Origin of the sequence: Mesorhizobium sp. KR1-2 (genome assembly GCF_040045035.1) — a bacterium.
Lineage (GTDB): Bacteria > Pseudomonadota > Alphaproteobacteria > Rhizobiales > Rhizobiaceae > Pseudaminobacter.
Genome location: NZ_JBDZDS010000009.1, coordinates 1 through 55,404 on the forward strand (window position 1 = coordinate 1; position 55,404 = coordinate 55,404).

56 protein-coding genes, 1 tRNA gene and 1 riboswitch (1 of these 58 only partly in view) are annotated in these 55,404 nt (G+C 62.3%); of the genes, 26 read left to right on the top strand and 31 right to left on the bottom strand.

All coding sequences use genetic code 11. From position 1 onward, the window contains the following. Nucleotides 1-143 precede the first annotated feature (143 nt). The 4 genes from ABLE85_RS17380 to ABLE85_RS17395 form a co-directional block, all read right to left on the bottom strand. Nucleotides 144-908 carry an ABC transporter ATP-binding protein gene (locus ABLE85_RS17380; protein WP_348793973.1) on the bottom strand — a complete coding sequence of 255 codons (765 nt, stop codon included), beginning with the start codon at nt 906-908 and terminating at the stop codon, nt 144-146. After that, nucleotides 905-1,957, bottom strand: coding sequence for an iron ABC transporter permease (locus tag ABLE85_RS17385; protein WP_348793974.1), 1,053 nt, complete (start codon nt 1,955-1,957; stop codon nt 905-907). Before ABLE85_RS17385 ends, ABLE85_RS17380 begins: the two co-directional genes overlap by 4 nt. Then, nucleotides 1,954-2,970 (bottom strand): ABC transporter substrate-binding protein, encoded by a 1,017-nt coding sequence (locus ABLE85_RS17390; protein WP_348793975.1) that lies wholly within the window; start codon nt 2,968-2,970, stop codon nt 1,954-1,956. Before ABLE85_RS17390 ends, ABLE85_RS17385 begins: the two co-directional genes overlap by 4 nt. 152 nt (nt 2,971-3,122) lie before the next feature. Beyond that, nucleotides 3,123-3,317: riboswitch (cobalamin riboswitch) on the bottom strand. Nucleotides 3,318-3,504: 187 nt separating this feature from the next. Further along, nucleotides 3,505-3,912, bottom strand: a complete 408-nt coding sequence (locus ABLE85_RS17395; RefSeq protein WP_348793976.1) for a hypothetical protein — start codon at nt 3,910-3,912, stop codon at nt 3,505-3,507. 474 nt (nt 3,913-4,386) lie between these two features. Here ABLE85_RS17395 and paaG point away from each other — a divergent pair, with 474 nt between their 5' ends. Together paaG and ABLE85_RS17405 are read left to right on the top strand one after the other, a co-directional pair. Beyond that, nucleotides 4,387-5,172 (top strand): 2-(1,2-epoxy-1,2-dihydrophenyl)acetyl-CoA isomerase PaaG, encoded by a 786-nt coding sequence (gene paaG, locus ABLE85_RS17400; protein WP_348793977.1) that lies wholly within the window; start codon nt 4,387-4,389, stop codon nt 5,170-5,172. Between the two features lie 134 nt (nt 5,173-5,306). Beyond that, nucleotides 5,307-6,800, top strand: a complete 1,494-nt coding sequence (locus tag ABLE85_RS17405) for a 3-hydroxyacyl-CoA dehydrogenase (RefSeq protein ID WP_348793978.1) — start codon at nt 5,307-5,309, stop codon at nt 6,798-6,800. 76 nt (nt 6,801-6,876) lie between these two features. Here the strand turns inward: ABLE85_RS17405 and ABLE85_RS17410 are convergent, their stop codons facing one another. Then, on the bottom strand, nt 6,877-7,782 hold the full coding sequence (locus ABLE85_RS17410) for an IclR family transcriptional regulator (RefSeq protein WP_348793979.1): 906 nt from the start codon (nt 7,780-7,782) through the stop codon (nt 6,877-6,879). Between ABLE85_RS17410 and ABLE85_RS17415 the strand changes: the two genes are divergently transcribed. The 11 genes from ABLE85_RS17415 (at nt 7,775) to ABLE85_RS17465 (ending at nt 18,174) form a co-directional block, all read left to right on the top strand. Further along, nucleotides 7,775-9,307: an AMP-binding protein gene (locus tag ABLE85_RS17415; RefSeq protein ID WP_348793980.1), complete on the top strand. Its 1,533-nt coding sequence runs from the start codon at nt 7,775-7,777 to the stop codon at nt 9,305-9,307. The two genes, ABLE85_RS17410 and ABLE85_RS17415, sit on opposite strands and share 8 nt — an antisense overlap. Beyond that, the gene (locus ABLE85_RS17420; protein WP_348793981.1) at nt 9,304-10,113 is read left to right on the top strand and encodes an enoyl-CoA hydratase/isomerase family protein; all 810 of its coding nucleotides are present in this window, start codon (nt 9,304-9,306) and stop codon (nt 10,111-10,113) included. Before ABLE85_RS17415 ends, ABLE85_RS17420 begins: the two co-directional genes overlap by 4 nt. Nucleotides 10,114-10,122: 9 nt before the next feature. Next, the gene (gene pcaF, locus ABLE85_RS17425) at nt 10,123-11,325 is read left to right on the top strand and encodes a 3-oxoadipyl-CoA thiolase (protein WP_348793982.1); all 1,203 of its coding nucleotides are present in this window, start codon (nt 10,123-10,125) and stop codon (nt 11,323-11,325) included. Next, entirely contained in the window at nt 11,322-12,098 is a 777-nt protein-coding gene (locus ABLE85_RS17430; protein WP_348793983.1) for an enoyl-CoA hydratase-related protein, read from the top strand. Before pcaF ends, ABLE85_RS17430 begins: the two co-directional genes overlap by 4 nt. Nucleotides 12,099-12,114: 16 nt before the next feature. Next, nucleotides 12,115-12,894 carry an SDR family oxidoreductase gene (locus ABLE85_RS17435; RefSeq protein WP_348793984.1) on the top strand — a complete coding sequence of 260 codons (780 nt, stop codon included), beginning with the start codon at nt 12,115-12,117 and terminating at the stop codon, nt 12,892-12,894. Nucleotides 12,895-12,988: 94 nt separating this feature from the next. Continuing rightward, nucleotides 12,989-14,185, top strand: a complete 1,197-nt coding sequence (locus ABLE85_RS17440) for an ABC transporter substrate-binding protein (protein ID WP_348793985.1) — start codon at nt 12,989-12,991, stop codon at nt 14,183-14,185. A 63-nt stretch (nt 14,186-14,248) separates the two neighbouring features. Continuing rightward, nucleotides 14,249-15,007, top strand: a complete 759-nt coding sequence (locus ABLE85_RS17445) for an ABC transporter ATP-binding protein (protein ID WP_348793986.1) — start codon at nt 14,249-14,251, stop codon at nt 15,005-15,007. After that, the gene (locus ABLE85_RS17450; protein WP_348793987.1) at nt 15,000-15,716 is read left to right on the top strand and encodes an ABC transporter ATP-binding protein; all 717 of its coding nucleotides are present in this window, start codon (nt 15,000-15,002) and stop codon (nt 15,714-15,716) included. Before ABLE85_RS17445 ends, ABLE85_RS17450 begins: the two co-directional genes overlap by 8 nt. A gap of 9 nt (nt 15,717-15,725) precedes the next feature. Next, a complete protein-coding gene (locus ABLE85_RS17455) occupies nt 15,726-16,610 on the top strand; it encodes a branched-chain amino acid ABC transporter permease (protein WP_348793988.1) in 885 nt (294 codons plus the stop codon). A gap of 58 nt (nt 16,611-16,668) precedes the next feature. Further along, nucleotides 16,669-17,592: a branched-chain amino acid ABC transporter permease gene (locus ABLE85_RS17460; protein WP_348794203.1), complete on the top strand. Its 924-nt coding sequence runs from the start codon at nt 16,669-16,671 to the stop codon at nt 17,590-17,592. 426 nt (nt 17,593-18,018) lie between these two features. Continuing rightward, a complete protein-coding gene (locus tag ABLE85_RS17465; protein WP_348793989.1) occupies nt 18,019-18,174 on the top strand; it encodes a hypothetical protein in 156 nt (51 codons plus the stop codon). A gap of 203 nt (nt 18,175-18,377) precedes the next feature. On the opposite strand, the gene ABLE85_RS17470 is transcribed toward ABLE85_RS17465, so the two are convergent. The 4 genes from ABLE85_RS17470 to ABLE85_RS17485 all read right to left on the bottom strand — a co-directional run bounded on the left by ABLE85_RS17470 (nt 18,378) and on the right by ABLE85_RS17485 (nt 22,839). Continuing rightward, on the bottom strand, nt 18,378-19,409 hold the full coding sequence (locus ABLE85_RS17470; protein ID WP_348793990.1) for a competence protein CoiA family protein: 1,032 nt from the start codon (nt 19,407-19,409) through the stop codon (nt 18,378-18,380). 98 nt (nt 19,410-19,507) lie between these two features. Then, a complete protein-coding gene (locus ABLE85_RS17475; protein ID WP_348793991.1) occupies nt 19,508-20,398 on the bottom strand; it encodes a site-specific integrase in 891 nt (296 codons plus the stop codon). Between the two features lie 172 nt (nt 20,399-20,570). Continuing rightward, the gene (locus tag ABLE85_RS17480) at nt 20,571-21,524 is read right to left on the bottom strand and encodes a hypothetical protein (protein WP_348793992.1); all 954 of its coding nucleotides are present in this window, start codon (nt 21,522-21,524) and stop codon (nt 20,571-20,573) included. Between the two features lie 307 nt (nt 21,525-21,831). Beyond that, a complete protein-coding gene (locus tag ABLE85_RS17485; RefSeq protein ID WP_348793993.1) occupies nt 21,832-22,839 on the bottom strand; it encodes a hypothetical protein in 1,008 nt (335 codons plus the stop codon). Between the two features lie 385 nt (nt 22,840-23,224). Between ABLE85_RS17485 and ABLE85_RS17490 the strand changes: the two genes are divergently transcribed. The 3 genes from ABLE85_RS17490 (at nt 23,225) to ABLE85_RS17500 (ending at nt 26,676) form a co-directional block, all read left to right on the top strand. Beyond that, nucleotides 23,225-24,238, top strand: coding sequence for a hypothetical protein (locus ABLE85_RS17490; protein ID WP_348793994.1), 1,014 nt, complete (start codon nt 23,225-23,227; stop codon nt 24,236-24,238). A gap of 292 nt (nt 24,239-24,530) precedes the next feature. Then, on the top strand, nt 24,531-25,613 hold the full coding sequence (locus ABLE85_RS17495; protein ID WP_348793995.1) for a hypothetical protein: 1,083 nt from the start codon (nt 24,531-24,533) through the stop codon (nt 25,611-25,613). Then, on the top strand, nt 25,600-26,676 hold the full coding sequence (locus tag ABLE85_RS17500; RefSeq protein ID WP_348793996.1) for a site-specific integrase: 1,077 nt from the start codon (nt 25,600-25,602) through the stop codon (nt 26,674-26,676). Before ABLE85_RS17495 ends, ABLE85_RS17500 begins: the two co-directional genes overlap by 14 nt. On the opposite strand, the gene ABLE85_RS17505 is transcribed toward ABLE85_RS17500, so the two are convergent. After that, a complete protein-coding gene (locus tag ABLE85_RS17505) occupies nt 26,671-27,009 on the bottom strand; it encodes a helix-turn-helix transcriptional regulator (RefSeq protein ID WP_348793997.1) in 339 nt (112 codons plus the stop codon). The genes ABLE85_RS17500 and ABLE85_RS17505 overlap by 6 nt on opposite strands. Nucleotides 27,010-27,164: 155 nt before the next feature. Between ABLE85_RS17505 and ABLE85_RS17510 the strand changes: the two genes are divergently transcribed. Then, complete coding sequence (locus ABLE85_RS17510) at nt 27,165-27,728, top strand: hypothetical protein (protein WP_348793998.1); 564 nt, start codon at nt 27,165-27,167, stop codon at nt 27,726-27,728. A gap of 19 nt (nt 27,729-27,747) precedes the next feature. Further along, complete coding sequence (locus ABLE85_RS17515) at nt 27,748-29,082, top strand: hypothetical protein (protein WP_348793999.1); 1,335 nt, start codon at nt 27,748-27,750, stop codon at nt 29,080-29,082. Between the two features lie 99 nt (nt 29,083-29,181). On the opposite strand, the gene ABLE85_RS17520 is transcribed toward ABLE85_RS17515, so the two are convergent. The 6 genes from ABLE85_RS17520 to ABLE85_RS17545 all read right to left on the bottom strand — a co-directional run bounded on the left by ABLE85_RS17520 (nt 29,182) and on the right by ABLE85_RS17545 (nt 36,435). Beyond that, nucleotides 29,182-30,177 carry a PD-(D/E)XK motif protein gene (locus ABLE85_RS17520; protein ID WP_348794000.1) on the bottom strand — a complete coding sequence of 332 codons (996 nt, stop codon included), beginning with the start codon at nt 30,175-30,177 and terminating at the stop codon, nt 29,182-29,184. Further along, nucleotides 30,170-32,398 (bottom strand): Z1 domain-containing protein, encoded by a 2,229-nt coding sequence (locus ABLE85_RS17525; RefSeq protein WP_348794001.1) that lies wholly within the window; start codon nt 32,396-32,398, stop codon nt 30,170-30,172. The genes ABLE85_RS17520 and ABLE85_RS17525 overlap by 8 nt, the downstream gene beginning before the upstream one ends. 9 nt (nt 32,399-32,407) lie before the next feature. Beyond that, nucleotides 32,408-33,964, bottom strand: a complete 1,557-nt coding sequence (locus ABLE85_RS17530; RefSeq protein WP_348794204.1) for an ATP-binding protein — start codon at nt 33,962-33,964, stop codon at nt 32,408-32,410. Continuing rightward, on the bottom strand, nt 33,957-35,282 hold the full coding sequence (dcm, locus tag ABLE85_RS17535; protein WP_348794002.1) for a DNA (cytosine-5-)-methyltransferase: 1,326 nt from the start codon (nt 35,280-35,282) through the stop codon (nt 33,957-33,959). The genes ABLE85_RS17530 and dcm overlap by 8 nt, the downstream gene beginning before the upstream one ends. A gap of 250 nt (nt 35,283-35,532) precedes the next feature. After that, nucleotides 35,533-35,979: a DNA mismatch endonuclease Vsr gene (gene vsr, locus ABLE85_RS17540; RefSeq protein ID WP_348794003.1), complete on the bottom strand. Its 447-nt coding sequence runs from the start codon at nt 35,977-35,979 to the stop codon at nt 35,533-35,535. 186 nt (nt 35,980-36,165) lie between these two features. Beyond that, on the bottom strand, nt 36,166-36,435 hold the full coding sequence (locus tag ABLE85_RS17545; RefSeq protein ID WP_348794004.1) for an Arc family DNA-binding protein: 270 nt from the start codon (nt 36,433-36,435) through the stop codon (nt 36,166-36,168). An 89-nt stretch (nt 36,436-36,524) separates the two neighbouring features. Between ABLE85_RS17545 and ABLE85_RS17550 the strand changes: the two genes are divergently transcribed. Beyond that, nucleotides 36,525-36,683: an Arc family DNA-binding protein gene (locus tag ABLE85_RS17550; RefSeq protein WP_348794005.1), complete on the top strand. Its 159-nt coding sequence runs from the start codon at nt 36,525-36,527 to the stop codon at nt 36,681-36,683. 647 nt (nt 36,684-37,330) lie between these two features. On the opposite strand, the gene ABLE85_RS17555 is transcribed toward ABLE85_RS17550, so the two are convergent. Together ABLE85_RS17555 and ABLE85_RS17560 are read right to left on the bottom strand one after the other, a co-directional pair. Next, nucleotides 37,331-38,053 carry a hypothetical protein gene (locus tag ABLE85_RS17555; RefSeq protein ID WP_348794006.1) on the bottom strand — a complete coding sequence of 241 codons (723 nt, stop codon included), beginning with the start codon at nt 38,051-38,053 and terminating at the stop codon, nt 37,331-37,333. Between the two features lie 250 nt (nt 38,054-38,303). Then, a tRNA-Met gene (locus tag ABLE85_RS17560) sits at nt 38,304-38,380 on the bottom strand. 243 nt (nt 38,381-38,623) lie between these two features. On the opposite strand from ABLE85_RS17560, the gene ABLE85_RS17565 reads away from it, so the two are divergent. Beyond that, nucleotides 38,624-39,577: a Gfo/Idh/MocA family oxidoreductase gene (locus ABLE85_RS17565; protein ID WP_348794007.1), complete on the top strand. Its 954-nt coding sequence runs from the start codon at nt 38,624-38,626 to the stop codon at nt 39,575-39,577. A 117-nt stretch (nt 39,578-39,694) separates the two neighbouring features. On the opposite strand, the gene mnmA is transcribed toward ABLE85_RS17565, so the two are convergent. Beyond that, nucleotides 39,695-40,885 (bottom strand): tRNA 2-thiouridine(34) synthase MnmA, encoded by a 1,191-nt coding sequence (mnmA, locus tag ABLE85_RS17570; protein ID WP_348794008.1) that lies wholly within the window; start codon nt 40,883-40,885, stop codon nt 39,695-39,697. 278 nt (nt 40,886-41,163) lie between these two features. On the opposite strand from mnmA, the gene ABLE85_RS17575 reads away from it, so the two are divergent. Then, on the top strand, nt 41,164-41,439 hold the full coding sequence (locus tag ABLE85_RS17575) for a DUF1153 domain-containing protein (protein WP_019173843.1): 276 nt from the start codon (nt 41,164-41,166) through the stop codon (nt 41,437-41,439). A gap of 389 nt (nt 41,440-41,828) precedes the next feature. Here the strand turns inward: ABLE85_RS17575 and ABLE85_RS17580 are convergent, their stop codons facing one another. Further along, the gene (locus ABLE85_RS17580) at nt 41,829-42,206 is read right to left on the bottom strand and encodes a flagellar export protein FliJ (protein ID WP_348794009.1); all 378 of its coding nucleotides are present in this window, start codon (nt 42,204-42,206) and stop codon (nt 41,829-41,831) included. 453 nt (nt 42,207-42,659) lie between these two features. On the opposite strand from ABLE85_RS17580, the gene ctrA reads away from it, so the two are divergent. Then, complete coding sequence (gene ctrA, locus ABLE85_RS17585) at nt 42,660-43,355, top strand: cell cycle two-component system response regulator CtrA (RefSeq protein ID WP_019173841.1); 696 nt, start codon at nt 42,660-42,662, stop codon at nt 43,353-43,355. Between the two features lie 85 nt (nt 43,356-43,440). Here ctrA and ABLE85_RS17590 read toward each other — a convergent pair whose 3' ends face one another. Next, nucleotides 43,441-43,806, bottom strand: a complete 366-nt coding sequence (locus ABLE85_RS17590) for a response regulator (protein ID WP_348794010.1) — start codon at nt 43,804-43,806, stop codon at nt 43,441-43,443. A gap of 233 nt (nt 43,807-44,039) precedes the next feature. Continuing rightward, complete coding sequence (locus tag ABLE85_RS17595) at nt 44,040-44,669, bottom strand: histidine phosphotransferase family protein (protein ID WP_348794011.1); 630 nt, start codon at nt 44,667-44,669, stop codon at nt 44,040-44,042. 369 nt (nt 44,670-45,038) lie between these two features. On the opposite strand from ABLE85_RS17595, the gene ABLE85_RS17600 reads away from it, so the two are divergent. Both ABLE85_RS17600 and ABLE85_RS17605 read left to right on the top strand, forming a co-directional pair. Next, nucleotides 45,039-45,572, top strand: coding sequence for an EipA family protein (locus ABLE85_RS17600; protein ID WP_348794205.1), 534 nt, complete (start codon nt 45,039-45,041; stop codon nt 45,570-45,572). A gap of 131 nt (nt 45,573-45,703) precedes the next feature. Next, entirely contained in the window at nt 45,704-46,846 is a 1,143-nt protein-coding gene (locus ABLE85_RS17605; RefSeq protein ID WP_348794012.1) for a hypothetical protein, read from the top strand. On the opposite strand, the gene ABLE85_RS17610 is transcribed toward ABLE85_RS17605, so the two are convergent. The 6 genes from ABLE85_RS17610 to ABLE85_RS17635 form a co-directional block, all read right to left on the bottom strand. Further along, nucleotides 46,835-47,644, bottom strand: a complete 810-nt coding sequence (locus ABLE85_RS17610) for an RNA methyltransferase (protein WP_348794013.1) — start codon at nt 47,642-47,644, stop codon at nt 46,835-46,837. The genes ABLE85_RS17605 and ABLE85_RS17610 overlap by 12 nt on opposite strands. A gap of 148 nt (nt 47,645-47,792) precedes the next feature. Continuing rightward, a complete protein-coding gene (locus ABLE85_RS17615) occupies nt 47,793-48,122 on the bottom strand; it encodes a metalloregulator ArsR/SmtB family transcription factor (RefSeq protein WP_348794206.1) in 330 nt (109 codons plus the stop codon). 159 nt (nt 48,123-48,281) lie between these two features. Further along, the gene (locus tag ABLE85_RS17620) at nt 48,282-49,061 is read right to left on the bottom strand and encodes a HugZ family protein (RefSeq protein WP_348794014.1); all 780 of its coding nucleotides are present in this window, start codon (nt 49,059-49,061) and stop codon (nt 48,282-48,284) included. A 38-nt stretch (nt 49,062-49,099) separates the two neighbouring features. Continuing rightward, on the bottom strand, nt 49,100-50,275 hold the full coding sequence (locus tag ABLE85_RS17625) for a CaiB/BaiF CoA-transferase family protein (RefSeq protein WP_348794015.1): 1,176 nt from the start codon (nt 50,273-50,275) through the stop codon (nt 49,100-49,102). Nucleotides 50,276-50,284: 9 nt separating this feature from the next. Further along, a complete protein-coding gene (locus tag ABLE85_RS17630; protein ID WP_348794016.1) occupies nt 50,285-51,046 on the bottom strand; it encodes a 3-hydroxyacyl-CoA dehydrogenase in 762 nt (253 codons plus the stop codon). Between the two features lie 25 nt (nt 51,047-51,071). Continuing rightward, on the bottom strand, nt 51,072-51,629 hold the full coding sequence (locus tag ABLE85_RS17635) for an N-acetyltransferase (RefSeq protein ID WP_348794017.1): 558 nt from the start codon (nt 51,627-51,629) through the stop codon (nt 51,072-51,074). 271 nt (nt 51,630-51,900) lie between these two features. Here ABLE85_RS17635 and ABLE85_RS17640 point away from each other — a divergent pair, with 271 nt between their 5' ends. Beyond that, a complete protein-coding gene (locus tag ABLE85_RS17640; protein ID WP_348794018.1) occupies nt 51,901-52,890 on the top strand; it encodes a glutathione S-transferase family protein in 990 nt (329 codons plus the stop codon). Here ABLE85_RS17640 and ABLE85_RS17645 read toward each other — a convergent pair whose 3' ends face one another. Then, nucleotides 52,891-53,391 (bottom strand): NUDIX domain-containing protein, encoded by a 501-nt coding sequence (locus ABLE85_RS17645; RefSeq protein ID WP_348794019.1) that lies wholly within the window; start codon nt 53,389-53,391, stop codon nt 52,891-52,893. It abuts the gene before it with no gap. Between the two features lie 53 nt (nt 53,392-53,444). On the opposite strand from ABLE85_RS17645, the gene ABLE85_RS17650 reads away from it, so the two are divergent. Beyond that, a complete protein-coding gene (locus tag ABLE85_RS17650) occupies nt 53,445-54,380 on the top strand; it encodes a metallophosphoesterase (RefSeq protein WP_348794020.1) in 936 nt (311 codons plus the stop codon). A gap of 99 nt (nt 54,381-54,479) precedes the next feature. Here the strand turns inward: ABLE85_RS17650 and ABLE85_RS17655 are convergent, their stop codons facing one another. Together ABLE85_RS17655 and ABLE85_RS17660 are read right to left on the bottom strand one after the other, a co-directional pair. Next, nucleotides 54,480-55,088, bottom strand: a complete 609-nt coding sequence (locus ABLE85_RS17655) for a hypothetical protein (protein ID WP_348794021.1) — start codon at nt 55,086-55,088, stop codon at nt 54,480-54,482. Between the two features lie 122 nt (nt 55,089-55,210). Next, nucleotides 55,211-55,404, bottom strand: the 3' portion of a protein-coding gene (locus tag ABLE85_RS17660; RefSeq protein ID WP_348794022.1) for an alpha/beta fold hydrolase. Its footprint extends 577 nt past the window's final position; 194 of the gene's 771 nt are visible here — the last part of the coding sequence; its start codon lies off the right edge, out of view; its stop codon occupies nt 55,211-55,213.

Below are 55,404 nucleotides of genomic sequence, written 5' to 3' on the forward strand. Positions count from 1 at the left end.
TGAGACCAAAACCACGAAGGAGAAAAGCAGGACCTTGACCACCACCACCGAACCGAAACATACCTGAAAGGCGGGTCAATTCTCGGCGGAAATCCCGGGTCAGTTCCTGGCGGAAATCAACACTGTACGCATAAAAGTTCCTTTCAACGAACGGGATGGAAACGGAAGAGGCGCGTGCCGTCGGTCGGGTCGGTGACGATGCTGGCGCGGACGCCGAAGACGGTGCTGACGCGTTCGACGGTCAGCACCTCTTCCGGGGCACCGAGCGCCACCAGCCGGCCGCCGGTGAGCACGCCGACCCGGTCGCAGGAGAGCGCCTGGTTGAGATCGTGCAGCGCGATCACCGTGGTGATCGGGAGCGTTGTGACGAGCCCCAGCAGCGAAAGCTGGTGCTGGATGTCGAGATGGTTCGTCGGTTCGTCGAGAAGCAGGATTTGCGGGCGCTGGGCAAGGGCGCGGGCGAGGTGGACGCGCTGCCTTTCGCCGCCGGAGAGCGTCGCCCATGAGCGCCGCTCGAAGCCTTGCATGTCGGCGTCCGTCAGCGCCTTGGCGACAATCCTGTCGTCTTTCGCGGACCAGGGCTGCAGCGGTGTCAGCCAGGGGGTGCGGCCAAGTTCCACGGCATCGCGCACGGTGATGGCTTCGGAGGTTTCGGTCTGCTGCTCCAGAAAGGCGATCAGCCGGGCCGCTTCCCGCCTTGGCATGTCGGCAAGCGCGCGTCCCCTCACGCGCACTTCGCCGGAAGATGGCGCGCGGATGCCGGCCAAGAGCTTGAGCAGTGTCGATTTTCCCGATCCGTTCGGCCCGACCAGCCCAAGGGTTTCGCCCTCTTTTACGGTGAGGTCGACGTTCGACAGGATGGGCGCGCCGCGGGCGATCGAGCCGAGATTTGTGGCTTCCAGGATCATCGGGCGCGCCGTCCGCGGATGAGGATCGCGGCAAAGGCCGGTGCGCCCACCAGGGCGGTGATGACACCGATGGGCAGGACCTGGCCCTTGATGATCGTTCTGGAGAGCACGTCGGCGGCGATGAGGAAGGCCGCGCCGATGAGCGCCGTGGCGGGGCCGAGCCGGCCGTGCCGAACGCCGACCAGGAAGCGCGCCGCATGGGGAATGACGAGGCCGACGAAGCCGATCGAGCCGACGATGCTGACCATCACCGCCGTCACCAGGGCGGTGATGCCGATCAGCGTGACCTGGACGGTCCGCACTGGCACGCCGAGCGAGGCGGCCGATTCCGATCCGAAGGCGAAGGCGTCGAGCGCGCGGGCATACCAGATGCAAGCGAGGAGCCCGAGAAGGGCGACCGGCACCGCCAGCCAGACATCGGGCCAGCGCGCGCCGCTCAAATTGCCGAGCAGCCAGAACATGATGCCTCTTGCCTGCTCGGCATTGGCGGACTTGGTGATGATGAAGGAGGTCAGCGCGTTGAAGAGCTGTGAGCCGGCAATGCCTGCGAGCACGATCTGGCCGGTGCCGTGAAGCGTCACGCCGCCGCCCGCGGCCCGGGCCAGGACCGCCACCAGCAGGAAGGCCGCGACGGCACCGGCAAAGGCGCCGAGCGACATGGAGATCGCGCCGGCGCCAAGGCCAGCGACGGTCACCATCACCGCGCCGGTTGAAGCTCCAGCCGAGATGCCGAGCAGATACGGGTCGGCCAGGGCGTTCCGCAGCAGCGACTGCAGCACCATGCCGGAGATCGCCAGTCCCGAGCCACAGCAGGCGGCAACGATGGCGCGCGGCAGGCGGTAGTTCCAGATGATCCCCATCTCGATGGGATCGAGCACATAGGCCGTGCCAAAAATCTTGTTGGCCAGCGTCTGCAGCACCACACCGACGGTGATGGGGGTCTCGCCGATGCATGTGCCGGCAAGGATCGCGGCCGCGAGCGCAAGGAAACCCAATATCCCCCGGCCGAGCCGGGAGATCTGCGCTTGTCGGACAAAAGCCAGGCTCACTTCGCCAGTCCGAATTTCTCGAGTGAGTCGGCGAGGGCCTCGATGCCGGAGACCGTGCGGATGGTCGCGTCCATCGCGTGGGCGTCCATGACGACGATGCGGTTGTTCTTGACCGCATCCATCTGGCTGGCGACCGGATCGGTCTTCAGGAATTCGAGCTTCTTCTCGTAGTCGTCGGCCGGGAAGCGCCGGCGATCCATCCTGGCGATGACGATGATCGTCGGATTGGCCTTGGCGATGGTTTCCCAGCCGACCACCGGCCACTCTTCGTCCGACCCGGCGATGTTCCTGATGCCGAGCTTGTCCATCATGTAGGCCGGCGCCCCCTTGCGCCCTGCGACATAGGGATCGATGTCCATCTCCGCGCTGGAGAACCAGAACACGGCCGATACATCCTTGAGGTTGAGCGCCTTGGCGCGCTCGACCGCGGCGGCTTCGCGCTTGGTCAGGTCGGCGACGAGTTCCTCACCCTTGTCCTGCATGTCGAAAATGGTGGCCAGCTCCCGCACGCCCTGATGGATCGCCGCGGTCGAAAACAACTCGCTGCGGGTGCCGTCAACGCCTATCGTGTTATCTTTCGCGACGCAGTCCGTCGGCAGCACATAGGTGGGGATGCCGACATCGTGGAACTGCGTGCGGGTGGCGACAATGCCGCTCGGCCCGACATGCCATTCGAACTGCACGGCCACCAGGTCCGGACGCTTGGCGACCACGCTCTCGAAGCTCGGGTCGTTGTCGGCCAGCCGCTCGATCTTGTCGTTGATCGCCTTGAACTGCGGCAGCACTTCGGTGAACCAGACCGAGGTGCCGGAGACCTTGTCGCCGAGGCCGAGAGAGTAAAGAACTTCGGTCGCCGCCTGGCCGACCGTGACAGCGCTTGCGGGCGCCTTGTCGAAGGCGATCTTCTCCCCGCAGTTTTCGAGGGTCAGCGGATATTTGGTGGGCTCGGCCGCAGCAGTGGCCGTAAGGAATGCAAGGCTGGCGGCAGCAAGTGCCAGGCGCGAAGCTGTCATGACGCGAAGATCTCCGATCTGTGGGTGGCCGGGATCGAAGGATTCGGGTCAGCACGACGATGATCGCTCACGCCCGAATGGGCATGACGCAACTGCAATCCACCTGTGGTGTACGACATCGACAAACCTCCCCGGACATCCCCGCCCGGCGCGTTGAGTTTACAGGTGTCGGTAGGTCTCCTGACTGACGGGTCATGGTCCTTCTCGGCCTTCCCGGGCAGATACCCAGTGGCATTTTTGAGAAGGTACTAACCGCCTACAGTTGCGGGGGCAGTTTCGTTTCGCGGGTCAAGCCGCGGCGAATTCCCTGTTATTCCCTTGCGGGAACCGACGCATGGTTCCTAGCGGATTGCTTCGCCCGCATCAAGTCACTGAAATGGCGTGGAAAATGGCGACCTTTTTCCTTGGTCTTCGCCCGATCGCGAAGGAAACCGTCGGAAATTCATTGCCTGACACTGATCTGGCCTTCGAGCCATTCGCGGCCCGACTGCCGCGACCAAAGGTCCCGCCCGATGGCTAGGGGGCAGGGAGCCATCACAAGGCATGCCGCAAGACAAAAAGGCGCGCAAGATAGCTGTGCACATCGACCGTGGCGCAGGTCACTTCGTGCAGCCTGTCAACTGGTTCTCTTTCGATTGGGAACACTCCCTTTTCCTTAACCTCTACATTTTTCACAACGCAGGTGCGGCCGGTTTTGTCTGTGAGCTTGGCGTCATAGGTGCCGGCCGGCGTGTCCTTGATGACCAATCTTTCGTCGTGGTCGACGGAGCCATCGGGATCGTTCTTCGTCTGGTTCTTTCCCCAATCCTCGGTCCCGGCGGGAGCCAAGTAGAATTCCGTGACGGTGTTTGCGGTCAGGTTCCAGAACTGCAACTTGTTGTTGGCCGCGTTTGCGACTCCTGGGATCACAAGCAGTGCGAAGGCAAAACTGAATGCGTGCATCGTTTTCCTGCCGCAATTTGTGTTGGGGAGCTGATACTACCACCTCCGTCCTCGTCTCTCGAACACCGCAATTGGAACAAGGCCAAGGGCGTTTGGTGCCGTCACGCGCGATTCCCAGGTGATGAGGATTCGGCGGCGGCACCGAGCGCGAGGCCCGGTCTCATCACCAGAAAAATTGGTCCGGCGGCCTCGCCCAGCAGTTTTCGCGAATGCCTGCGAAGTCCCCCAACGCAACGGCCGCTTACGGGCCATGATGTCCCAATAGCAGACCGACCGCTTTCGGCCCCTTTGCCGCCCTTCACCGTTCAGAAATTCCACCCTGCAGGGAGCGCTCGCGATACCTCGCTGCTGCCCTGCATTCCGCCATGCGGTTTTGTCCGTTCCACCGTTAATGAGCGTGGGACTTTCCATCCGACAGGGGCTAGGAGGCGCGGACCGGGTGCAATGCATGCATTTTCCAGGGAGGCAAGGAATATGTCCGAGACCGTTCTTTCCACGCTGTCCGATGGCGTCCTGACGCTTGTCCTCAATCGTCCGGACAAGCTCAACGCCTTCACCGAGGAGATGCACCTGGCACTCCGCGCGGGCATCCAGCGCGCCCATGACGAAGCCGAGATACGTGCCGTGCTGCTGACCGGCGCCGGGCGCGGGTTCTCCGCCGGGCAGGATCTGCGCGACCGCAAACCAGGCCCGGACGGCCCGCCCGACCTCGGCTACACGATCGGCACCTTCTACAACCCGACCGTCCGCCTGATTCGCAGCCTGCCCAAGCCTGTCGTCTGCGCCGTCAACGGCGTCGCCGCCGGGGCCGGGGCCAGCATCGCCATGGCCTGCGACATCGTCCTGGCCGCCGCATCGGCGCGTTTCGTGCAGTCCTTCTCAAAGATCGGCCTCGGGCCGGATGCCGGCAGCAGCTGGCACTTGGTGCGCCGGCTTGGCGAGGCGCGCGCCATGGCGCTGGCCCTCACGGCGGAACCGCTTTCGGCGCAGCAGGCTGCCGACTGGGGCCTCATCTGGAAGGTGATTCCGGATGACGATCTGATGGCCGAGGCGCGGTCCCTCGCGGCCTCCCTCGCCGCCGGCCCGACCTTTGGCCTAGGCTTGACGAAGCAGGTGATCCAGTCTGCCGCCGAAGGGACTTTCGATGCCCAGCTCGATCTCGAACGCGACAGCCAGCAGGCCGCCGGGCGCAGCGCCGACTATGCGGAGGGCGTCGCCGCGTTCCTCGAGAAGCGCAAGCCGGTGTTTCGCGGCTGCTGAGCGAGGTCCGTTCGCATATCCTTCCGCCCGAGGCGACCGACATTCTGCACTGCGGAAGAAATCTCGCACATGAGCCTTTGACCTTTCACCCGCATTCGCTGTCTTAGAGAGCGAATGAAAACGGAGGACCGGTCATGGAGCAGAATTTTCCCGCGAGGCTCGGAGTCGTAGGTGCCGGCGCAATGGGCGCAGGCATTGCCGAGGTCGCCGCCGCTTGCGGCATTCCCGTCACGCTGCTTGACGCGAGGCAGAATGCCGCCACCGCGGCAATCGACGCGATCCTTGGCCGGGCGTGCAAGCGGCACGCGGCCGGTAAGCTCGAGCAGGCGCAGCTCGACCGGCTTGCCAGCGCTCTCTCCCCCGCCGAAGATCTCTCCGACCTCGCTGCGTGCGATCTGGTGATCGAGGCGATCGTCGAGGACCTCGATGCCAAGCGGGGACTCTTCGCCCAGCTCGAGGACATCGTCGCGCCCGACGCACTGCTCGCCACCAATACCTCCTCGTTGCCTATCGGCGTGGTCGGCGCGGCCTTGCACCATCCGGAGCGCTTCGCGGGTCTGCATTTCTTCAACCCCGTTCCGCTGATGAAGCTGGTGGAGGTCATCCCCGGCCCCGCCACGGCCGCCGCCACGATGGACAGGCTCAATGCCTTCTCGCTCTACATCGGCAAGGAGCCGGTGATCGTCCGTGATACGCCCGGCTTCCTCGTCAATCTCGGCGGGCGCGCCTTCGCGACCGAGGCCCTGGCGACCCTTCAGGAGAACGTTGCCACGCCGGCGCAGATCGACGCCATCATGCGCGACTGCTGCAGTTTCCGCATGGGGCCATTCGAGTTGATGGACCTCACGGGCATGGACGTAAACTTCACCGTCAGCCAGTTCCTGCATCAGAGCCATTTCGCCGATCCGCGCCTGCGCTCAACGCCGCTCCACCGATACATGCTGGAGACCGGGCAGCTGGGGCGCAAGGCCGGGCGGGGCTTCTATTCCTATGCGGAAGGGGCCGCAGCTCCATCGGCCGATGCGCGAACCGATGCTGCTCCGGCAACGCAGGTTGGTCTCGCCGAGAACCTTCCCGAGCTCGCCGAGTTCGCGGCAGGCCTCGGGGTGGAAGTCCTGGCGCAGGACGATGGACGCGCTCCACTGCTTGCGTTCCCGCTGGGGGAAGACGTAACGGCCCATGCGCTGCGCCTTGGTCTCGATCCGCGCCGCGTCGTCGCGGTTGATCTTGCCTTCGACACCACGCGGCGCGTCACGCTGATGACCGCCCCGAACGGTGACGCGGGACTGCGCGATTCGGTCGCCGCCGCCGTCATCGCCAGCGGACGTGCCGTCACGGCAATCGCCGATTCCACCGGTTTCGTCGCTCAGCGGATCGTCGCCATGGTCGCCAATCTCGGCTGCGAGATGGCGCAGATGGGCCTTGCCGCACCGCGGGACATCGACAAGGCGATGCGGCTCGGCCTCAACTATCCGCTCGGACCGCTGGAATGGGCGGAAAGGCTCGGCGCGTCTCGCTTGCTGTCGATCCTGAGGCAGATGCAGGCGCTCAGCGGTGATGACCGTTATCGGCCCAGCCCCTGGTTGCGCCGCCGCGCCGAACTCGGGCTCGACAGCTGGGCGGCTTAGAGCATGATCCCGAAAAGTTGCAGACTTTTCGGACAAGATCATGCTCCAAAAACAAGAGCTTAGAGCGAGACTTTCTCTAATCCGCCATCAGCTCCTGCACGGCCTCTTTCAGGATCGGCGCCAGCACGCTGCGCATGTTGGCCTCCGACACGCTCCCGGTCGCGAAGGGAATCGTGATGGCGGCCAGCTCGTTGTCGGAGGATATGCCCACAGCCACCGCTCCGATCCCGCGGCGCCAGATGTCGCGGGCAAAGGCGAGGCCGCTGTCGTTGATGCTCTGCTGCAGGAGCGCGTTGAAGGCGGAGACGTTGCCGTCGTGGCGGTTGAGCTCCGACCTGATTCTGCTGGCGAGGATTCGGCGCTCCTTCTCGGGCATGATGCTCAGCATTGCAATCCCGGCCGCAGAGGTCGCGACCGGCATGCGCCCGCCCACGGCAAAGCGCACGGCGAGGAGGTCTTCCCCGACCACCACCTGGACGAAGGTCACATGCAGCTTGTCGAGGACGCACAGGCCAGCCGTCTGTCCGGTCTTCTCGGCCAGCACCTTCAGCAGCGGCGTGGCCCGGTCGATGAGCGCCATGCCGGACAGCACGGAATAGCCGAGATTCAGGGTCTTCGGCGTCAATTCATACGCCCGGCCGCCGCCGCTGTGACGCAGATACCCCATCTTCATGGCGGTGTAGCAGAGGCGGCTGATGGTCGACGGCGGCATGCCCGTCGCCCGTGCGAGGTCGCTGTTCGACATCGACTTCTTCTGTTTCGACAGCACTTCGAACAGTTGCATCCCTCGCGCAAACGCTTCAACGAACTGCCGGTCTTCGTGGCTCACTCGCTCCTCCCCTTTTCCGCAGAGCGGAATGCAATTTTGCTCATTGGCATTGCATAACGCGGCCCAAAAATCCAGTGTCCGGCACCGAAACGGACCGGGGAGCCGGGCCACCGACGGCAACGCCGGAAGGAGGGAGGGAAGAGAGATGCTCACCGGAGATATGCTGCGCCGCTCGGCCGAGCGGTTTCCAGACAAGGACGCGATCATCTGGCAGGAAAGGGCGATAAGCTATCGCGCGCTCGACCTGGCTGCGAATCGCTTTGCCAACGCTCTGGTCGCCAAGGGGCTGGGCAAGGGCGGCAAGGTCGCTATCATCAGCCGCAACCGGCTGGAGTACGGCATCGTCTTCTTTGGCGCGGCGCGCTCGGGCGGCGTTCTCGTCAACGTCTCCGTCCTCTACACGGCGGAGGACCTGGTTTACGTCCTCGACAAAGCCGACGTGGAGATCCTCGTCTACGAGGATGTCTTCGCCGCCAAGGTCGAAGAGGCCTGCAAGTCCCTGCCGCGCATTCGCGAGCTCATCGTCCTGGGTGAGCCCCGCTCCGGCGCGCAAGGCTTTGATGCGGTGCTGGACTCGGCTCCCGAAACGGCCCCCGCCGTCGCCATGACGGAAGACGATCCCTTCTCCATGACCTATACCGGCGGCACCACCGGCCGGCCGAAGGGCGTTCTTGCCAGCCACCGCAACCGCACCATCACCGCCCATACGGTGATGATGCACGAGAATATTGACGAACGCGACGTCGTGGGCATCGTCACCCCGCTCTTCCACGTGGCGGCGCTCAACATCATGTTCCAGCCCGCGGTTCTGGCTGGGGCGACCTGCACATTCCTGAGCAAGTGGGACGTGCAGGAATTCTCCCGCATGGCGCAGCGTACCGGGATGACCGCCTGCTTCATGGTGCCGACCCAGGCGTCCATGTTGATCTCCGACCCTGCATTCGATGCCGACAACTTTGTTCGGTGGGAAAAGCTGGCTTTCGCCGGCGCGCCGATGCCCAACTGGGTGCAGCGTGCCCTGATCGAAAAGCTCCCAGCGCTGGAACTTACCCAGATCTACGGCCAGTCCGAGGTTGGCGTCATCACCGTGCTGGGCCACTGGCATCTGCCCGAGCGGCTCGGCTCGATCGGCAAGCAGGCCTACAATGTCGATCTCGCCCTGGTCGATCCCGATGGCAACCCGGTCAAGCCGGGCGAGGTCGGTGAGCTCGTCTCGCGCGGCGACAATGTCATGCTCGAATATTACAACGAGCCCGAGCAGACCGCGAAGTTCTTCAAGCACGGCTGGGGTTGGACGGGCGATCTCGCCGTCGCCGACGAGCAGGGATTCATCACCCTCGTCGACCGCTCGAAGGACATGATCATCTCCGGAGGCGAGAACGTCTATCCCAAGGAGATCGAGGACGCGATCTACCAGCTCGAAGCCGTTGCCGAGTGCGCGGTGTTCGGCATACCCGACGACAAATGGGGCGAGGTGCCGGCCGCCTATGTCCAGCTAAAGGCCGGTGCAAGTTTGCCCGAAGCCGAACTCGCCACCCATTGCGAGGCCAAGCTGTCGCGCTTCAAGCGGCCCCGTCTGGTGAAGTTCGTCGAGAGATTCCCCAAGACCCCCATCGGAAAGATCCAGAAGAACCTGTTGCGCGAACCCTACTGGGCAGACCGGGAGAAGAGAATATGAGCATCGACACCGCCAGCTATCGCCGTCTCAAGTTCGACTGGCCGGACGCGGGTATCCTGCGGATCACGATGGAGAACCCCGGCCGGCTGAACTCGGCCGACGCCATCATGCATGGTGAACTCGTCCGCGTCTGGCGCGACATCGACGCAGCCGAAGATGTGCGCGCCGTCATCATCCGTGGTGCGGGCGAGGCCTTCTCCTCGGGCGGCGATCTCGACCTGGTCAAGGACATGACCGAGAACTTCCACACGCTCACCCGCGTGTGGAAAGAGGCCCGCGACCTCGTCTACAACATCATCAACTGCTCCAAGCCCATCGTCTCGGCCATGCAGGGCCCGGCGGTCGGCGCCGGTCTGGTAGCGGGCCTGCTGGCCGACGTCTCCATCGCCACGAAAACCGCCCGCATCATTGACGGCCATACCCGTCTCGGCGTCGCCGCGGGCGATCATGCCGCCATCGTCTGGCCGCTGCTCTGCGGGCTGGCCAAGTCGAAATACTACCTTCTGCTGTGCGAGCCCGTCTCGGGCGAGGAAGCCGAGCGCATCGGCCTCATCTCGCTCTGCACCGAGGACCACGAGCTGCACGACAAGGCGCTCGAGGTCGCTCGCAAGCTTGCCAAGGGTTCGCCCACGGCGATCCGCTGGACCAAGTATGCGCTCAACAACTGGCTGCGCATGGCAGGGCCGACCTTCGACACCTCGTTGGCGCTGGAGTTCATGGGCTTCACCGGCCCGGACGCGCGCGAGGGTCTGCAATCGCTGAAGGAGAAGCGTCGTCCGAACTTCTCCGACACCTGCCCTCTCTGAGTGAGCATAATGACGGAAGCCTTCATCTGCGCCGGTGTGCGCACTCCCATCGGCCGCTTTGGCGGCGCTCTGGCCAGCGTGAGGCCCGACGACATGCTGGGCCTCGTCCTGGCCGAGCTGCTTAAGCGCGCACCCGGCCTTGATGCTTCGCAGATAGACGACGTCTTCACCGGCTGCGCCAATCAGGCCGGCGAGGACAATCGCGACGTTGCCCGCATGGGCGTGCTTCTGGGCGGCCTGCCGCAGACGGTGTCGGGAACGACGATCAACCGTCTCTGCGGCTCGGGTCTCGACGCGGTCGGTCTCGCCGCCCGCTCGATCATTTCGGGCGACGCCGATGTCATCATCGCCTCTGGCGTCGAAAGCATGACCCGCGCGCCCTTCGTCATGCCGAAGGCGACCTCGGCCTTCTCGCGCACGGCGGAAATCCACGACACCACCATCGGCTGGCGCTTCGTCAATCCGGTCATCAAGCGGCAGTACGGCATCGATTCAATGCCGGAGACCGCCGAGAACGTGGCAGAGCGCTTCAAGATCAGCCGCGAGGACCAGGACGCCTTCGCGCTGCGCAGCCAGCTTCGCACCGTGGCTGCTCAGGCCGCCGGCGCCTTCGATAGCGAGATCACCCCCGTCGTCATCCCGCAGCGCAAGGGCGATCCCATCGTCGTCGCGCAGGACGAACACCCCCGGGCCACCAGCCTCGACAAGCTCGCGGCGCTGCCCACTCCGTTCCGTCAGGGAGGCTCGGTCACCGCAGGCAATGCCAGCGGCGTCAACGATGGCGCCGCGGCGGTTCTGGTCGCCTCGGCCGACGCAGTGAAGCGTTTCGGCCTCACTCCGCTCGCCCGCATTTCCGGCATGGCCACCGCCGGGGTCGAACCCGCGATCATGGGCATCGGGCCGGTTCCGGCCAGCCGCAAGCTCATGGCGCGGCATGGCCTTTCCATCGGCGATTTCGATCGCATCGAACTGAACGAGGCCTTCGCGGTTCAGGCTCTCGCCTGCATGCGCGAACTGGGCCTGCCTGACGATGCCGAGCAGGTAAATCCCAACGGCGGCGCCATCGCGCTCGGTCATCCTCTGGGCATGTCCGGCACCCGCCTGGCGCTCACCGCGGCACTGGCCCTCGCCAGCACGGGCAAAGGCCGTGCCCTCTGCACCATGTGCGTGGGCGTTGGTCAAGGCATCGCCCTGGCGCTGGAGGCGGCATGACCGAACAGGATTTGGTCCTCGTCGAACGACAGGACGGCGTCGCCATCGTCCGGATCAATCGGCCGGAGGTACTCAACGCGCTCAGCATGCCGCTGCGCCGCCGCCTGGCCGAGGTCTTCGAGAGCTTCACCGCCGAAAGCGACCTGCGCGCCGTCGTCCTGACGGGCGATGATCGTGCCTTCGCCGCCGGCGCCGACATCGCCGACATGGCGCAGATCGGTACGGTCGACATGTACCTGCGCCACAACGAGCGGCTGTGGGGGGCGATCGCCAACTGCCCGCAGCCGGTGATCGCCGCGGTCAATGGCTACGCCCTTGGCGGCGGCATGGAACTCGCCATGCATGCCGACATCATCGTCGCTGGCCGCTCCGCCAAGTTCGGCCAGCCCGAGGTCAAGGTCGGCATCATGCCCGGCGCGGGCGGCACCCAGCGGCTGACCCGCGCGGTGGGCAAGTTCAAGGCAATGAAGCTGTGCCTGACCGGCGAGATCATCCAGGCCGAGGAAGCCCACGCCATGGGCCTGGTCAGCGATCTCGTCGAGGACGACCAGGTCTTCACCCACGCGCTTGGGCTGGCCCGGCGCATCGCATCCCTGCCGCCCATCGCGGTCGAGCAGATCAAGGAGGTCATCCTGCACGGGCAGGACGCCTCCCTTGGCGCCGCGCTGACGATGGAACGCAAGGCGCTGCAGATATTGTTTTCAACCGCCGACAAGAATGAGGGCATGGCCGCTTTCCTGGAAAAGCGCAAACCCTCCTATACCGGCCGCTGACACTGGGAGGCACACGATGGACCTTGGCATTTCGGGCAGGACAGCCCTCATCCTCGGCGGCAGCAAGGGGCTTGCCCGCTCCTGCGCCGAACACCTAGCGCAGGCAGGCGTCCGCGTCGTGGTCAACGGGCGTGACGCCGAGGCAGGCGAGGCCGCCGCGAAGGCCCTCGGCAACGGCGCGATCTTCCTTCAGGGCGACGTCTCGCAACCCGGCGCTGTGGACGAGGTCATCGCCGCGGCAGAAGCGCAGGCGGGTCCCATCTCGATCCTCGTCACCAATGCCGGCGGTCCGCCGCCCGGCCTCTTCACCGATCACGATGTCGACGTCTGGCGCCGTGCGCTCGAGGTCAACATGCTGTCGGCGGTCGGTGCCGCCCAGCGCGTGCTGCCCGGCATGCTGGCGGATGGCTTCGGCCGCATCGTCAACATTACATCCTTCGCTGTGAAGGAGCCCTATCCCAACATGGCGCTCGCCAACTCCGTTCGCGCCGGCCTCACCGGCGCAATGGCGACGCTGGCTCGCGAGGTGGTGGACCGGGGCGTGACTGTGAACAACGTCCTGCCCGGCCTGATGGCCACCGGCGCGCTTGACCGGGTGATCCGCGCCCGCGCCGCCCGCGACGGCATCAGCGAGGCGGAGGTCGTCACCGCCATGGCCGGGTCCGTCCCGGCCAAGCGCCTCGGCGAGGCGGACGATTTCGGCCCGATCTGCGCGTTCCTGTGCTCGCGCCACGCCAGCTACATCACGGGACAGAACATCGCCGTCGACGGCGGTCTGGTCCGTTCGCTGCTCTGATATTTTCCGCACTGCAGAACAAATGTCTGCAATGCGGCTGTGACTTAGTACTGCCGGCCCCCTAGAGTGGCGGCACCGAAATGGGAGGAAATTCATGAAGAGATATATGTTGTCCGTCGCGCTGGCGACGGCCTTGGCCACCACCGCGCATGCGGATATGTCCGGCGGCGCCGTCAAGATCGGCGTCCTGACCGACAAAAGCGGGGTCTTCTCCTCGCTCGCCGGTGAGGGGTCGGTCGTCGCCGCGCAGATGGCGATCGAGGATTTTGGCGACAAGCTTGGCGTGCCGGTCGAACTCGTCAGCGCCGACCACCAGAACAAGGCCGACGTCGGCACGCAGATCGCCCGCCAATGGTATGATGTCGAGGGCGTGGACCTCATCGTCGACGTGCCGAATTCGTCCGTGGTTCTGGCCGTTCAGGAACTTGCCCGCGAGAAGAACCGCGTGCTGATCGCCTCGGGCGCGGGTACTGCCGGCCTCACCAACGAGGCTTGCTCACCAAACGGCATCCACTGGACCTGGGACACCTACTCGGTCGCCGTCTCCACCGGCAAGGCGATGGTGAAGCAGGGCGGCGACCGCTGGTTCTTCCTGACGGCCGACTACGCCTTCGGCCATACGATGCAGAAGGACGTCTCGGCAGTGGTCACGGCGGCGGGCGCTGAGGTGGTCGGCAACGTGGTCGCTCCGCTCAACACGGCCGATTTCTCGTCCTATCTGCTGCAGGCTCCGTCGGTGAACGCCAATGTCATCGCGCTGGCCAACGGCGGCACCGACACGATCAACTCGCTGAAGCAGGCGCAGGAATTCGGCCTCACTCAGCAGGCGCGCATCGCAGGCCTGGCGATCTTTCTGACTGATGTGCATTCCATTGGCCTCGAAGCTGCGCAGGGGCTCTACCTCACCACCGGCTTCTACTGGGATCGGACGGAGGAAAGCCGCAACTGGTCGAAGCGCTTCTTTGAGCGTCACGGCGCGATGCCCACCATGTCGCAGGCTGGCGTCTACTCCGCCGTCACCCACTATCTGAACGCCATCGCCAAGATCGGCGACGACAGCGCGGGTCCCGTCATCGCCCAGATGAAGGCCACGCCGGTCAACGACTTCTTCGCCCAGAATGGCGTGATCCGTGACGACGGCCGCATGGTCCACGACATGTATCTGGCCCAGGTGAAGACGCCTTCGGAATCGACCGGCCCCTGGGACTACTACAAGATCCTCAGCACCGTGCCCGGTGACGAGGCATTCCGTCCCCTGTCGGAAAGTGCCTGTCCGCTGGTCGCGAAATAGGCCGAGGCAAGACGAGATGGCACGCGGGCCCCTGCAGGGGCCCGCCAATGCGGGAGGGGCTGAATGGCTGACGATATCGTTCTGAACGCGTCGGGTCTTGTGATGGAGTTCAAGGGCTTCCGCGCGGTTGATGGCGCGAACCTCGACATCGCCCGCGGCTCGATCCATGCGCTCATTGGGCCAAACGGGGCGGGAAAATCCACCTGCTTCAACCTCCTCACAAAGGTGCTGACCCCTACTTCGGGCAGTATCCGCTTCGAGGGGCGCGATATCACCGGCCTCAGCCCCGCCAATGTCAGCCGCCTGGGCATTGTCCGTTCGTTCCAGATTTCGGCCGTCTTCGGCTCCATGACCTCGCTCGAGAACGTCCGCATCGCCCTGCAACGCCGGCGGCATGGGGATTCATGGGATTTCTGGCGCTCCGACCGGGCGCTCGCGTCCCTCCACGACGAGGCGATGGAACTGCTCTCCTCCGTCGGCCTCGCCGACTATGCGGGGCATGTCGCCGACGACCTGCCCTACGGTCGCAAGCGCGCGCTCGAGATCGCCACCACGCTGGCGCTGGAACCGCGCGTGCTGCTGCTCGACGAGCCGATGGCCGGGATGACGCAGGAGGATGTCGCCCGCATCTCCGCCCTCATCCGCAAGGTCGCCGTAGGGCGCACCGTGGTGATGGTGGAACACAACCTGTCGGTCGTGGCCGATCTCTGCGACCGCATTACTGTCCTCGCGCGCGGCAAGGTCCTCGCCGAAGGCGTCTATTCCGATATCTCGCGCGATCCGCGCGTCATCGAGGCCTATATCGGTGTGCCCCATGCCTGAGACATCCGTCATCCCCATGTTGCAGGTTCGCGGTCTCGAAGGATGGTACGGGGAGAGCCATGTCCTGCACGGCGTTGATTTCGACGTGCACGAAGGAGAGGTAGTGACCTTGCTTGGCCGCAATGGCGCAGGGAAAAGCACCACGCTCAAGGCCATCATGGGCATGCTCAAGCGCAAGCGCGGCTCAATCAAGTTCCGCGGCCAGGAACTCTGCGGCGCCCAGTCGCGGCACATCGCCCGTGCAGGCATCGCCTTCTGCCCCGAGGATCGCGGCATCTACTCCAGTCTCACGGTCGAGGAAAACCTGATGCTGCCTCCGGTCGTGGCCCCGGGCGGCATGTCCGTCGCCGAAATCCATCAGCTTTTCCCGAACCTTGCCGAAAGGCGGCGCAGCCAGGGCACGCGGCTTTCGGGCGGCGAGCAGCAGATGCTTGCGATCGGGCGCATTCTGCGCACCGGTGGGCGTCTCCTGCTGCTCGACGAGCCGACCGAGGGCCTCGCCCCTGTCATCGTCCAGCAGATCGGCGCCACGATCCGCAAACTCAAGGAACGCGGCTACACCGTCATTCTGGTCGAGCAGAATTTCCATTTCGCGGCCACGGTGGCCGATCGGCACTACGTGATGGATCACGGCACCATCATCGACATGGTGTCGAATGCCGATATCGACGCGCATGCCGAAAAGCTGAACGGCTATCTCGGGGTCTGAGGGGGAACCATGCTCATTTTCGGCGTACCGCTGCAACTGTTCTCCACCCAGATCATGCTGGGCCTGATCAACGGCGCCTTCTACGCGATTCTCAGCCTCGGGCTCGCGATCATCTTCGGGCTGCTGAACATCGTGAACTTCGCCCATGGCGCCTTCTACATGCTGGGCGCCTTCGGAGCACTGCTGCTGCTCGACCATCTCGGGATCAACTATTGGGTGGCGCTGGCCGTCGTGCCGCTGGGCATCGGTCTTGCCGGCTGCGTCATCGAACGGTTCGTGCTCCGCTGGATCTACGATCTGGACCATCTCTACGGGATGATCCTGACTTTCGGCATGGGGCTCGTGATGGTCGGCGTGTTCCGCAACCTCTACGGTGCGACCGGCCTGGCCTATTCGATGCCGGCGGGGCTGCAGGGCGGCTACAATCTCGGCTTCATGTATCTGCCTGCCTCGCGTGCTTTCGTAATCGTAGCCTCGGTCGTGGTCTGCCTGGCGACGTGGATCGCCATCGAGAAAACCCGTGTCGGCTCATGGCTGCGCGCGGCGACCGAGAAGCCACACCTGACCGAGGCCTTCGGCATCAACGTGCCGCTGCTCATCACGCTGACCTATGGCTTCGGCGTCGCGCTGGCCGGATTCGCGGGCGTGCTGGCCGCGCCGATCTTCTCGGTCAACCCGATGATGGGCAGCGATCTCATCATCGTCGTCTTCGCCGTGGTGGTGATCGGCGGCATGGGCTCGATCTCGGGCGCGATCCTGACCGGCTTCATGCTCGGATTTGTCGAGGGTCTGACCAAGGTCTTCTGGCCGCAGGCCTCGTCTACGGTGATCTTCGTCATCATGGCCATCGTGCTGCTGGTCCGTCCGGCGGGCCTCTTCGGAAAGCAGGAATGACATGTCGGCTACGCAAGCTATCGCAACGACCACCACGCACGCCGCCGCGCCGCTCGGCATGTCGCGCACGCATCAGCTTCTCATGCTGCTGCTGGTGGCGATCGTCGTCATCGCTCCCTTCACCTTCTACCCGCTCTTCGTGGCCAAGGTGCTGTGCTTCGCGCTCTTCGCACTGTCGCTGAACCTCATGCTGGGCAATCTCGGGCTGCTGTCCTTCGGCCATGCAGCCTATTTCGGTCTCTCCTCCTATGCGGCAGCCCATGCGGCGAAGATTTGGGGGTTCACACCCGAACTCGCCATCCTCTTCGGCGTCCTGGTGGCGCTGGGGCTGGGGGCGGTGATTGGCGCGCTCGCCGTGCGGCGGCGGGGCATCTATTTCGCCATGGTCACGCTCGCCTTCGCGCAGATGGTCTATTTCTTCAGCCTGCAGGCCCCGTTCACCGGCGGCGAGGACGGCATCCAGCAGGTTCCGCGCGGCAATCTCTTCGGCATGCTCTCGCTGCGCGATGACAGGGCTCTGTACGCACTTGTGGCGGTGGTCTTCATCCTCGGCGTGCTCGCGCTCTACCGGATCACCTATTCTCCGTTCGGCCAGACCCTGCGCGCCATCCGCGACAACGAGGCCCGCGCGGTCTCGCTCGGTTATAGGGTGAACGGCTATAAATGGCTGGCCTTCGTTCTCGGAGCGGGCTTTGCGGGCCTAGCCGGCGGGATGAAGGCCATAGCTTTCCAGCTCGCGAGCCTCACTGATGTCTACTGGGGCATGTCTGGCGAGGTCGTGCTTATGGCGCTGATCGGCGGCATGGGCACGTTCTTCGGCCCGATCGTAGGCGCGGGACTGGTCGTCTGGATGCAGAACGATCTGGCAAGCTTCGGCGCCTGGGTGACCATCGTGCAGGGACTCGTGTTCATGCTCTGCATCCTAGCCTTCCGGAAGGGCATCGTCGGCGCGCTGGGGCAGCTTCTGGGGCACAAGCTCTAGGTGTGAGCTTTCGATAGGTCGTCCATTCGGTCTTGAGCGAGGAGGCTGGAGTTATCAGGCTTCCACCATTCGCGGAGGGACCGAATGAACATCCACAAGAATGCCCGCCTGACGCCGTTGCATTGAGAGGAGATGGCGCGCCGCTCGTTGAGGGGCGCCTTTCCAAAGCCCAGGCCGCAGGTGTCTACGGCGTGCCGGCCAAGACCGTAGCGCGCTGAGCCGATCGCTACAGGTCAGCGGCGTGTTCATAGCGGTACTGAAGCCGGGTCATCGTTGGGATCCGGCGACATATTGGCGGCGTCGGAGTGAACCTCGTATGCTCCCATGTCAACGGCGCTGCTCACCCGACCTTGCCCATCTATGTCGGTGGACCCGAGGCCGAAGGCGGACGTCCGCCGAGGCGTAAAGCGTCCATTGAAGATGCCAATGTCCGCTTTTGGCGCAACCATAATCGCCAGCGTGGTGGCCGACGATGTCTGCTTTCAGGAAGCGGCAAAGCTGATTTTTATGACCGACTTGGGGCGCGAAGCCGTCATTCACAGCGTCCTGCCGACTGTAGCAGGAAAGCCGAACATCCACTAACATCAAACCCGGATCACCCCACGGGGGCAGACCACTTCTAACGTCAGCTTTCAGGGACAGCCACGGTCAGCTTCAGTGTCCTACTTGAGGGCGCGATTGGGAAATAATGATGTTCAGTTTAGCGTCTGGCGTTTCTTTCAAATCTACCGACAACTCATTGAGGGGGCAAAACAGGATGCAAAATAGGCTCTGATAAGTGAAGGTTATCGGAGGTTTGAACTGGCCAGTTCCTGTCGCTGAAACACCCCCCACGCTCTTCTATCACCCTGAAGGTCTCTCCACGCATCCGTGGCGCGAATGGGGATCACGCAGGCAACCCGCTCATTGTACCTCGCGAAAATCTCGAAATGCTCGCCATAGAGCCTATCGCACTTCACGCAACCATTGCTCAGATATGCCGCGCCTGCGGTCTTGCTGAAACGATGTTTGATTGCGCCGATACGCAAGCCAGCCGGGATATGGTCGCATATAAAGCGGAGGAGCGGCTCGCGCCCACCAAACTCGGCAATTGACACCTCGCGCTTGTAGGGTCCGAACACAAGGTCGATGCCCGAAATGATGTCTGTGTCCGAGCGGCATCGATCATGCCAGCAATTCACTGGAGCAACGCGAACGGAGACCGTCCCTGCTGTCCCTCGCGGGACGCCAAATTTCAACCTCCCGCTGAATGCGGCGTCGAGCAGGGATCGGACGGGCATCTTCTGTCCGCTGGACAGGGCGACGTCATAGGTTTGGTTCGGGCCCTCCAACACGATGGCGGATGGGAGCTGCTCGATTGCCGGAACCGCTGTTTTTCGCAGCAACCACAATCCTCGTATTCCCGATGCCCGATACCGTTGCTGGCGTCTCAGCGTCTCTTCCACCGTCTGCGGGGACCATTGAATTTCGACTGCGACCCCAGCTCGTCCTTTCCGAGCAAGCACATCGGCCATCCAAGTTTCCCCGTCGGGCGCTAAGCCTGGCACCTCAGTTCCGGCCTCCCAGCCGTGTGCTCGGGCAGCCTCGACGGCCATCTGCTTCAGACGCAAATGGGCTTCAGTCTCCGGGGCCGTCTGGCAGCCACCATCGGCCATGTGGGCAAAAAACCGGGTTCCTTTGCGGGAAGTCTTCAGCGCGACCCGTGCAGAGCAGCAAGGCATGCGTAGGTGCCGTTCCGAGCGATTTTGGACGACAAGCGCCGCCCAATCGTCGGGCGACAGGTCAAAGGCATGGATACTCTGTTGATCGTGATCCAAGCAACGAAGGGGCATCGTTTATCCGCCGTGTGGTGCTCAAAGCGGCAGCGCGATGGCGAGCCGACTAAACTGATCGTAGCCGTTGACGCAGAGACAGGCTACAGCACCGCGCCTGCCACGTAGTTGGTGAACATGTCGCCGTCGCGAATGTAGCGAGCAAGCACGGCATCGGAGGCGTGACCCGTCTGGGCTCTGATCTTCCATGTGCTCGCCCCCGCCATGGCCGCGCTGGTTGCTAATCCTGCACGTAAGCTGTGCCCACTATATGCGTCAGGATCGAAGCCTGCCGCCTCGACCCGCTCCTTGACGGTGATCGAGACCGCCTCGCCCGACAGGCGCTGATTGGCAATGTGGCCGTGACGATCAACGTTCCGAAACACGGCACCTTCATCGATCCCGGCGTGATTGAGCCAATCGCTGAGATGTCGTACCGGGCACCACCGGGTGCGTCCGAACGGGATGCCGATCTTGCGCCCCGCGCCGGTCTGGTCGGTTTTCGAACGGCACAGCGTGACGACGATGCCCTGCCGGACATGCTCGATGTCGGCATGATCAAGGCCGATGAGTTCCGAGCGTCGAAACGCTCCGGCGAAGCCGAGCAGCAAGAGCGCCTTGTCGCGCAAATCCTTCGGGCGGTCGCCCATGCAGTGCAGGACGGCAAAGAGGTCGTCCTTGATCAGCGGCTTGGCCTCCCGCTGCGCGGTGCCGATCTGGCGACGGATGCCGCGCAGGGTGGCCTTGACGATTTCCGACTTGCAAGGATCATCCAGCCCCTTGGCGCGGTGCGCTTTCGACAACGCGGCAATGCGCCGTGCAATCGTTGCGGCCCGGCGGTCCTGCGCGAGGTGCACCAGATAGGCCGCTACCATCGCCGGATTGGCTGGCACGCCGCCGCCCCAGCGTTCGAAGTTGGCGAGATCGTCGGCATAGGCCCGCTGCGTGGCGGGTGAGAGCGAGGCGTGGATCGCCTCCGCAACTCCCGATGGCAAAAAATCGACCTCGGCTGCGTCGAGCTCAGTGCAATTAATTGCACTCGCGAAGCGATTTTATCCGCGTCCAAATTATCGGTCGGTTTCACCATTTGGTTGCATTCGAGCGATCTGCTGATTTTTGTCTCAGCCCCGAGCATGATCGGCTCCTGCTGCCTCGATCCGACACAGGTTAAGGAGCGCAAGGTGGTCGTGGGCGACCTCCAGAGCGCCCCTGACGAGGGTTTCGGGAAAACCGGAATAAGGTGAGATGGGCAATCTCGGCATCGCGTAAGATCGCCCCCGCGCCGGGGTAGCTCAACCTGCGATCAACGACTTGCCCCTCGACCCGGAACACGAGATGGCCGATGAAGTCGCCATGCGCATCTGCAGGCAGGTGCTGATCCATCAACACCTGCAGGACCGTGCATCGCTCGGCGAATAGGGTGAGCGCCCGCCGCCCGAGACGGGTGTGCATGTCGAATGCGTAGTCAGGCCACCCCCTGATCAGGGCGGGTTCGGATAATTTTTCCGGGCTGGCCGTCACCGGCCCCGTGCTTGCCGCCAGCCATACGAGCGGGGTCGTCAGTGGGTGCCCCTCCTGCGTCCGCGTCGAGCCGAGCCGGGCGACCTCCAGCACATGCTCGGGCGTGCCGAGATGCCGGTATACGTCCAGCAGCGTGGCGAACGATCCTTCCACTTCCGGTAGGGCATAGGCCGGGAACCGTTTCGTTCCCGCGACTAGCCATGCCGCCAGCGTCCGCTCGGCCAGATGCCGCGCCGGATCAGTGACGATCTCGCACAGCTGGTGCTGGGTCAGGTCGAGAAAAGCCGTGCGCTGGCGCTTCCATCGCGGGTGCAGATCGGCGGCAACCAGCAGCTCGCAGGCGTCCCGACATTTCATTGCGGCGCATAGGCGTTGCACCAGCGCGGCCGCAATGTCCCAGTCCCCGCCATGTTCAGCCCGCCAGGTCTTGCGGGTCGAGGCGAGCAGCACATCTCGCACGGCATCGAGGTTGGCGATCCCGACATCTTCGAGCGCGATCACCGTCAGCCGTCGCCAGAAACGGTCCCCGTGCCCGGCAAGAAGGAAACTGGTTGCTGCGAGGGCAGCGGTCTCATTCCCGCGCCTGATTGCTTTCTGCAATGCCGATGTTGCCAGCCACGGATCAGAATGAAGGGTACGAAGTATCGGGTCGCTCAACCGGCGGCGTCTGATCGAACAAGTGCATGAATTTCCTCTCATTTTTTGAGCCTGAGAGGATGTTATCGCGTGGCTGCGCCACGTCATTCGTTATGCGTCAAAATTGCGCTGGAGAGACAAGAAATGTTGATGAGATGGATGCGCCCAATCTGCTTGAGTTGCCTGAGAACGTCGTGACCTCAGGGAGGCTAATCTCCAATTGTCTCAACGGCTGTCTTGGAGATCAAAAAAGACAATGCGAGGACAACGATCAGACGACTAGTTTTGGCTGCACTGACTTTGCCAGAAGATGATCCACTTTCAGGCCGGAGAACTGCACCTTGGAGACTTCCGCAGCCAGCATCTCTACCTTCGCCCCGTGGCCGTAGCGATCATCCATGGCGCGTTGTTCGCGCCATCCGTTTATCGCCTCCCGATGCTCTTTCGATGCGCCAGCTTCCCGCAAGGCGTCATTGAAGTTGCCGCGGAAGCTATGGAAGACGTACTTTCGGGCTTGCCAGACCCCGGCGATCTTTGGCCCAAAGTGCTCCTTCAGCGCCCTGACGGGGATTTCATACTGCCGGAAACGGGAGCGGCTGACCTTGCCCTTCTTCATGTCCAAGAACAGGTCGATCAGGTCACCCAGCGACTTTGAAGGCCATTCGGTCCCCCGCGCCTTACCGGCATGTGGGAAACTGCCGGCAAAAAGGCTGTCGTTAATTGCTGGCATTGCTCCCCGCTGGAGAGCTTCAAGCCGGAGCCGGGCTAACTCCAGATCGGCACGTTCGATCAGCCGACAGAGGAACTGGAAATCCCGATGGCCGCTAAGCGATACCGGCCAACCGTCTTTCATGAGGGACTGACACTGGGTTTCCGAGATCACGCCGTGCGCCACAAGGAGTTTCAAGGCTCTGGGGTCGGCATCAACATGGTTGCCAGATGCGCTGGCGAGTGCCGCTTTCCGATCTTCTACCGCCTCGGCGAGGATCACTGCGTAGTCTGACTCGTCTCGGCCCAAAAACAACGAGCCAGCCTCTAGCATTTGCTCATAGCGTCGACGGAAATAGGCCACGGCAACCTGCTGCGCCCGAAGGTCGTCCAGATCGAGAGAGGGGGAGCTTTCGGGCGTCGGGATCGGCGAATGCTGTGCCAGCCCCTTCAGGCGGCGTAACTCGGCATCGGTTTGAACAGCAAAAAGGTGCGCGCGTTGCTTGACCTGCGCTGCATCCATCCGTCCCACGCGCTCAATCCATGCGGTTTTTCCCGCCAGCGTCTGCAATGGCTTCGGGATGTTGCGCCTGAGCTTTCTGTCCTCGCCCTTGCCGACGAGATATCGGAGTTTGCCACGTCTTCCATCCTCGAAAAGGTACCAGAAAAAGGTACCAGTTGCGAGGTCTTAGACGTTAAAAATCAGTAACTTACTTTGAAATCAGTCCTTTGGAGGGGGACTGGTAGCGGAGGACCGAAACAGTCACCACGGCCCCGCGTGGTCCTATTCCGCGAAAGCCGCGCCAAACAAGCTCATACCACACCAAAACCCAGCCTGACCTAACAACGAAACCTCCGGCCCCGCAAGAGGTGGCGGCACGTGTATCTTTTCCTGTGGCGGCTGCATCCATCAGACGGGAGCCACGATGGTTCTTCCCCGAAGCGAGTATGTAGTGATGACGATAAACCAGAGTTCCCTTAGCGCATTTTCTCAATTGACGGGACAGCAGAAGACGGCTGCCGGTACTAACGAAGCCGCTGGAAATTCAATAGGTTCCGACCTGCCGGGCGATAACGTTGTCCCGTTCGTAAGTAAGAGTTTCGCGTCGTGTCCTGTCCCGAAGAAAATCCAATCAGACCCCGTCGCCAAAGCTGGGTCGAGCCACCTCGATCACATAGCTGCCTTGACCGCGATGGAGCTTCGCAAGCGTTATCCACGCGAAGCGATCTCCCACAAGAACATGCTTTCACGTCGAAAGTTGAAGGGGGCGATCGTCCATCCCGATTTTGTCAAGTTCACTAGCTTCCTTGGAATTTTGGGGCCAATGCCCGCCAAGAAGGCGACCTTGGATCGAATCGACAACAACGATCCCGAGTATGCACCCGGCAAAGTTCGTTGGGCGGACAAGAAGACCCAGAACAGCAACAAGTCTGACACACTCATCATCCATGATGCCGAGAAGGGTCTGACATACTCGGTTTCTCAGTTGGCCAATTTGCAGTCGGTCCCCGCCGATACAATCCGCAAGCGAAAAGCCAGAGGTTGGACAGATGCCGAGATCATCGCGGGGGCCAAGGCGAAGCCCGCACACGCCCAATCGTCAGGAACTCTCCCGATCCAGTTCTCGGACGGTTTGTACTCCCCCAAGCAACTTGCCGCGCTCATGCGCCCAGTCAGTTCCCTGACGCATGCCGGAGACATCGCCTTCTACAGGGACGCTCATTTCCAACAGGGGTATCGAGATCGCGAAGGGGAGGAATACTTCCCTGCGCTTTATGATGACATGATCGAGCCGGGCGACGACGAAGACTGTCATCTACGGGAGGGCGTGGAAAGACATATCGCTAAGCTCTGGCCGAGCATCAGACCACATGTCATCTTCGCCAATCTCACTCCCGCGCAGCAGCAGCTGGTTGCGAAGATTGACCCCGAGTACGTTGCCAATCAGAAAACAAAGTCTCGGTTCTGAGCGCAATAATACTACGTTGCCGGAGTGGATGGACAGCTGACTGTGTCTTTTCGCCTAAAGCAGCAGTGCGAAGACATCTGTCAACGCACTGCACTGTTAGCTTCGCAGGCCGACAGTTATGCAATTACTTCAGAGGATTATCCTATTCGCTAGACGCAACTCTGGGCTGTCCACCGAAGACGAAATCGGGAGCTGTGCGTCGAGCATCATTAGGTAAAAAACTACGCAAAAACAATGACGTGGCGCAGTCAGGCGATAACATCCTCTCAGGTTCAAAAACGAGAGGATTTTCATGAACTTGTTCGATCAGAGGCCGGCAGTTGAGCGACCCGGTACTTCGCGCCACCTTCCCGACCCTTGGCTGGCGACATCTGCATTGCAGAAGGCAATCCGGCGCGGCCACGAGACGGTCGCCCTTGAGGCGAGCAGCTTCCTGCTTGACGGTCACGCTGATCGCTTCTGGCGGCGGCTGGTCGTCATCGCGCTGGAGGACATCGGCATCGGCGATCTCAATGCCGTTCGCGACACGATGCTTGCCGCGACCCGCAAGGGTTGGAGGGCAGAACACGGCGGCGATTGGGTCGTGGCCTCGCGCCTTGTGCAGCGCCTATGTGCCACCCCCAAATCCCGCGATGCCTGTGAATTGTTGGTGGCCGCCGACCTGCACCCTCGTTGGGCAGCGCAGCGGACGGCATTCCTCGACCTGACCCAGCACCAGCTTTCCGACATCGTGGCCGACCCGGCACGACATCTGGTCGAGCGAACGCTGGCCTCGTGGCTGATCGTAGGCACCCGGCGCTTTCCAGCGTTCGCCTTGCCGGAGGTCGCGGGTTCATTCCCGGCGTTGCTCGACGTGTACCGGCATCTCGGCGCTTCCGAGCAAGTTCTGGAGGTCGCCCGCCTCGGTTCGACGAGGACGCAGGAGGGGCACCCGCTGACGCTCCCGCTCGTATGGCTGGCGGCAAGCGTGGGGCCGGTGACAGTCAGCCCGGAAGAATTATTCGAACCCGCCCTGATTAGGGGCTGGCCCGATTACGCATTCGATATGCACTGCCGTTTAGGGCGTCGCGCACTTGCCCTGTTCGCCGAGCGATGCACGGTTCTGCGCGTGCTGATGGATCGGCACCTGCCTGCCGATGCGCATAGCGACTTCATCGGCCATCTCGTGTTCCGGATCGAGGGGCACGTCGTGGATCGCAGGTTGAGCTACCCCGGCGCGGGGGCGATCTTACGTGATGCCGAGATTGCCCATCTCACCTACTCCGGGTTTCCCGAAACCCTCGTCAGGGACGCGCTCCGGCTCATCCATGACCACTTGGCGCTGCTTAATTTGTCTCGGATCGAGGCAGCAGGAGCCGATCATGATCGGGGCTGAGGCAAAAATCAACAGATCGTTCGAATGCAACCAAATGGTGAAACCGGACGATAATCTGGGCGCGGATAAAATCGCTTTGCGAGTGCAATTAATTGCACCAACGCTTGGGCGCTTTAGAAAATCTGTTGGTGCAATTAATTGCACTAAGTCCGACGCCGCCAAGGTCGATTTTTTGCCATCGGAAGTTGCGGCGGCGATCCAGGAATCGCTCTCACCCGCCACGCAGCGGGCCTATGCCGACGATCTCGCCAACTTCGAACGGTGGGGCGGCGGCGTGCCCGCCAATCCGGCGATGGTGGCCGCCTATCTGGTGCACCTCGCGCAGGACTGCCGGGCCGCGACAATTGCACGGCGCATCGCCGCGTTGTCGAAAGCGCATCGCGCGAGCGGGCTGGACGATCCCTGCAAGTCGGAAATCGTCAAGGCCACCCTGCGCGGCATCCGTCGCCGGATCGGCACCGCGCAGCGGGAAGCCAAGCCGCTGATCAGGGACGACCTCTTTGTCGTGCTGCACTGCATCGGCGACCGCCCGAAGGACTTGCGCGACAAGGCGCTTCTGCTCGTCGGATTTGCAGGCGCTTTTCGTAGATCGGAGCTGATTGGCCTCGACGTGGCCGACATCGAACAAGTTCGACAGGGGATCGTCGTCACCCTGCGCCGTTCCAAGACCGACCAGACCGGCGCGGGGCGCAAGATCGGCATCCCTTTCGGACGCACGCGATGGTGCCCGGTGCGGCACCTCAGCGATTGGCTCGATAACGCTAGGATCGATGACGGTGCCGTGTTTCGGAGCGTTGATCGTCATGGCCGTATCGCCGACCAGCGTCTCTCCAGCGAGGCGGTGTCTATCATCGTCAAGGGGCGGACCGAGGCGGCAGGCTTCGATCCTAATGCATATAGCGGGCACAGCTTACGTGCAGGATTAGCAACAAGCGCAGCCATGGCGGGCGCGAGCACATGGAAGATCAGGGCCCAGACCGGCCACGCCTCAGACGCCATGCTTGCCCGCTATATCCGCGACGGCAGCCTGTTCGAGCATAATGCAGCGGGAACGGTCCTATGAGGATGTTCGCCGACGAATGGCCTTCACCTGTTCCACCGCAAGTTCCAGATCGGATAACGATAGCTCGCGGGCGACCGCCTGCAGTTCTTCGGAAAGCTGGGTGTGGCGGGGAGACAGCTTGCGTTCCTCGAAATCGAACAGCCTCTTCAACTCGATGCCGAGCGTGTCGCACAAAAGCTCGATTGTCTCGAAGCTGGGCAGGCTCTTGCCGCGCTCGATGTTGGAGATCGCATCGACCGACCGGCCCATGCGCTCTGCAAGCTGATCCTGCGTCAGCCCTTTCTGCTTTCGAATTGCCTTAAGGCGCTGCCCCAGTTGGGTTTTCACGGACATGACCCGTATTGGGCTACGGGCAGTTTTCTGAAAACCGATCTTTCTACGAAAGAAAATGGAAAGATCGGAGTGCTATACGAGTTTCAATCACAACCCGGCTTCTTCTTCGTGAGAAGAGTTGCCGCTGAGTTGGTGAGAAGGAGTTGGAGGTCGGTATGACACATATCATTGCTTTGGCAGCCATGATGGCCTTTGCCTATGGCTGTTGGAATTTTCTGCTCATGATCGCCTCCGAGGCGAAGCGGGGACGCGCATTCTGGCATTTCTGTCTGTCCACTGTAGTTTTCTTCGCAGCTGTATTTGTTGTGGGTTCCATTGAGGAACGTCGGCTTTCGGCTTTGCAGACCGAAAATCCCGCCGAATACCAAAGCCTGATGGCCGCCAAGGCCGAGGAGCAGCGACAGGCGGAGGAACAGGAGCGCACCCGCGAGGAGGCGAGACAGCAGGCCACGCTGGAGAGGCAGAGATCGGGCCGTCATTGTCTGAGCAGTTGGGACGGCTCGCCACGGCGGCTGGTGGCTGCCGTAAAGGGCAGCCTCCGAAATCCGTCGAGTTTCGAGCACATTGCCAGCAGCATCACGCCACGGAACGAGCGCGGCGAACACGAGGTCGTCATGGAATACCGCGCACAGAACGGCTTTGGTGGAGTGTCGCTTGGCGTGGCTACGGCACTCGTGCGCAGTGCCGATTGTTCGGTGATCGAGTGGAGCAGCATTTAGGAGGAAGCAATGACGAAGTTTGGAATGTGCGCTGCCGCCGTCGTATTTGCGCTCGGGATGTAGATGCTTTCGCAAGCTGAAGAAGGTTGCTATTCCGGGCGGTGGGGAGGGGCAGAACGTGGCAACACCATCGGAATGGACTGCCGGAGAACTGTCGGCAGCCGTCGAAGCGTACCTCCAGATGCTCGCACTGGAGGAACGCGGAGAGAAATACAACAAGGCAGCGGTGCAGAGGATGCTGCTCGCAGGGCCGATTGCGGGAAGGTCAACAGCCGAGCAGCGCATGCAGAACATCTCGTTTGTGCTGAGCCGCATGGGTCGCCGTTGGATCGACGGCTATAAGCCTCTGTCGAACGTTGGAGCAAGAACAGCCGAGACACTGCGGAACATCATTGAGGGCTATACCTCACCTGATGCCGCACCACTGCCCCTGCGTCCCCCGGTCGCTGTCCCGGCGTCACGAAAGTGGCCACCGACGGGGTACTGGATGTTCGTCTGCAATCGGAACATTTGGGACGGGGAGGCGCAGCTGCGGCAGCCGGCTGAAACCTTTCTGTACAAGGTCTCAGAGCACAATCGAGACGAAGTTCAGGCGGGTGATTTTGGCGTTCTCCGCATCAATGCCCGCAAAGGGACAAGCGCACGACCGGCGCGTCCAACTGGTGTCTATGCCGTTGTCGAGGTACTCGATAGACCGCAGCTTCAGGCCGACAGAGACGAAGCGCACTATTCAAACCGAACAGATGCCCAGGAGGTGACTTGGCGTGCGCCTCTAAAGCTGCTCGCCAATCTGGTCAACCACCCGATTGCATCGGATGAACTGCCCGCCAACGAGCATTTTGACCATTTCAGGGTTCCCTTACAGACCTCGACCATACCTATTTCTCGGCAGGCATTTTCGGAGTTGTATAGAAGGTCTGGAATAGTCCGGCCCGGTCTGACGGACGAGCAGAAAGCGGAAACCGTGCCTGGCGTGCGAGCACTCGAAATTGAAGCGAGCAACGCCGATCCCAAACGCAAATCACGGATCAGCCGATACATCGAGCGTGGCCCTATAGGCACAAAAGTCAAGGAAGTCCAAGGCTATCGCTGCCAAATTTGTGAAGCACTAGGAGTTGAGCCCGTCGCTTTCCTAAAGAAAAACGGCGCTCCATTCGCGGAAGCCCACCATGTTCAGCCGGTTTCGCTCCTGCAGGCAGGGACACTCGCTGCAAGCAATATAATGGTTCTGTGCCCCAATCATCATCGGCAGGCTCACCTAGGCAACTTCGATGTGTTGGAAAGCGAGCCACATCAGTGGCGCGTAAAGATAGATGACGACGTATTGGACATCCCGAAGAACGTGATCAAGTGATGGTTGAGACGGCAGCGACGCAATCAGATTTTGCACCATAACCTCCGTTAACCTTCACTTATCGAGACTCACAGGGTCCTCCTTGCAACCGGCACCCTGTCATCCTGGCATAAATTGAAATGCCGTTTCGGACATTGCTAACACGTCGCTTTCGCTGAGCGGCTCCGTCCGAGATAGATCAGAGCGGAAATGCACCTGACTTACTTCAGCCGGCACGCCATCGCGGACCGCTGGTACGGCGGCCAAATCGTAGAACCGCAGCGATGCGCGTGCCAGGTGGTCGTCGAAGCGTGCACCCATCGCGGTTGGCAGGCTTTCGCCCAGGGTTTCCGCGATGGTCTCCTGAACCTTCAGGATCAGGTCATCGTTACCTGCCAAAGCTGCTTCGATGGCCGCGACCAACTCGCGCAGCGACTGGCCGCCACCGCTACCCTCGATGAATAGTGAAGCCAGCAACCCAACCGTCCCCGCGGGCGGCTGGCATTGCTCAGCGGACAGGTGATGCACGCGCAACCGCTCACCCGACGCCTTTACGTCAAGGCGCACATTGCCCGTGGAAAAATCGAAACGGTCAATGTCGGTGCTTCGCCACGCGGCTACCGTCGCGCGCACGTCGCGGCTGGCGGCAATCAGGCACAGCTCTCCTAACAGGCCGTTGAGCGAGCGGAATGCGGGCCGCGAGAGGTGGCGAAACAGTTCGATCAGGCGCTGATAAACCTGCACGATGTCTTGCAGCGCCGGATTTGGCCCGACGATGCGGAGGATCGTCTCGCACACATGCAGAAAATACGCCTGCGCTTGCGCGTCATGTGAGATGCAGGTGATGACGGACAGCAGTTCCTGACGCTCGCCCCCGTCCACAGTATGAATGTGATGGCGGTTGCCGAAACGCGCCTCAAGCATCGCCAGCCGGACCGGAGCGTGGAACGAGCCTGGCCCACTGCCCAGTAACAGGCTGGCCTGCCCCATGTTGTTGCGACCTACGTAGTGGCAAGCATAGCCGGGTATCGAGCGCACCCTGAAAGAGCCATCATCCGTGCCATGCGCAAGGGGCTCGACCGAGGCCAGCAATTCGGCAAGTGAAACGTCAGTCATCTTGCGCTTGCTGGTGCTGGGAGACCCAATCGAGTTCCAGCCTTCGCGAAATCCAGATGGCTATGACCGGCACGTTCTCGATTTCAATGGTGTCGTTACGGCGAAGCTGGAGCGTGTGCAGCTGGATGGTCACGGTGTCATCGTCGCGGAAAGCGGCATCGCCGGGATAGCTGTAGCCGCCCGACGCCAGCCGCGTCGCACCTTGGAACAGCTCGTTGATCCGGCCATTGGCGTCCATTGCGCGGGAACGAGCAAATTCGGGACTGACCTGAAAAACGGTGCAACGCTCGTCGCCATTCTCCTCCAGCGCCTTGGAAAGCTGGAGCATTGCGCCAACAAGGTTACGGGAATCCGCGGCGCCCGTCACCCTGAACGGCACGATCAGGTCGCTCACCACCTGTGCCAGCGAAAGACCACGGCACACCTTGTGCCGCTGGGCCGGTTCGCGGTTGGCAAGGGCGGGCTCAACCTCAAGCGCGATCCCGGCGAGGAACTGCGCCGTCGTGGCGCGGTTCGCTTCCAGCACCTCGAGGGGCGCTTCCGCAATCGCAGGATAGAACCATTGATCGGAATAGTTGCCTCGCACGTAGTCGTAGTCGATGACGTTGCGCCGACACGCCTGAAGGTCCGGCGAGAGAACGAAGGCCCGCTTCCATGCGCTCAACGACTTACCGCTGCGCTGTACCTCCTGAAGCTGGCGGCGCATATCCTCCTCGTGAGCCACATAATCCTCAAACGCATTAAGGGCGTCCTGCTCCAGATAGATGCGGCAATAGCCGAGATACCGTTGCTTGTAGCCGAAGAAGCGACCACGCTGCTGCACGGTGTCGGCGTTGCCCATGCCGGGGCCGCGCGGCATGTAGGTGACCGTCAGGCCCTCGACGGTGAAACCGCGGTCCATAGACTGACCGCCAACCAGTATCCAGCCGTAGGACTGACTCCAGTCGATCTCCGGCGTTTTGCCGCTCCGCGCATTTACCTGCTCGATCTTGGTATTACGGAACGCTCGCGGGAGTCTTCGGGCAAGGTCGTCAAAGGGTGGCATGCCATCCACGGTATCGGCAAGGCCGTTGTAGTCCAGCCGGAACTCCTCAAGCAGATCCTGTTTGTCGGCATCGCCGTCGGGAAGCTCCAGGACACGCTGCCAGTCGTCGAACATATCGCCGATCCAGCGCCAGTATTCGGCGTGGGAATCCGTGCGCTGCGACGGGTGGACAAGCATGGAGCGTTGCAGATTTCGGGCATTCCGTCCCTCGACAAGCCCTGCCGCCACGCCCAGCAGGAAGACGCGTAGAGCTTCGCGCAGCGGCTCCGACGGGTCAGCGAGCGGGTTGTCGTCCGTAGAAATGTCTTCAGGGGCGATGACTCTAACGAGCGGCATGTTGCCAGCAAAGAAGGCTTGCCCTCCGACGTAGCCGCTGCCTGGCTCCAGCACCTCGACAAAGCTCGGTGAGAGTGTGTCGATGATGTTGACGAGCAGCGGTGCCTGGGGTGTCGCGGTATATTGTAGGAAGGTGTGGTGGGGGATGGCATCCCGTAAGCCCAGCAACCGTTGATAGGTCGTGCTCTGTCGCTGCTGCCGGACGAGCGTGTTCAGGCTGGCCTGGTCTGCCTCGTCGTCGATGATGAGGGTCGGCACGCCGGTCAGGTCAAGATGGCGCAGCAAGCCCACGAGTTTGCGAAGCCAAGTGTGCTGCTTCATGACTGTGATGAGGACGGTGGCGCGCTCACTCTGTGCAACGTCGGGATCGGACCACTCGCCGAGCGTCTGCTGGATATGTCTGCGGTTGGTCTCGTTGTCTGCTAGTTCAGTAAAAAGCTTCCACTTGAGCAATCCTTCGATCTTGTCGATCTGGAGATCGTTGCGAAGCCGGTCGGTCGATTGCTTAAGCAGTAGCTTCGACGTGCCCGCCACGACGATGACAAGTTGGAACCCGTTATCGCGTGCCAGAGCCATGACTGTCGTAAACGACAAGGTCTTGCCGCTCTGCACATAGCCGACGACAAGTCCGGTCTCGCTGCCGACCTCGGCCTGCGGATCGACGGACTTAGACAGAATTGACACCGCGGAACTCAGGACAGCATTGCGCGTGTCCTGACTCTCATGGCCAAGTTTTCTGGCGACAAGTTCCTGCGCTTCTTCGCCGATATGCGGATTCCAGTTTGCGCCCGCTTGATGCGGCGGGTCGAGGGGCGTGATGACTGCTAATCCGTTGGACATTTTCTCAACCTATGGCTTGGCCAGAGCTTCGCGTAACAGCTCATTCAGGTTACGGCGGATGGTGCCCACCATCTTCACGCCGACGCCGCGCGCCAGCTTTTCAGAGAGCGCGAGCCCCGCCGCGACACGAAGCAGGGCTTCCACGTCCTCGGGATCGGTCTGCGCAAAGCTGACCATGAAGGGGTGGACAAGCGACAGCCTAATTTCGAGTACCTGGACCCCATCACCCTGTGCGGGTTGGTCGCTCACCAAGAGCCAGTCCCCTTGTGCGGGGTCGCTCGTCAACTCAATGCGGAGCAGCCATTTCTGATCGCGGAAGCTAATGGACAACTCCCGCGCCGCGAGCGTGGTTGGCTCAGGTTCCAGTGGCGTTTCGGTGGTTTCAACCGGCTGCTCGCTGGCAACACCCGGCAGGGCCTCAGGCAACGTCGCTTGCATGGCTTCCACAGCGCGGGCGATTGCTTTTTGGGCGGCGTCGGCAAGTTCGTTGCGCGCTGCCTGAACACGATACAGGTCCGCCTGCCGCAGCATCGGAAGCTCGTCCGTGTCGAGTTCTTCCTTCAGTAATTCGAGGAAGGGCTGCTCGTTTTCGTCCCAGCGAAATCCGTCTTTCGTGTGGCTGACTTCGAAGCCCTCAAGGTGCAATTCGCCAAAGAGCCTACGCCAGCGGAAGTTGCCCGGCTGGCCAAATATAAAGGGGGGGCGGTATCCTTCGTCGCCGCTCCCCTCAATCAGACGCCCGCGCCGGAATAGCGCGAAGCCCGACCGATTGGTGTTCATGGGGTCCATCAGGCCCGCGAAGCCATGCGCGGAAAGCCCGCCGCCAAGGTCAAACCTGATCTCGCGCCGCCATTCTTTCGCGCCTTCTTCAGCCTTGCGCGCGTACGGCGCCGAAAGGATACGAGGCGGTGTATACTCAAGGAGGTCGTTGCTGAAACGAAGCTCAAGGATGCGGTCGCGCACGTAGACGCGGTAAATGTCCGTCAAGTGGTCCTTGATCTTACCAACCGTTCGGCCAGCTGGAAGATGGTAGGGCTCGTCAAGAATGATCTCGGTGAAATGGGCGTTAGGCGAGGATGGTTTTTCGTCGATGTCGAGTTCTTCGAGTTGGTCTCGCACGATTTTCGCAACATCGAAGCGGACCATTCGCTCGGCGGTTTCTCCGAGGGCCTTGGTGCGCACCGACCAGCGAGGGGCGAACCAGCAAGCGGCGCTCTTCATGCCCATACCGAACTCGGACAATCCTGTGCGGTCAGGCGGAATCGCGGCGGGCCGGAACGCGCGCGGAAAATCGCGCAACGCGATGCCAGCGGCATTGTCACGGATGACAATACGCGCCGGTGTAGTGTTCTCGACAGTAATGCCAACCTTCAGACGGAAGTCGGGGCCGTGCAGTGCCTCAAGGCGCAATTTGTTGGCAAGGTAGCTTTGAACGGCATTGTCAACGAACTCGGCCAGGGCGAACCATGTTTTGTAATTCAGGTGTCGGAGAATGGAGAGAACGCTGACGCCGGGGCGGATCGGTACCGCCGTGATGGTTTCCTCACTCGCAGCCTGTTCAGACACCAAGGCTGCTCTCCGTGCAGAGGGGCACCTCGCGACGGACGACGCTGTGCAATGTTGGCGGGGTCAGCAAAGCCTTGGCTACAGCGGAGATGACATCGACGTTGACCGCATTGCCAAGTGCTTTGTGGGCGGCGGTCTGGCTGTCGGGCAAATGCGTTAGCCTGCCCATGCTTTGAAGCCGGGCACATTCGCGCATCGTCATGTATCGGCGCTCCCACGGGATTACCGGCACTTGGCTCGTGGTGAGGGCGACGAGCGACGGCGCTGCGGTGGGCCGCTTGGCCCGTATCCCTGATGCACGAAACTGGATGATCGTCTGCCACAGGTCCCGCGGCCCACCCTTCCAGTTCCATTCAAGCTTCTGGAAACTGGGTGCGAATTCTCTGATCCTAGGAAGCCATGGATCAATCACGGCCTTGTGGCGCCCATAGAACTCGCGGTTCTGCCGGATGAAATGCTGCTTCCATTCGGGGAAAGTGGCGACCTCATCCAGTGCATAGGCAGGTAAAGCCTTGCTGACCTCATTCGCGCTCAGGCCTTTTAGCGGGCGCCCGAGCGCGCCCTTGAAGGACGCGATGGCATCGAAGCCAAGTTCGTGCGGCGTCTGGTCGCGGTATGGATATGTGGCCCCGAACTCCATCGCCCAGATGGGAAAGGAGGGAAGCTCCTCGTCCTTGGGGAGCGCATCAAGAAGCGCCTGCCACGTCTCTAGGTATTCAATAAATTTCGCGCTGAGCTCGCGCGCGTCCTTCGGGTTCTTGTCGAGAACGCTCTTGATCGTGACCTCGTCCGGCTTGTGTGTCGGCTCCGGCCACGAAAAGTGCTCCAGCCCCCCGCGCGCGCCGACGATGATGGCACGCTCGCGCACCTGCGGCACTCCGAACATGTACGGCGAGAGCTTGTGTTTATCGACCTGGTATCCCAGTTGTTCCAGCCTGGCCTTGATCTTCTCCCACGTCTTGCCGCCGTCGTGCCGCAGCAGGTTCGGCACGTTCTCGATTAGCAGGTAGGCGGGCTTGTGCGTGTCCAGAATCTTCAGAACGTAGTCGAACAGGTCGCCCCACTGCGGGCAGTCAAAGCCGAGTTGGTCGCCCGCCTTCGAGAATGGCTGACATGGGAATCCTGCGCATAGGATGTCATGGGGTGGCACGGTGGCATAGGCTTCGCGGATGTCGCCTTGAGGGCGAACGTCGAAGTTCTTTTCATAGAGGTCGGCGAGCGCGGGGTCGAGTTCGGAAGCGAACGCGCACGTGTGTCCAAGCCGCTCAAGGGCTTGGTGGAATCCGCCCAGCCCTGCGAACAGGTCGATGAATCTCAACCCCGTCACGGTCTTAATCGTCCAACGGAAAAGTAAGCTGCCGGGTGGCGTGCCGCTCCAAGAGGTCTTTTATGGCGACATTCACGACATACTGTAGAGTGAGAGGTGGGCGATGCCCCTCGGCAAGGGCGCGCAACGCGTCGTAATCTCCCATATCTAGGGAGACGGTAAACCGCTTCTGTTGCTTAGCTCTGGCCATGGTGCACCTCTTTGCACCAGGGTGCACCACATTAAGGCGGTTGTCGATAGCCTATTTGCCAAGATGATTACTTACTAATTGCATGAGTGATGCTATATCTTTGGTTTCGCATTCCCAAACCACCAGCACATCCCAGCCAAGCCTGTGTAGCTTTTCAATAGATTCCTGGTCTCGCTCCACGTTGCGCTGTAGTTTATGGCCCCAGTAATCCCTCCGCGTTTCCGGTATTCTGCCGCTAAGCTTACAGTCGTGGCGGTGCCAGAAGCACCCATGGACGAAGATAACTTTCCGCAGCGAAGGAAATGTCAGGTCAGGCGTGCCGGGAAGATCGCGACGGTGAAGTCTGTACCTATAGCCCATACGGTGGACAAGGCTTCGAACGAGAAGCTCCGGCTTCGTGTTCGCCTTGCGAATCCGCGCCATGCGCTCACGCACACCCTCCGGTACATCCGGAAATGCACTGGGTCTGTTCTTCGTCGGTTTAGAGCGTGCGTCCATGTCACTGCGCCAACCATCCAAGTTCCTCAGGGAAGCGCCTCCATAAGGCACGGTGCGCCAGTGGGGTTGTTTGCGATGCGTACCGCCCTCCTATTCCTGAGCACTTTGTCGAGTTGTGTATGTAGATTAACTCCACGATGGACAGGATTTTCATATCGGGACGGGAAACGTCAAACGTCGGGGCGCTCAGCCGGCGTCATCGTCATCGATTTCGAGCGATGGCATACCGCCGTTCAAGCGCACCTCCAGCGCCTGTACCTTTTTGTGCAGTCGAGCCAGTTCGCGGTCATGCGCTTCTACCTTGGCCTCAATCGGGTCTTCGGCAGCAAATGACGCTTCCAACCGCACGTTGATTTCGCCGTTCATCGTCCGGCCATTCTGTTTGGCAGCTTCTTCGATCTTCTTCCGAAGCTCGACAGAGATGCGCAGTTTCATGTCTGGGGCAATTTCGATCATGGGTAATTGATACCCCGGTAAGGGGTTGACGGGAAGAGGTAAGCATGACTACCCTCTTAGGGTAATTAACTACCCAAAAGGAGGGGCGCATGCCCATCGATAACCTGAAGGTTCGTGTTCCGCATGAAGTGAAGGAGTGGCTGAAGGCCCGCGCGGAAGCGAACTGTCGCACCATGAACGGCGAAATCCTCGCCCTCCTGCAGGCCACGAAACTGGCGGAACGCAAGGTCAAGAGGGAGGCTGCATGATGCCCCCCGGCCAACTGATCAAAGCGGCGGCTTATGCCCGCTTTTCCACGGAGCATCAGAACGAGCGCAGCACCGACGATCAGCTTGACCTATGCCGCGACTTCGCCAAGCGTGAGGGGTTCGAGATTGTCGCCACCTATGCCGACAAGGCTATTTCGGGCGCTTCGCTGCATGGTCGGCACGAGTTGCAACGGATGGTCCAAGCCGCGCATTTGAGACAGTTCGATGTCATCATCGTTGAACACATGGATCGTCTGTCCCGCGATATGGAAGACGCGGCTGGCCTGTTTAAACGGCTATCCTTCATTGGCTGCAAGATCATTGAAGTCCACGGGGGAGTGGCCACAACGCTTACAGTCGGCATGCGGGCGATGTTTGCTCAAATGTTCCGCGAGGAAAACGTGCACAAGGTCAGGCGCGGCATGACCGGCCTCATCAAGCAGGGCCTTTCGGCTGGCGGCAAAGCCTATGGCTACAAGCCCGACCCCGCCAATCGCGGCAAGCCGATCATTGTGCAGCAAGAGGCCGCCATAGTTGTCCGCATTTTCGAGGACTACGCCAAGGGCGTCTCCCCGAAGGCGATATGCAAGCGGCTCAACGCGGAGTTCGTAAAGCCGCCGCGCGGCAAGCTGTGGGCACCATCGGCGTTATACGGCTTCGCATCCCGTGGCACCGGCATGTTGCGCAATCCCATCTATGTGGGTCGCATCGTGTGGGGCAAGGTGCAGATGGTGAAAGACCCGAGCACCGGCAAGCGTGTCTCCCGCCCAAATCCCGAGGGCGAATGGAAGACCGCCGATGCTCCCGAGCTGCGCATCGTCCCGGATGAGCTTTTCGACGCCGTACAGGCGCAAATCGCCGGACGTGCGCAGACGGCAAAGGGCGGACCTATCAGAGGCAACAATCGGCCCAAACGGCTTCTCTCCGGCTTGCTGAAGTGTGGTGCCTGCGGCTCTGGCATGGCCGTGGCGGGCGTGGACAAGTCGGGCAGGACGCGCCTTCGCTGTTCCGCCCACACCAATAGCGGAGCCTGCCCAGACCCGAAGACTTTCTATCTCGCTGACGTGGAGGAACTGGTTATCAGCAGCCTGACGAAGGAGCTTGCCAGTCCCGACCAGATCAAGGTCTACGCCGAACGCTACGTCAAGGGCCGCATCGAACAGGACGTGCACGAGAATCGCCGCCGTGCCGAGATCGAAGCCCGCATAGCCGCCATCGCGAAGGACAATGACCGGCTTTTGGACCTGCTCATGACAGGCATGGGGGATCAGGACGCCATCGACGCCCGAATGAAAGCACAAGGCCGGGAGAGGGACGAACTCAAGCAGGAGCTTGCCCGCCTGCCCAAGGGCAGCAATGTCATCCTGCATGCGACCACCATCAAGGCGTTCGCCGACAAACTCACTTCGCGCAGCGCCGATCCGCAGCATCGGACGCGGGCGAGGCTGGAAGCCACGCTTCACTTGCTGGATGACATGGGGGAGCTTGGCCCGATTGTGCGCGAACTGATCCGCTCGATCACGCTCTATCGCGAAGATAACAGGCGGCTGACGATCAAGGTGGAGGCCAGCCTAGTTCCATTCCTACAGCAGGACGACAAACCACTGGGGGCTGACGTGATGGTAGCGGAGGAGGGATTTGAACCCCCGACACAAGGATTATGATTCCTCTGCTCTAACCAACTGAGCTACTCCGCCCCCGCAGCAGAAAGCTTGAAATCCGCCGAGACCGGCAGGTCATTTCGAAGCGCTTCGCTAAGGCTGGGCGGATATAAGGTTGCAGCGCCCGACCTGTCAAGCAGCTAACTTAGTGTCGGATTGACGATTTGTTGCGGCAGAAGCGGAGCCGGTTCACCAATTTGGCAGGACGGGCGGGGTTGAGTTCGAACCGGCGCACAGTTATGTCTCCGCCACCTGTCTCTTGAGTTCAAAAAAAGATCGATGAAACCGCGAATTGCTGTCCTGGGCTGTGGATATTGGGGCTCGAACCATATCCGTACCCTCAAGGCGCTCGGCGCCCTCCATGCGGTTTCCGACGCCAACCGCGCGCGCGCCGAAGGGTTTGCCAGCGAGCAGGAGTGTCTCGCGATCGAGCCCGACGCGCTGTTTGCACGCCCCGACATTGATGCCATCGTCATGGCGCTGCCGCCGCAGTTTCACGCCGAGACGGCGATCAAGGCGATCGAGAGCGGCAAGGATGTGCTGGTCGAAAAGCCTATCGCACTCACCGTGGCCGATGCCGAGCGCGCCGTGGCCGCGGCCGAGGCCAATGGCCGTGTCTTCATGGTCGGCCATGTGCTGCGTTTCCACCCCGCCTTCGAGAAGCTGAAGGAACTGATCGACAACGGCGAGCTCGGCGAGGTGAAATACATCCATTCGCACCGCCTGGGTCTCGGCAAGTTCCATACGGAAAACGATGCCCTGTGGGACCTGGCTCCGCACGACCTGTCGATGATCCTGGCGATCACCGGTTCGGCGCCGGTCGAGATCCGCGGCGAGGGGGCGGCGATCCTCGACCATCTCAGCGATTTCGCGCATCTGCACATGCGCTTCCCCAACGGCTTGCGCAGCCATCTGTTCGCCTCGCGTCTCAATCCCTATCGGGAGCGGCGGCTGACGGTCGTCGGCAACAAGGCGATGGCGGTGTTCGACGACGTCGAGCCGTGGGAGCGCAAGCTTGCCGTCTATCGTCATGCCGTATGGCAGGACAGCGGCCAGTGGGCCTTCACCACCAACGAGCCGACCTATGTCCCGGTCGGCGAAGGCATGCCGCTGACGCGGGAGCTGGAGCATTTCATCTCCTGCATCCAGACGCGTGAGACGCCGCGAACCAGCGGAGAAGAGGCCATCACGGTGCTGAGCATCCTGACGGCCGGTTCCGTCGGCCACGACTGAGAAGACGCAACCGGCCACAGGCGCGCTGCGACTGCGATTTCAAAAAAACGGGATGGAATCAAATCGGAGCTGCCGCGCGTGGTGTCGGGCGCAGCTTCCGCTTGCAGTGCTGCAGGCCTATTCGGCCGCGACCGGGCCGGGCGTTGCCGCGAGCTTCGACAGCATTGCCTCGGCCTCGGCGCCGCGCTCGGAACGCTCGATGAAGCCGCCGCCCAGCACCCGCGCGTCATTGCCGTCATCCTCGTAGAGGACGCAGGCCTGTCCGGGAGCGATGCCGGATTCGCCATCGCCGAGTTCGACCCAGGTGACGCCGTCGCGATTGTGCAGCATTGCCGGGCGAGGGGGGCGCGTCGAGCGCACCTTGGCGAAAAGCTCCACGCCTTCCGGCGCGATCTCGCTCAGTGGTGAGTCGCCCAGCCAGTTCATGTTGCGCAGATAGACCTTGTGCGTCTCCAGCGCCTCGCGCGGGCCGACGATGACTCGGGCGTGCTCGGCGTCGAGGTGCACGACATAAAGCGGCTCGCCCGAGGCGATGCCGATGCCGCGCCGCTGGCCGATGGTATAGCGCAGGATGCCCTCGTGCTTGCCCAGCACGCGACCGTCGATGTGGACGATGTCGCCCGGCGTCGCGGCCGAAGGCTTCAGCTTGGCGATGATGTCGGAATATTTGCCCTGCGGCACGAAGCAGATGTCCTGGCTGTCATGCTTGTTGGCAACCGACAGGCCCATCTCCTCGGCAATGGCGCGCACTGCCGGCTTCGACATGCCGCCGAGCGGGAAGCGCAGATAGTCGATCTGCTCTTGCGTGGTGGCAAACAGGAAATAGCTCTGGTCGCGGTCGGCATCGACCGGACGGTAGAGCGCGCGGTGCGCGCCGTTGGCGCGGCTGCGGATGTAGTGGCCGGTGGCCAGGGCGTCTGCGCCGAGTTCGCGCGCAGTCTCCAGCAGGTCGGCGAACTTGACCGTCTGGTTGCAGGAGACGCACGGAATGGGCGTCTCGCCCGACATGTAGCTTGCGGCGAACGGGTCGATGACGGCCTTGCGGAAGCGCTCTTCGTAATTGAGCACATAGTGGGGGATGCCCAGCGTCTCGGACACCCGGCGCGCGTCATCGATGTCCTGTCCTGCGCAGCAGGAGCCCACGCGATGGGTGGCGGCGCCATGGTCGTAAAGCTGCAGCGTCACGCCCACGACGTCATAGCCTTCGCGCTTCAATATCCCGGCGACGACGGAGGAATCGACGCCGCCCGACATCGCAACCACGACGCGGGTGTCTTCAGGCCGTCCGGGCAGGTCCAGGCTGTTCATCGGAAGTTGGTCCGTTTCAATGTTTCGGGCGTGTCATGCCAATGCGCGGAATATAGGTCAAGCGTGGGCAAAGTACCACCATTGGCAAGGCTTGCGGGCGCGGAGGCTCCATCCGTTCATCTTCTCCCGCATCGGTGGCCCCTGGTTTGCCGCGGAATTTATGGTGAACAAGAAGTTTACGATCATTACTCAAGGCTTACCGCGCGTTTAGGCAATTTTTAAAGCTGCGGCGGTAATGTGGTTCCGATTGGGTCTTTGAGTTTTGTGTAGAGAGTACTATGACCGATCTGGTTAGACCGCGTGTCAAATATGTTATTGGGCCTGACGGCAGCCCGCTTACGATTGCCGATCTTCCACCGTCTAACACCAGGCGCTGGGTCATTCGGCGCAAGGCCGAGGTCGTAGCCGCCGTCAGAGGCGGTCTGCTTAGCCTCGACGAGGCGTGCCAGCGCTACAAGCTGACCACCGAGGAATTCCTTTCCTGGCAGGCCTCCATCGACGAATATGGCCTTGCTGGCCTGCGCACCACGCGCATCCAGCAATATCGGCATTAGGCTGACGCTTCCGGGTGGTCTTTGGCCTTCCGGGCGGCAAAAATGCGTGAAAAGACCGATCCGGCCGGACCCCCACAGGGGCCGGCCGTTTTCGTTGAGCGACTAGAGACGCTCAAACCGTAAGCCGACGGACTGCCTCTTCGGCGCCGGGGGCTTCTACGCTTGGCTAAGCTGTCTTCTGTGGGGATTATGATCCGCCGTGATGGATAGGCGTGTCATCCAGCACGCCCCTTGGCCTTTTCCCGGCAATATATAGCAGCGGGCCGATACCGGCTCTTGGGCGCGGGCGGCCAGCTTTCATAGCGGCCACCAGGAGGCGGGTGCGGAAGGGTCCCGCGAAAAATCAGTGATGGCGATCCGGGGTTGGCGGGCGCCGGATCACTTCCTCGTCAGCCGATCATGGCACTACGGCCGACGACGGCCACATCACGGCTCTTGCCGTCGCGCGATTCCAGCAACTCCGCCTTGGAAAGCTCCGCTTCAGCTTCGCTGAGTAATGATTCGGCAGCGGCCTTCTGCTGCATCAAGTCGGACTGCGAATTCTTGAGATTGTCGCGACGTAGGCGTGCCGCTTTGGCAAAGGTCGGATAGGCGAAATGGTTGATATCGGTGATTCCGGCCTTCTTTTCTTCGGCGGCAATCTGAAGCTCGAGTTCGTTGGCCATCCGGTCGAACTCGGCGATCATCGTTTCGAGTTGCATCAGTTGACGGCGTTTCTCGTTCACCTGGAACTGCTTCAGCCTAACGAGGTTCTCACGTGACTTCATGATTCGATACTCCGGCGCACGCACACACTCCACTCAAGCCGCTTCTCTAGTCCCCGGCAGGCCCGACCGTCCGCGAAGGCTCCGGCTGGCCGGCGCCATAGGAAACAAAGTCCTAAACATTTTTCGCGTCGGTAACCATTCGTTTACGGGCATTGTTAATCATACGGGCCAGGACTTAAGGGGCGGTAAAAATTCGGCTTCGAAAGCTAATGAACTCGAGCGGAATCAAAAGAATCGCTTATTGCCGAGTGTTAAGGTGATGCGTTAGGAATCTGGATCGAGATTCATTATTAGATTCAAGAGGGTGTATCCAAAGGTTAAAAAATCTGATATGGCTTACGAAGCGAAATTAGGTTTTGTTAACCATTCGATGGCAGCCTGTTGGCCAGGCAATCACTGCCCCGGTTCCGGATGGTTGGGCGAAACGGTCTGGCGGCAGAAAAGGGGATTGAAATGCGTGTTCTGCTGATTGAAGACGATAGTGCGACCGCACAGAGCATCGAGCTGATGCTGAAATCGGAGAGTTTCAACGTCTACACGACGGATCTCGGTGAAGAGGGCGTCGATCTCGGCAAACTCTACGACTACGATATCATTCTCCTCGACCTGAACCTGCCCGACATGTCGGGTTATGAGGTGCTTCGCACGTTGCGCCTGTCGAAGGTCAAGACGCCGATCCTCATCCTGTCCGGCATGGCCGGCATCGAGGACAAGGTGCGCGGCCTCGGCTTTGGTGCCGACGACTACATGACGAAGCCGTTCCACAAGGACGAGCTCGTCGCACGTATCCACGCCATCGTGCGGCGCTCGAAGGGGCATGCCCAGTCGGTCATCACCACTGGCGATCTCATCGTCAATCTCGACGCCAAGACCGTCGAGGTCGGCGGCCAGCGCGTGCATCTGACCGGCAAGGAATACCAGATGCTGGAGCTGCTCTCGCTGCGCAAGGGCACGACGCTGACCAAGGAAATGTTCCTGAACCACCTCTATGGCGGCATGGACGAGCCCGAGCTGAAGATCATCGACGTCTTCATCTGCAAGCTGCGCAAGAAGCTCGACACGGCTTCTGGCGGCCAGAACTACATCGAGACGGTCTGGGGCCGCGGCTACGTGCTGCGTGAGCCGGAAGAAATCCGCGAAAGCGCCTGACTACGGCGATCTTCGATCGAGAACTTTCCCCTCGCTAGGCCCGGCTTTGCCGGGTCTTTGCGTTTTTGGGCTGGGTGGCCGCCCGTCAGGCGGCTTCCAGGTTGCGGAAACGCTCCAGCAGCTGAGAGCGGTTGAAGGGTTTGAGCAGATAGTCCTGTGCGCCGGCGCGCTTGGCGCGCATGATGGCGCCCACGTCGACCTCGACAAGACAGATCGCGATCTTCGGCTTGACCGGACTCGGGATGGCGCGGATGCGCCGGATGACGTCGTCGCTCGCCATGTCGGGCAGGGCGCCGTCCACCACGATAATGTCGGGCATCTCTCCGCTGCACATTTCGAGTGCCTCGGAGCCGTTGGCAGCTTCGATCACCTGAAGGTCAGGACCGGCCAGAATTCGCCTGGCGACCTTCCGGACGACGCTCGAATCGTCAACGAACAGACAACGTTTCATGTGCCCCATGCTTTCCCCCAATCGAGCCGGAATCGCAGTGCGATGGCGGCAATGTAGAGCCCGCGTCGTAAAGAAGCGGGAAATCCGTTGGGTAAAATTTTCGTAAAATGGGACATTTGCGCCGGCGGCCCGGGCCTGAGGGGAACGCGCAGGTGCCTCGGCACAAAAAAGCCCTCGTCGGGACGAGGGCTCGTTTGGGATCGTCTGGTCGCTTCCGGCCTGCGTCGGGTGGCTTAGGCCGCGGTGAAGGTGATCTCTTCCGGGGTCGCGTGGATCGAGATCTCCATGCCGGCCTCGCGGGCCAAGAGCAGCGTGTAGTAGGGCTGGATGGAATGCGCATCGACCGCCTCTTCCGGCTGGTGGCCGGAGTGGAGTTCAAGGAACTTGGGCGGCACGCGCAGCATGGGGCCACTGGCTGCAATGGCGAACTTCGGCTCGGTCTCCACGTCGTCCAGCTTCACATCGATCTTGCCGCCGCGAGGGATTGCGGCATTGGCCACCAGAATCATGTTGAGCAGCAGCTTGACCTTGTTCTTGGGCAGGAGTGCGCGGCGCCCGGTCCAGGCGAGCTCCGGCTTTTCATTCTTGAGGAAAGCGGTGGCCACCGTCTCTGCATCGCCGGTATCGATCAGCATGCCGGCCGAGCCAGCGGCGCCGAAGGCGATGCGGGCAAACTGCAGCCGCGCCGAGGCGTTGCGGGCGCTGGTGCGGATAAGGTTCATGGCGTCTTCGTCGGCCCCGCCTTCGTCCAGAAGTTCCAGCCCGTTGTTGATCGCGCCAACCGGTGAGATGATGTCGTGGCACACCCGGCTGCACAGCAGCGCTGCGAGATCGGGCGCGGACAGGGCGAAAATGTCAGCCATGGAAAGGGTCCCCAAAAAATAAACAAACTCGGCACCGGTCGACTTACCGCGCCAGCCCGAGCGAATCATCTCAAACTGCATGATACAGCCTGCGTGTAGACGGGGGGAGTTCCCGCTCGCCGACCGAGAGCGTTCATTAGCCCCAGCCAGAGGACGGAGGATGCCGCGTTTGCCTTCGTTCCACCTTCTTCATGGGCGAGCTTAATGGTTGAAAAAGGATTACGGCATAATTTGCGAGATTAGCGATCCTGGAAGCGGCCGTCTAAGAGCCGCGCTGGCAGAGGCGTCGGCGAGTGTGCTCGCGGACGGAGATTTAGAAGTATGAAATTCAGAATTTACGACCGGATCTGGTTCCGGTTGATCGCAATGATGATCGCATTGTCGAGCATCCTCGCTTTCTCATCATCGGCGTCTCGGGCGCAGGAATATTCGGCGCAGGAGATCGTCGATTCGGGCCATCGCTTCTTCGGAGCCACCTCCGGCGGCTTAGCCTCGGCGATCGAGAAGATCTTCTCCTCCTACGGCCTGCCGAACGGTTACATCCTGGGCGAGGAGGGCTCTGGCGCCCTCATCGGCGGCCTGACCTATGGTGAGGGTACGCTCTACACCAAGAATGCCGGCGACCACAAAGTGTACTGGCAAGGCCCCTCGCTGGGCTGGGACTTCGGCGGCCAAGGCTCGCGGTCGATGATGCTCGTCTACAATCTGGACGACGTGTCGAACCTCTATGATCGCTTCGGCGGCGTTTCCGGCTCGGCCTATGTCATTGCCGGCGTCGGCTTCAACGTGCTCCGCAACGGCAACATGCTGCTTGTGCCGGTGCGAACCGGCGTAGGCGCGCGGCTGGGGGTTAATCTCGGTTACCTCAAGCTTACACAGCAGGCGACCTGGAATCCGTTCTGACAGTGTCAGCCGGGCCGCCTTGAGGGCGGTCTGGCGGAACGGCGTCCCGCGTTGCGCGTTGCTCCTGCCGCAGGCCTGTGGCAGAAGCGGCGGAAGTCGGGCCCGTCGGCGCTCGTAACGGATAGTGAAACGTGATTCAGTCGATCCTGTTCTTTATCCTCGGCTTCCTTTGTGCGGGCTTCATCGCGATGCTGATCGCGCCGGTTGCCCTGCGGCGCGCGGCCAGGCTGACCCGACGGCGCATCGAGGCTTCCATGCCGCTGACGCCGGCCGAGATACAGGCCGACAAGGATCACATCCGCGCCGAAGCGGCGATGTCGATCAGGCGGCTGGAGATGAGCGTGTCATCCCTGCGTGAAAAGGCGCTGACGCAGCTTGTCGAGATCAGCCGCGGCCTTGAGGACATCAAGGCGCTCAACGCTGCGGGCGACGAGAAAGCCAAGATGATCGCGGCGCTGGAAGCCCAGATCGGCACGGTGCAGGCCGATTTCGCACGACAGCAGGAAGAAATGCAGCGCCTTTCCGCCAGCCTGGCTGAAGCCGAAAAGGCGGAAAACACGAATGCCGAGGCGCTTGCGCAGCTCGGCGCCATGTATGACGAGGCGAGCTTCACCGCCAGCACCCGCCAGATAGAACTGGTGGCGCGCGAGGGCGAGATCGAAAGGCTCACCGGCACCGTGCAGCAACTCCGCGCACAACGGAAGGACGCCGAAGCGCGCGCGCGGGCTCAGGCACTCGAAACCAGGACCGCGCGCGACGAGATGAAGACGGAACGGAAGCGGGCAAACGATTTGGACAAGAAGGTCACACAGCTTACCGCCAGGCTCGCCGATCGCGAAGACAGGCTGAAGCGCCCCGAAAAAGGACGGGGGCCACGGTTTGAAGACACCGCGGTAGGCGCCGCCGCCTCAGTGGCGGGGGCGGCGGAAGCAGGGATCGAGCAGTCGCTGGCAGAGCTCTCGGCCGATCGCGAGAGGCTGGAGGAGCGCCTGGCGGCGCTGGCTCGCGAAAACAAGCGGCTGAAGGCGAAGGAACAGGCCGCCGGATTCTCGGGCGGTGGCGACGGGGCCGAAAACGACGGAGCGCTGCTTCGCGAGCAGATGAACGAACTTGCCGCGCAGGTCATCAGCCTGACCGCGGCGCTGGAAGGACCGGACTCGCCGATCATCAAGGCCCTGGAGACAGCCGGTCCGCGCGAAATCGATGGCGCGGCAAGGCCGGTCAGCCTGGCGGACCGTGTGCGCGCGCTGCGGAAGGCCGCGTCACCCGACTGAAGGCACTCTGTCGGCGAAGTGATGGAGGGTGATCGCTGACGCTGCGGCGACGTTGAGGCTGTCAAAACCCCTCGCCATGCCAATCCGTACCGTTTTCAGGCGATCGAGCAGGGGAGCGGGCAAACCATCGCCTTCCGTGCCGAAATAAAGCGCCAGCCTGTCCGGCCGGGCCACGTCTCGACAATCCGAGGTTCCTTGCGGCGACAGGGCGATCTGCTCGAAACCGTGGGCGGCGAGCGTTTCCAGCAGTGTGACCTGGTTTGCCGCGGCGAAGGGAACTTTCAGTGCGGCTCCCACCGAAACGCGAATGGCCTTGCGATAGAGCGGGTCGCAGCAGGTTTCGTCCAGCAGGACGGCATCGGCGCCGAAGGCAGCCGCGTTGCGAAAGATCGCGCCCATATTGTCATGGTTGGCAATCCCCACCAGCACCACCACCAAGGCGCGCTGGGGCAGGGGAGCTAGCACCGCCTCGACCGTCTCGGGCGACCGCTTGCGGCCGATCGCCAGCACGCCGCGATGCATGTGGAAGCCTGCGATCCGGTCGAGCACTTCGCCGGAGGCGACGTAGATGGGCAGGTCGGCGGGGGCAAGTCGCAAGGTATCGGCCATGCCTGCCACCCGGTTTTCCAGCAACAGAACCGATTCGGCCTCGAAGCGGCGGGCCGAAAACAGCACGTTGAGCACAACCTTGCCCTCGGCGACGAAGCGGCCCTGCCGCCCGGCGAGGTCGCGTTCGCGGATGTCCATATAGGCGGCGACGCGTGGGTCGGCCGGGTCGTCTATGCGTATAGGTTGCATTGCTGGAGGCCCCGGCGGTCGGTGGATGGATGGGCGCCGTTAAAGGCCGGACCGGTCACCAGGTCAAGCCTTGCCGCACAACGCGGTCGCTGCCAGGGGGCGTCTATCCCAATCCGGTCACCGCATGACCGGAGGAATGTGAACGCCTCTACCCTGGAACCAACTGGCACTCTTCACTTGGGGCTTCGGCGAAGATGCCGCTCAGCGTCCCGACCAGCCGGCGAACCGCTTCGGAATTGCAGGAATAGTAGATCATCTGCCGGTCGCGGCGGGTTTCGACCAGGTCGATGCTGCGCAGTTTCGCCAGATGCTGCGACAACGCCGACTGGCTGAGTTCGACCTTTTCGGCGATGGCACCTACCGACATCTCGCCTTCAAGCAGCAGATGGCTGATGATGACCAGACGCTTTTCATTTCCCAACAAAGCCAGCATCGTCGCTGCCGCGCCGGCATTTTCAATAAGTAGCCTAGAAACCATCGGTCCCCTGCAAACGCTCCCTCTCAACGTTACGGGGGCTATAACGTCGTCCAGTTCCAATTACTTGCTGCGTGGGGCGCGTAATGCATCGCCCCAAGCGGCCTAAAACAGTCCCACCAATCGCTCCGGTGTCTGCACCGAACTGGAGAGAAAATCAAATCACGCCTGAGGTCGTTGTGTGTCCCGTCCGACCTTGGCCATGTCGACCAGCATCTTTCTCAATTCTCCCGCATCCGTCAACTTGTGCGGGAAAAATATCCGCCTGATTGTGTCACCCGAGGCAATGTCCATCCCCTCCGGGTCGAGCCCGGTCAGCGTCCAGCCGTTGCCGGTGGCCCCGGCGAAGTGGCGAGCATAGGCGTCGATAGCGTCGCGATGGTCGGCGTTCATGTGGTCAAGCGCCGACTGCTCGCTGTCGGCGAGCGCTGCAAGCGCCGGGCTTTCGGTGATCAGGTCGGCTCGGGTGAGGTTGTAGGCGCGCCCGAAGCCACCGTTCAGGCTGGCGCCCTGCACCTCCAGCCTGAAGAACGAGAAATCGCCCAGGCCGACATAGAGCTGCGCCTTCGGGTTGCGGTTCAGGTAGCGGCGCTGCGCACGCTCGTGCTCGGGCGTGCCACGTTCCAGTCTTACCGCGCGACAAGAGAGCGAAATGCGCGGATGCGCCAGCGGATCGCCCTTGCCGGCCTCACCGAGCAACAGCGAGCAGCGCGGATCGACAAGCAGCGCCGGGGTGTGGGCGGCAAGCCCGGAAATGAGAATCAGCGGCGTGCCGTCCATATCGTTGGCGGTACCGACCCGGCTTGCCAGCGGAGCACCGGTCTGCGGGTCCAGCACCGCGATGGCGCCATGGCGCGCGGTGCGCAGCAGCGTCTTGCCGAGCGTGATCGCCTCCGGGGTGGTTTCCAGGACGCCGTCCTTCTTCTTCTCGACGCTTACCATGAGCTTGCCCTCATTAAATTATGACAAATATTGTCCACTTATTTGCCGACAATACCGTCCTTGGCAAGTGCCGCCGCTTCGGCTTCGGAAATGCCGAAGCGGGCAAGGATCGATCCGGCGTCGCAGGCCCCGCCGGATGGCGCGCACGAGGGTTCCGTGGTGGTACGCGAAAAGCGCGGCGCGGGCCGGGGACGCATGAAGCCGCCCGCGTCGACATGGCCTTCCCGGGCCTGGCTATGCGGGTGGCTCGCTGCCTCGCTAAATGACAATACAGGCGCAACGCACGCTTCCGTGCCTTCGAAGATGGCCGTCCACTCGTCGCGGCTCTTGCGTGCAACTTGTTCGGCTATGGCCGCACGCATGTCATCCCAGACGTTTCTGTCATATTGCGCCGCCACGAAACGTGCGTCGAGTGGCAGAAGACGTGCGAATTCGGCGAAGAAGTGCGGCTCGAGGCATGCCACGGCAATATGGCGGCTGTCGGCGGTCTCGTAGGTGTCATAGAAGGGCGTTCCGGAATCGAGCAGGTTGTCGCCGCGACGCTCTCGCCAGATGCCGGCCGCCATGAAGCCGAAATAGGGGGCGGCGAGCATAGAGGCGCCCTCGACCATCGACGCGTCGATGACTTGCCCCGTGCCGGAGCGGGATCGCTCGAACAAGGCTGCAAGCAGGCCCGAAATCAGCATCATCGTGCCGCCGCCGTAGTCCGCGACGAGGTTGAGCGGCGGAACCGGCCTGCTGTCCTTGTGCCCGATGGCGTGGAGCGCGCCGGAATAAGCGAGATAGGTGAGGTCGTGGCCGGCACGCGGGGCCAGCGGTCCGGTCTGGCCGTAACCGGTCAGACGGCCGTAGATCAGGCCGGGATTGCGCGCACAGGCGATCTCCGGTCCGAGACCGAGACGCTCCATGACTCCGGGCCGAAAGCCCTCGATCAGGGCGTCGGCGCGTTCAATGAGCCGCAGCACGAGCTCCGCGCCTTCGGGGCGCTTGAGGTCGACGGTCAGGATTTCGCGGCCGTGGCGGTCGAGATCGTATTGCGGCGGCAGGCGCAGGAAAGCGCGGTCGTTGGTCGGCCGCTCGATGCGGACGACACGCGCGCCCATCTCCGCCAGCATCAGCCCGGCCAGCGGCACGGGGCCCAGCCCGGCTAGCTCCACGACCGTCAGGCCGGCAAGCGGCCCCTTTCTGTCGCGATCGGCCGGCGCGGCATCCATGGCCGAGCCTTATCTCGGCGGCATGCGGATCGCCCCGTCGAGCCGGATCGTCTCGCCGTTCAGCATCTGGTTCTCGATGATGTGCAGGGCGAGTGCGGCATATTCGGACGGCTCGCCGAGGCGAGGCGGGAAGGGCACGGCCGCGCCCAGCGATTCCTGTACTTCCGGAGGCATGGCCGCCATCATCGGGGTCTTGAAGATGCCGGGCGCGATGGTCACCACGCGGATTCCGGAGCGCGAGAGATCGCGCGCGATCGGCAGCGTCATGCTGACCACGCCGCCCTTGGACGCCGAGTAGGCGGCCTGGCCGATCTGCCCATCAAAGGCCGCCACGGATGCGGTGTTGACGATCACGCCGCGCTCGCCGCCGGCAAGCGGGTCGAGCTTGGCCATGCGGTCGGCCGCAAGGCGGATCATGTTGAAGGTGCCGAGTAGGTTGACCTCGATCACCGTGCGGTAGACGTCAAGCGGGTGCGGCCCCTCCTTGCCCACGGTCTTCATGCCGACCGCGATGCCGGCACAATTGACCAGGATGCGTGGCGTGCCGAGCTTCTCGACGACCTCCGCGATGGCGCTCTCCGCGCCCTCGGCACTGGCCACGTCGCATTTGACCGCCACGCCGTCGATATCGGCGGCCACCTTCTGGGCGCGGTCGATTCCGATGTCCAGAACGCCGACCTTGACCCCGTGCGCGGCGAGCGCCCGTGCGGTGGCCTCCCCGAGACCCGAGCCGCCGCCAGTAACGATTGCGATCTGGTCCTTGGGGTTCATGGCGGCTCCTCTCCGGCTGTTTATGTCATGCTACGGATGCTTGCGCGAGCGTGCAACCGGGCAGGGCCTGTGGCGCGCCGTCGATGAGATAGGCATGGCAGACATCGCCGGCGAGCGCAGCCACCGCGCCGGACTGGATTTCGACCGCCAGCAGCCGGTTCGGGTCGACCGGGCGTGGCATGGTGATCTGGCCGTGCGGGATCTTCTTGAAGCCGAGGGGGCCGTAATAGGGCTCGTCGCCGACCAGCACCACCGAAGGCGCATCGGCTTCGCGAGCCGCTTCAAGGGCCATGGCCACCAGCTTCCGGCCGATGCCGATATTCTTGAAGGCCGGCCGCACGGCGAGCGGTCCAAGCAGGAGGGCGCGACCCTCGCCCGCGGCAATCCAGGTCATGCGCACCGAGGCGATGACGATACCGTCGTGCAGGGCCACGAAGGAAAGCTTGCGGTCGTGCGGGCCGCCCTCGCGAATCTTGTAAGCGGCACGCGTGAAGCGGCCGGGCCCGAAGGCCTCTTCGTTGATCGCGTCGATTTCGAGGTCATGCGCCGGCAGTTCCGGCATGTAGGTCACGGCAAGAGTCATCGTCTTTGTAGTCCGGTCGAGGGAAGACTATACGCCGCGCATGGCAGCGGTCGCAGGCGGCGCTGTTCAGGCGCGGGCGCTGATTCGTCGTCGGTCGAACCGGATATGTGCAAAGACGTTTGCCATCGACACGTCCGCTACCATCAATTTCGCCTGGCGTCCACCGGACATTTCAGCAGCGCGCCAGCGTTGACGAACTGTATCCGCCGACAGGGTTTCCGCTCCGCCTGCTTAACCACTACATAGAGGTGGAACGCTAAAGGAGCCTGCCATGGGATTGCTGGTCGACGGGAAATGGGTGGATCGCTGGTACGACACCAAGGAATCAGGTGGCCGGTTCGTCCGCTCGCAATCGCAGTGGCGCGACTGGGTAAGCCCCGATGGTCGGCCGGCGCCGGGCAAGACGCGCAGCTTCAAGGCCGAGCCGGGCCGCTACCATCTCTATGTTTCATGGGCCTGCCCCTGGGCGCACCGCACGCTGATCTTCCGCGCGTTGAAGAAACTGGACGGCATCATCTCCGTGTCGGTCGTGCACCATTACATGGGCGAGGACGGCTGGACCTTCCTGGCCGAGGACGGTGCCACGGGCGACACGCTCTATGGCCTCGACTATCTGCACCAGATCTACACCAAGGCCGATCCGCATTATTCCGGCCGGGTGACGGTGCCCGTGCTGTGGGACAAGCAGCAGCAGACGATCGTCTCCAACGAGTCGTCCGAGATCATCCGCATGCTCAACTCGGCATTCAACGAGTGGGGCGACGCCTCGCTGGACTTCTATCCCGAGGCGCTGCGCCCGGAGATCGATACCCTCAACGACATGATCTATCCGATGATCAACAATGGCGTGTACCGGGCCGGCTTCGCCACCACACAGGAGGCCTATGAGGAGGCGTTCGGGGAACTTTTCGGGGCGCTCGATGCGCTGGAAGAGCGCCTGTCACGGCAACGCTATCTCATCGGCGACCGGCTGACCGAGGCCGACTGGCGGCTGTTTACGACGCTGGTGCGCTTTGACCCGGTCTATGTCGGGCATTTCAAGTGCAACCTGAGGCGTATTGCCGACTATCCGAACCTGTCGAACTATCTGCGCGATCTCTATCAGGTCCCGGGCGTGGCCGGCACGGTCAACTTCCTGCACATCAAGGCGCACTACTACGGCAGTCACGTCACCATCAACCCGACCCGAATCATCCCGGTCGGCCCGGAGATCGACCTGTTCGCCCCGCATGACCGCGACCGCTTCCGCAAGGCGGCGTGATCACCAATAGGGCGAGGGCGCCACTCCGTCGAACACCTCGGCGATGCGCCTCAGCGTCGCCGGCGTCGTCGCCTCCGGTAACGCGTCGAGCGGGAAAAAGCCGGACTCCGCGATCTCATGGTCCGGCAGCTTCGGGGCGTTCTGGCTGAACGCCTCGATCAGGTAGAAGGCGACATGGTCGCGCGGGCTGGCTTGCCGGTTGAAATGTATCGACTGGAGCTGAGGCGGTGCGGTCAAGGCGATGTTGCCTTCCTCCTGGACCTCGCGTTCAAGCGCCTCGAGCATCGTCTCGCCGGTCTCGACCCCGCCGCCGGGAAGCTGCCAGCCCGGGACATAGGTGTGCCGGATTAGGAAGACCGCGCGCCGGGTTTTGTCGTAGACTAGGCCGCGAACGCCGAGCGTCATGGGCCGGCGCAACACGAAATAGAAGTGGAAGAGCCGAGCGCGCAGCCCCACCCATCCCTTCTGCCGGAACCGGTCCTGCTGATTGGCGCCCGTCATCAGCTCGCAACCGGCGGGTAGAAAGCGGGGGCCGTGTGCCGTAAAAGAAATCCATGTTCAGGCTTGCGCATATTTCCGACGTCCATCTCGGGCCTCTGCCCGCAATAACCTATCGCGAACTCGCGTCCAAACGGGTGACAGGCTACGTCAATTGGCAGCGCAACCGAAGGCATTTCCTTCACGACGGCGTGCTCGACACCATCGTCTCCGATCTGCAGGCGGCGAACCCGGATCACCTTGCCGTGACCGGAGACCTCGTCAACCTGGCGCTCAACGGCGAGATCGAACTGGCGCGCCTGTGGCTGGAGACGCTCGGCAGCCCGCGCGACGTCTCCGTCGTGCCGGGCAACCATGATGCCTATGTGCCGGGCGCCTTCGACAAGATCTGCCACGCCTGGGCACCGTGGATGATGGGCGACGGGCAGAGCGTCCCCGTCGGCCGCTACGCCTTCCCCTACATGCGTGTGCGCGGGCCGGTCGCGCTCATAGGCGTTTCGACCGCGCGGGCGACGGCGCCCTTCATGGCCAACGGCTTCTTTCGCGAAGGGCAGGCGCACCGGCTTGGCGGGCTTCTGGACGTGGCGGCGGGCCTGGGTCTGTTCCGCGTGGTGATGATCCATCATCCGCCCGTTCGCGGCGCTGTGGCGCAGCACAAGCGGCTGTTCGGCATCACGCGCTTCCAGCAGGTCATCAACCGCCATGGCGCGGAACTCATCCTCCACGGCCATTCGCATCTGCCTTCGCTCTACTGGATCGGCACGGCGGAGAAGCCGGTGCCAGTGGTGGGAGTGGCGGCTGCCGGGCAAGGCATCGGCGGGCGCAACCCCGCGGCGCAATACAACCTTTTCGACATTTCGGGCGAGCCGGGCGCGTGGGAACTCCAATTCAGCAGGCATGGCCTGACCGGGTCGACCACCCCGCCGGCCGAACTGATGTCGCTTGACCTGACCTTGCATTCCGTACGGGCGGCGCACGCGGCCAAAGCATGATCCCGAAAAGTTGCAGACTTTTCGGACAAGATCATGCTTCAGAAACAAGAGCGTAGAGCGATATGGCGACTCAAGGAAAGGCCGTCTCGCTGTTGGTAATCAGAAGCCGATCTTGATCGTCGAGAGCCCGTCGCGCAGCCAGGCGATGGTCAGGGCAAAACCCAGGATTGCTCCAGCGGCGAACAGGCCGAAACCGGCAAAGAAACTCTGCCAGCCATTGCTGCGCGGAGCCTGAAGCGCGGCTGCCGCTTCGGGAATGGTGCTGGTGCTCGCATAACTGTGGCTGACCCCGCCATCCATCAGCCGTTGCCGCTCGACGATGCGTTCGGCGATGTAGCGCGTCACCTGATCGGCAACCGGCTTGATGTCGGTCGACTCGGCCAGCACGACGCGGCCGATGCGGGTATCCTTCAGGAAGCGGTAGGTGCGGCGGTCGCGCCCGAGACCGACATGGGCGACCGCGTCGATCCACAGCCGCGGCTGCAGGCCGGAGGAAACGGCGAAGTCGAACATGTCGATGTCGGTCGGAACGTCGGCGAATACGGGTGTGAGTTCCTGCGCAAGCAGTTCGAGCCGCATGCGGCTTGCCTCGCGCAGCTCCACCACCACATCTTCACGGTCGGCGACAGCGTTCTTGACGTCGCGAATGGCGTTGGCCAGCCGGCGCTGGGGGTCGATCGGCGTAATGTTTTCCCCTGCATCGGACATGGGAAGTCACTCCAATCAATGGATTAGTTAGGAAAGTCTTAACATAGCCGCCGTGCCAATGCACCAGTGGTCGCATTGGCCATGGTGGATCCGACCGCAGGTGAGGGATGACGGGGAATGCGTCAGCGGGACATGCGCAGGATGATGTCCGCGACAAGCTCCGGACGCTCTTCGACCAGCATGTGGCCCGCGCCGTGCGCAGTATGCAGTTGGAAAGCGGGCGGCAAGTCGGCGGTCTGCGCGAAAGGCAGCACGGGATCTTCTGTGCCCCAGATCACCGCGACGGGCATGGGAAGGCCCGTCAGCCGCTCACGCG

Coding starts and splice junctions, on each gene's coding strand:
- ABLE85_RS17520 (WP_348794000.1), bottom strand. CDS start 30,177: ATGACTGACGTTTCACTTGCCGAATTGCTGGCCTCGGTCGAGCCCCTT.
- ABLE85_RS17380 (WP_348793973.1), bottom strand. CDS start 908: ATGATCCTGGAAGCCACAAATCTCGGCTCGATCGCCCGCGGCGCGCCC.
- ABLE85_RS17600 (WP_348794205.1), top strand. CDS start 45,039: ATGATCGCATTGTCGAGCATCCTCGCTTTCTCATCATCGGCGTCTCGG.
- ABLE85_RS17615 (WP_348794206.1), bottom strand. CDS start 48,122: ATGGTTTCTAGGCTACTTATTGAAAATGCCGGCGCGGCAGCGACGATG.
- ABLE85_RS17405 (WP_348793978.1), top strand. CDS start 5,307: ATGGAGCAGAATTTTCCCGCGAGGCTCGGAGTCGTAGGTGCCGGCGCA.
- ABLE85_RS17490 (WP_348793994.1), top strand. CDS start 23,225: ATGACGATAAACCAGAGTTCCCTTAGCGCATTTTCTCAATTGACGGGA.
- ABLE85_RS17505 (WP_348793997.1), bottom strand. CDS start 27,009: ATGTCCGTGAAAACCCAACTGGGGCAGCGCCTTAAGGCAATTCGAAAG.
- ABLE85_RS17565 (WP_348794007.1), top strand. CDS start 38,624: ATGAAACCGCGAATTGCTGTCCTGGGCTGTGGATATTGGGGCTCGAAC.
- ABLE85_RS17430 (WP_348793983.1), top strand. CDS start 11,322: ATGACCGAACAGGATTTGGTCCTCGTCGAACGACAGGACGGCGTCGCC.
- ABLE85_RS17435 (WP_348793984.1), top strand. CDS start 12,115: ATGGACCTTGGCATTTCGGGCAGGACAGCCCTCATCCTCGGCGGCAGC.
- ABLE85_RS17555 (WP_348794006.1), bottom strand. CDS start 38,053: ATGCAGGATGACATTGCTGCCCTTGGGCAGGCGGGCAAGCTCCTGCTT.
- ABLE85_RS17465 (WP_348793989.1), top strand. CDS start 18,019: ATGTCCGCTTTTGGCGCAACCATAATCGCCAGCGTGGTGGCCGACGAT.
- ABLE85_RS17650 (WP_348794020.1), top strand. CDS start 53,445: ATGTTCAGGCTTGCGCATATTTCCGACGTCCATCTCGGGCCTCTGCCC.
- ABLE85_RS17420 (WP_348793981.1), top strand. CDS start 9,304: ATGAGCATCGACACCGCCAGCTATCGCCGTCTCAAGTTCGACTGGCCG.
- ABLE85_RS17415 (WP_348793980.1), top strand. CDS start 7,775: ATGCTCACCGGAGATATGCTGCGCCGCTCGGCCGAGCGGTTTCCAGAC.
- ABLE85_RS17610 (WP_348794013.1), bottom strand. CDS start 47,644: ATGCAACCTATACGCATAGACGACCCGGCCGACCCACGCGTCGCCGCC.
- ABLE85_RS17545 (WP_348794004.1), bottom strand. CDS start 36,435: ATGATCGAAATTGCCCCAGACATGAAACTGCGCATCTCTGTCGAGCTT.
- ABLE85_RS17440 (WP_348793985.1), top strand. CDS start 12,989: ATGAAGAGATATATGTTGTCCGTCGCGCTGGCGACGGCCTTGGCCACC.
- ABLE85_RS17455 (WP_348793988.1), top strand. CDS start 15,726: ATGCTCATTTTCGGCGTACCGCTGCAACTGTTCTCCACCCAGATCATG.
- ABLE85_RS17590 (WP_348794010.1), bottom strand. CDS start 43,806: ATGAAACGTTGTCTGTTCGTTGACGATTCGAGCGTCGTCCGGAAGGTC.
- pcaF (WP_348793982.1), top strand. CDS start 10,123: ATGACGGAAGCCTTCATCTGCGCCGGTGTGCGCACTCCCATCGGCCGC.
- ABLE85_RS17495 (WP_348793995.1), top strand. CDS start 24,531: ATGAACTTGTTCGATCAGAGGCCGGCAGTTGAGCGACCCGGTACTTCG.
- ABLE85_RS17640 (WP_348794018.1), top strand. CDS start 51,901: ATGGGATTGCTGGTCGACGGGAAATGGGTGGATCGCTGGTACGACACC.
- ABLE85_RS17580 (WP_348794009.1), bottom strand. CDS start 42,206: ATGAAGTCACGTGAGAACCTCGTTAGGCTGAAGCAGTTCCAGGTGAAC.
- ABLE85_RS17595 (WP_348794011.1), bottom strand. CDS start 44,669: ATGGCTGACATTTTCGCCCTGTCCGCGCCCGATCTCGCAGCGCTGCTG.
- mnmA (WP_348794008.1), bottom strand. CDS start 40,885: ATGAACAGCCTGGACCTGCCCGGACGGCCTGAAGACACCCGCGTCGTG.
- ABLE85_RS17625 (WP_348794015.1), bottom strand. CDS start 50,275: ATGGATGCCGCGCCGGCCGATCGCGACAGAAAGGGGCCGCTTGCCGGC.
- ABLE85_RS17630 (WP_348794016.1), bottom strand. CDS start 51,046: ATGAACCCCAAGGACCAGATCGCAATCGTTACTGGCGGCGGCTCGGGT.
- ABLE85_RS17550 (WP_348794005.1), top strand. CDS start 36,525: ATGCCCATCGATAACCTGAAGGTTCGTGTTCCGCATGAAGTGAAGGAG.
- ABLE85_RS17395 (WP_348793976.1), bottom strand. CDS start 3,912: ATGCACGCATTCAGTTTTGCCTTCGCACTGCTTGTGATCCCAGGAGTC.
- ctrA (WP_019173841.1), top strand. CDS start 42,660: ATGCGTGTTCTGCTGATTGAAGACGATAGTGCGACCGCACAGAGCATC.
- ABLE85_RS17450 (WP_348793987.1), top strand. CDS start 15,000: ATGCCTGAGACATCCGTCATCCCCATGTTGCAGGTTCGCGGTCTCGAA.
- vsr (WP_348794003.1), bottom strand. CDS start 35,979: ATGGACGCACGCTCTAAACCGACGAAGAACAGACCCAGTGCATTTCCG.
- ABLE85_RS17655 (WP_348794021.1), bottom strand. CDS start 55,088: ATGTCCGATGCAGGGGAAAACATTACGCCGATCGACCCCCAGCGCCGG.
- ABLE85_RS17620 (WP_348794014.1), bottom strand. CDS start 49,061: ATGGTAAGCGTCGAGAAGAAGAAGGACGGCGTCCTGGAAACCACCCCG.
- ABLE85_RS17525 (WP_348794001.1), bottom strand. CDS start 32,398: ATGTCCAACGGATTAGCAGTCATCACGCCCCTCGACCCGCCGCATCAA.
- ABLE85_RS17575 (WP_019173843.1), top strand. CDS start 41,164: ATGACCGATCTGGTTAGACCGCGTGTCAAATATGTTATTGGGCCTGAC.
- ABLE85_RS17500 (WP_348793996.1), top strand. CDS start 25,600: ATGATCGGGGCTGAGGCAAAAATCAACAGATCGTTCGAATGCAACCAA.
- ABLE85_RS17390 (WP_348793975.1), bottom strand. CDS start 2,970: ATGACAGCTTCGCGCCTGGCACTTGCTGCCGCCAGCCTTGCATTCCTT.
- ABLE85_RS17460 (WP_348794203.1), top strand. CDS start 16,669: ATGTCGCGCACGCATCAGCTTCTCATGCTGCTGCTGGTGGCGATCGTC.
- ABLE85_RS17445 (WP_348793986.1), top strand. CDS start 14,249: ATGGCTGACGATATCGTTCTGAACGCGTCGGGTCTTGTGATGGAGTTC.
- paaG (WP_348793977.1), top strand. CDS start 4,387: ATGTCCGAGACCGTTCTTTCCACGCTGTCCGATGGCGTCCTGACGCTT.
- ABLE85_RS17510 (WP_348793998.1), top strand. CDS start 27,165: ATGACACATATCATTGCTTTGGCAGCCATGATGGCCTTTGCCTATGGC.
- ABLE85_RS17635 (WP_348794017.1), bottom strand. CDS start 51,629: ATGACTCTTGCCGTGACCTACATGCCGGAACTGCCGGCGCATGACCTC.
- ABLE85_RS17645 (WP_348794019.1), bottom strand. CDS start 53,391: ATGACGGGCGCCAATCAGCAGGACCGGTTCCGGCAGAAGGGATGGGTG.